Here is a 55,671-nt window from a genome sequence, read left to right as displayed (position 1 = left end):
GGCCATCGTCTGCGGCCCGGTGGCCGCACGTGCTCCCCCAGCTGCCGCTGGGAGGTGCCCCCAGCTCACGGTGCGACTCCGATCGTGGTCAAGCCGGTGGTCTCGTCGAGTCCGAGGGCGATGTTCAGGCTCTGGACGGCGCCGCCCGCGGTGCCCTTGGTGAGGTTGTCGATGGCGCTGATCGCGATGATCCGGCCCGCGTCCGCGTCGTAGGCGACCTGGACGTGAACGGCGTTGGAACCGTGGACGGACGCCGTCGCGGGCCACTGCCCCTCGGGGAGCAGGTGGACGAACGGCTCGTCGGCGAAGGCCTTCTCGTAGGCGGCGCGGACGGACTCGGCGGTGACGCCGGGCCTGGCCTTGGCGGTGCAGGTGGCGAGGATGCCGCGGGACATCGGCGCGAGGGTCGGTGTGAAGGACACGGAGACCGGCTCTCCGGCGACGCCGCCGAGGTTCTGCATCATCTCGGGCGTGTGCCGGTGGCCACCACCGACGCCGTACGGGGTCATCGACCCCATGACCTCGCTGCCCAGCAGGTGCGCCTTGGGCGCCTTGCCCGCGCCGGACGTGCCGGACGCGGCGACGATCACGGCCTCGTGCTCGGCCAGCCCCGCCGCGTACGCGGGGAAGAGGGCCAGGGTGACGGCCGTGGGGTAGCAACCGGGTACCGCGATGCGCTTGGACCCCTCCAGCGCGGTACGGGCACCCGGCAGTTCGGGGAGGCCGTAGGGCCAGGTCCCGGCGTGCGCCGAGCCGTAGAAGCGCTCCCAGTCCGCCGGGTCCTTGAGCCGGAAGTCGGCGCCCATGTCGACCACGACCGCGTCCGGGCCCAGCTGCTCGGCCACGGCGGCGGACTGCCCGTGCGGCAGCGCGAGGAACACCACGTCGTGCCCGGCGAGCACCTCGGCCGTGGTCTCCTGAAGCACCCGGTCGGCCAACGGCAGCAGATGCGGTTGCAGCCCGCCCAGCCGCTGGCCCGCGTTGGAGTTGCCGGTCAGTGCACCGATCTCGATCTCGGGGTGCGCGAGCAGCAGGCGCAGCACTTCGCCGCCCGCATAACCACTCGCTCCCGCCACCGCCGCGCGTACCGCCATGGAACCCTCCTCTTGGATGGCATGACTATACGTATCGCTGCACGTTTATGCAATCTTTGGGGGTGGGTCCGGGGGCTGGGCCTGGGCCCGGCCCCGGGTCCTGCGAGGTCAGGAGATCCGTCATCGCGGTGAATGGGAGCGACGGGTTGGCTGCCGCCGCCTCCGCCACCTGGGGGTCGGGGTCGGTGAGCAGGTCCGCGACGGCCTGTGGTGGGAGGGCGGGGTGGGCGGCTGCCAGGGGTCTCGCCCGTTCGTCGGTCAGGCAGGTGAGCAGGGCCGGGGCCGTGGCGCGGGGATGGCGGGCGACCTCGCGGAGTGCTCTACGGGCTGGTGGGGTGTGGGTGGTCACCCGCTCCAGGAGCGCCGGGGTCGCCTCCGGATTGGCGGCCACCGCTGCGAGGACCTGGACTCCGTGCCGATCGACCATGGCGTGCAGCCGCGCTTCGGAGAGGCCGGGGTGCGGGGCTATGGCCTTGACCACTTTCGCGTCGGGGTCGCCGGCCAGTGCGTCGCGGATCCGGGCCGGCAGATCGCGTCGTCGGGCCAGGAGCATGCGTACGGCAGGGGTCGGGGACTGTGCCAGTTCAGCTGTTTCGGCGGTGGTGGCGAAGGCGATGCGGGGCAGCAGGGTGGCGCCGATCCTGGTGGTGGCGGCCAGGTCGGTGAGCACGTCGAGCGGTACACGCGGGTTGTGCGCGAGTCCGCGCCGTACGTCGGGGTCGTCGTCGCCGGCCAGCGTGCGGATCACGGCGTCGTCGATCGCGGGGTTCTCGGCGAGGCCGGCGCGAACGCCGGGTATGGGATCCGCGGCGAGCCGTGCGTACGCCTCCGGGGGGAGGCCGGGGCGGGCGGCGAGCGCCCAGCGCAGCAGCATCGACGGGTGGTCGGCGAAGCCGGCGACCGCTTCGGCGGGTGCGGCCGGGTTCTGGAGGGCCGCGTGCAGCATGGTGTCCGCGGTGGATTCGTGGGAACCGTCGCAGGAGGCGCCCGGCGGCAGATCGCAGTCGCGCCGCGCGCATCGCGGGCTGTGCGCGAACGGCGGCTCCTCCCGGTCGCAGACCAGGCAGTGCCGGGCGGGTGGCAGTCCCTCCCCGCTGATGAGCGCCGCCAGGACGTCCGGCGGCGTCGCTTCGTTCGCGGCCACCGCTCGGCGGACCTCGGCGTGCGGATGCCCCGCGAGCCGGGCGGCCACGTCCGGTGTGGTCCACAGCGCGAGCTCCACGACGACCCGTACGTCCGGGTCCTCTGCCAGCGTCTCCACCACGTCGGGAGGCAGGCCGGGGCAGGCGGCCAGCTTCTCCCGGTGCTCGGTCACCGGGTCCGCCGCGAGGAGGCGAGCCCACTCCGGGCGGCCGGCGCCCTCGTCGAGCAGGGCGAGGGCGACGCGCGGCTGTGCCGCCGGGTCGACGTCGGCGGCGGTCAGCCGGCCCGCGTGGGCCAGCCGCACGGCACTGTCTTCGTCGCGCGAGGCCAGCGCGACCGCCTGCGCCCGGCTGAGGTCCGCGCGCCCGGCGAGTTCCGCGGCGACCTCCGCGTCGGCGACCGCGGTCAGCCGGTCGACCAGCTCGGACGGCAGAGCCGGGTTGGCGGCGAGACCGCACAGGAGAGGGTTCACAGCGGGCATCCTGCCCGGCCACCGGCGAAAGGCCGCATGGTCGCCCGATGCCGGCGCCGGGGTGGGCGTCGCCGCGAGCGGCTTCACAAGCGGCTTCAGGAACGCCGGCCGCCCGGCTGACGCGCCTGATTCGACGAGCCCGACTGACGTGACGGACCCGGCTGGTCCGGCTCCGCCGCCCGCTCCGCGTCCCGCTTCTTGATGCGGGCGCCTTCCTTGCGGACCTCGGCCTGGGTGGCGCGCTCGCGCCGCAGCCACCCGGGGCTCTCCTCCCGGAGGGCTTCGATCTGCTCGGTGGTGAGGGCCTCGGTGACTCCGCCGCGGGCGAGTCCCGCGATGGAGATGCCCAGCCGCTCCGCGACCACCGGACGGGGGTGCGGGCCGTTGCGGCGCAGTTCCTCCAGCCAGGCCGGCGGGTTCGTCTGGAGCGCCGTCAGCTCGGCGCGCGAGACCACGCCCTCCTGGAACTCGGCGGGGGTGGCCTGGAGGTACACACCCAACTTCTTCGCCGCGGTGGCGGGCTTCATGGTCTGGGTGGTCTGGTGCGACGTCATGGCACAAGGGTATCGACCGTGTGCGCGACCGCCGACCACAGCCGTCTCGAGGAGCGCGACGCCGTCCATGGCCTGGACAGCCGTCCATGGCCTGGACAATGGCCCGGGCACGTGACGACGTCCGAGCCCGATAGCCTGGTCATGTGACAGGTTCGGAAACATCCCCTTCGTTCCGGCTCGCGTACGTCCCGGGAGTGACGCCCACGAAGTGGGTGCGGATCTGGAACGAACGGCTGCCCGACATCCCCCTGGCCCTCGTCCAGGTGACCGCCGCCGAGGCGTTCGGTGTGCTGCGGGACGGCGGCGCCGACGCCGGTTTCGTACGGCTGCCGGTGGACGAGAACGACCTCAGCGCGATCCCCCTCTACGCCGAGACCACGGTGGTCGTGGTCCCGAAGGACCATGTCGTCGCGGCCGTCGACGAGGTGTCCGTCGAGGATCTGGCCGACGAGACCATGCTGCACCCCCTCGACGACACCCTCGGCTGGGAGCGCCCGCCGGGAGAGCCCGCGTTCGAGCGTCCCGCCACCACGGCGGACGCGATCGACCTGGTGGCGGCCGGGATCGGGCTGCTCGTCGTCCCCCAGTCGCTCGCCCGGCTGCACCACCGCAAGGACCTCACGTACCGGACGGTCACGGACGCGCCCGAGTCGCGCGTCGCCCTGTCCTGGCCGGAGGACGCGACCACCGACCTGGTCGAGGACTTCATCGGGATCGTCCGGGGCCGGACGGTCAACAGCACCCGGGGACGCGCCAAGGACCCGGAAGAGAAGCCGCAGCAGAAGCAACAGCCGAAGCAGCCGCCCAAGGCCGGGCGGCCGACCGGCCGGACCCCCCGAAGCGGCTCCGGCGGCGGTCGGAACGCCAAGGGCGGCGCCAGAAGCGGCAGTGGTGGCAAGAGCGGAGGCGGCGGAAAGAGCGGCAACGGCGGCAAGGCCGGAAAGCCCCGCCGCCGCTCGTGATGGACGGCCCGGGCCCGCACAGGACCCGGACCGCCCCTCACCACCTCGGGGTCACCTCTTCTTGATCCGCAGGAACGTCACCGAGTTCGCCGGGAACGTGTAGTCGAACTCGTCCGCCACCCCGCTGAACGTCGACGTCACCGGTGCGACCGGCGTGGCCGTCTCCGTGTTCACCGCGTCCGGCGCGGCCGTGAGCGTGGTCACGCGGGCCTTGGAGCGGACCTTCGCACCACCGAGGTCGATGGTGGTCCTGGCGGCCGCCGGCTGGGCGTTGACGACCTTGACGATCAGGTCCCCGGTCTTCGCGTCGCGCGTCACGACCGGGCGGAACGGCTCGGCCGGCTTGTCGTCGGTGAAGCTGCCCCACTCCTGTCCGTCGAGGAGCAGGGTCACCTGCCGGCCGCGCACCTTGACCTCGACGTCGTAGGTGCGGCCCGTCTCGATGGTGCCCGGCTTGGATACCAGCGTGGACTTGCCGCCGTCCACGGCCTGCTCGACCGCGCTGCTGGTGTTGTTCCAGCCGCCGAGGTTCCACCAGTAGTAGTTGCCGGTGTCCTTGACGCCGAAGGCGACGAGGAAGCCCTCCTTGCCTGCTTTCTTGGTGGCCTTCACCTTGAGGTCGTAGTCGTGCCAGGCGGTGTCGCCGGCCGAGACCATGGTGTCCTCGGCGGCCACGTCGGTCTGTGTGTACTGCCCGTCCTGGATGCTCCAGCTGCCCTTGCCGGTGTGGGTCCACTTCGAGGCGTCACCGCTGAAGTCGTCGCTGAGCAGGCTAGTGCCGTCCTCCGCCGTCACCCGCACATCGTCGTACGCGGCTGTCGTGGCCCAGGTGGAGAGGCCCACGGCTCCCGAGATCGGGCCGGTGAGCGTCGGCGTACCGGTGGCCGTCGACGGCACCACGCGGTCGCCGACGTTGTTCATGAAGAGCTTCTGCGTCTCGTAGTTGGCGGAGTTCCACGACGCGTGGTTGTTGAACCAGATCATGTCGGGGGTCCACTGCACGTAGTCCTCGTTGGCGAGGAGCGGTGCGTAGGAGGCCAGCTTCACGATGTCGGCGTTGCGCTCCAGGCCGGTCATGAAGGCGGCCTCGGAGAGGGCGTTCTTGAAGGCGTTGCCCAGGGAGGCGTACTCGCCGAGGAAGACCTTCGGGCCACTGCGGTCGTAGGAGTCGTAGCGGTCGTTGTTCTGGAGGAACCACTGGGGGCTGTTGTAGTAGTGCTCGTCGACCATGTCGACGTTCGCCTCGCGGTTCAGCTTCCAGGCGGTGTCGAAGGTGGCGCCCGTGTCGTCGGGGCCGGAGTTCGAGATCACCGTGATGTCGGGGTACTCCGCCTCGATGGCGGCCCGGAACTTCTGGAAGCGGGCGAAGAACTCGTTCGGCAGGTTCTCCTCGTTGCCGACCGCGAGGTGGGTGAGGTGGAAGGGCTTGGGGTGGCCCATCCGCGCCCGCTTCTTGCCCCACTCGCTGGTCACGGGACCGTTGGCGAACTCGATGAGGTCGAGCGTGTCCTGGATGTGGCGCTGGAGCAGGGCCTCGTCGTCGGTGGCCTTGTTCTGGCCGCAGCCGGTGACGAGGGCGGGCACCACGGGCAGCGGCATCGCGCCGATGTCCTCGGAGAACTGGAAGTACTCGTAGTAGCCGAGGCCGTAACTCTGGTTGTAGCCCCAGAAGTTGGAGTTCGTGGCACGCTGCTCGACCGGGCCGATGGTGTCCTTCCACTGGTACGAGCGCTTGCGCTCCCAGTTGGAGGCCTCGCTGTAGTCCTTCATGGAGCCCGTGTTGACGAGGCAGCCGCCGGGGAAGCGGACGAAGCCCGGCTTCAGGGCGGCGATCTTCTCGGCGAGGTCCTCACGCAGACCGTTCTCGCGGCCCTTGTAGGTGTCGCGCGGGAAGAGAGACACCTCGTCGAGGGCGGCGGCACCGGAGGACGCGACCCCGAGCCGGCCGTCGCTGCTCGTACGGGTCGCGGTGAACCGGGCCTTGTACTTGGCCCAGCCGCCCTTGACGGCCACCTGGCGGGCGGTGGCCAGCGTGCCGTCGGCGTCCTGGAGGGCGACGGCCAGAGTCGTGGGGCTGTCGGCGCGCGCCCACACCGAGAAGTCGTACTTCTTGCCCGCCTCGACCCGGACACCGGTGTTGTAGCCGGCGTTCGTGACGGCCGAACCGGCGCTCAAGGACAGGTAGTTGCGGTTGCGCTCGTTGAGGCGGCCGGCGTCGTTCACGACCTGCGCGGTGCCGTCGACGGTCCAGGAGGTGAGGGGGGTGTAGGCCCGGTTGTCGGCGGTCGAGTACTCGAAGGACCGGTTCTGCACGAGTTCGGCGTAGAGGCCGCCGTCCGCGGCCCGGTTGATGTCCTCGAAGAAGACGCCGTACATCGTGTCGTCGATCTTCGCGCCCTTGGCGGCCGGGTCGACGGTGATCGCGTAGTCGGTGACGTCCTCGGCGTGCGCGGGCGCCGGGACCGAGGCGGTCGCCACCAGGAAGGCGGTGGCGGTGAGGCCGAGTCTCCAACGGGTGCGGGTGCTGCGTGACATGGATACTCCGCGGCTCGGGGTGGGGGTCATGGAGTGGTCATGGGGTTGTTCGAAATGTCAGACAATGATCAGCACATCGAACGGCAAGATAGGGAGGAAGGCCGGACAGCGTCAACGGGTCACGCGGTACCGAAAGTGTCGGAAGTGAGGGACGGGTGGGCGTTTTCCAGTCGGTGCCCGACGCGTTGGCCTACCTGTCCGGGAGTTGGCGGGTCCTGCGGTCGGTACGGGATCTCGCGAGCGGCTCGGAAGGGGAGTTCTCCGGGACGACCGTTTTCAGCCCGCTGGACGGCGGCGGTCTCCTCCACCGGGAGATCGGAAGTTTTGTCTGGCAGGGCGTCCCTCGCCCCGCCGAACGCACCCTTCGCTTCCTGCCGGGCCCCGCTCACGGCATGGTGGACGTCCGGTTCGCCGACGGCCGCCCCTTCCACGACCTGGACCTGGCCACCGGCCGCTGGCGGACGGACCACCCCTGCGCCGCCGACCTCTACCGCGGCGAGTTCGAGGTGTACGACGACGACCGCTGGCGCACCACGTGGCGGGTCGGCGGCCCCGCGAAGGACCAGCTCCTGGTCACCGACTACACCCGCGAGCGCCCGGAGCAGGCCCCGCCCCGCTCTACCGCGCGGCGTCCAACCGCAGGTTCCAGCGTCCCGGACGCCCCGCGACCGTGACCGTCGACAGGGGGCGGACGTCCATGTTCCAGTACGACGACGGCGGGGCCTTGAGCGCGTAGACCAGGGCGGCGCGCAGCACGGAGGGCTCGGCCACGGCGACGATACGGCCGTTCTCCTCCGCCGGGCGGGTGTCGAGCCAGCCGCCTATGCGGGAGATGAAGGCGATCAGCGACTCGCCGCCGTGCGCGGCGGAGTGCGGGTCGGCGAGCCAGGCGTCCACGGTCGAGGGCTCCCTGGCCATGGCCTCGCCGAGCGTGAACCCGCGCCAGCGGCCCATGTCGCAGTCCCGCAGCGCGGGCTGGGCCAGCGGCGCGTAGCCGAGGGCGTCACCGGTGGCCCGGCTGCGGGGGGTCGGCGAGCAGTAGCGCAGCTCGGCCGCCACCAGCGGCACCAGCTCGGGGGCGGCGCGCTGTACTTCGTCCCAGCCGGCCTGGTCCAGCGGCCGGTCGTCCTCGAAACGCTCCGCGAGCAGCGAGGAGCAGCGCGCGGCGGCGACGAACGTGACCCGAAGATGCATGCGGCGATGGTGGAACGAGAGACTACGCAGGTCAAGAGGCGTTACTCAGGAGTTACCCGCGGTTCTCCCGCGCTCCTGGCTCCTCCCCCGGGCCGCGCGTCGCCGCGCCCGGCCGCTCACTGAAGGACGAGCGCCATCCACGTGTCCGGCTTGGCGAGCGGCGCGAACCCGAGCTTGGCGTAGACACCGTGCGCGTCGTGGGTGGCGAGCAGGATGCGGCGCAGCCCGTACGGCCGCAGGTGCTCGCGCACGCCTGCGACCAGCGCGGTGCCGAGGCCCTTACCGCGCGCCGCCGGGTCGACGTACACATCGCAGAGCCACGCGAACGTCGCCCGGTCGGTCACCACCCGCGCGTACGCGACCTGCTCCCCCGAACCCACCTCATACACCCCGAAGTTGAGCGAGCCGCGCATCGCGCTCTCCTGCTTCTCGCGGGGGCGGCCGATGGCCCAGTACGCGTCGGTGGACAGCCAGTGGTGGACTCGCCCCACGTCGACGCGTTCGAAGTCGGCGGAGATCTCATAGCCCTCGGGGAGGCTCAACTCGTCGTTCATGGCTGGACGTTCCCAGGCCCGTAGACCGCTGTCGAACCGTTTACGGCCGTCTCCAGCCGTCGTACGCCCTCCGCGATCTCCCCCGCCCCCGAGACGCCCACGAAGCTCAACCGCAGGTGACCGGCCGGGGGTTCGGCGCTGAAGTAGGGGCGGCCGGGGGTGACGGCGACGCCGGCGCGCAGGGCGGCGGTGACCAGGGTCGGTTCGTCGGTGCCGTCGGGGAGGCGGAGCCAGAGGTGGTAGCCGCCGGAGGGAATGTGGGGCAGGGCGAGTTGGGGCAGACGCAGACGCAGCGCGGACGTCATGGCGTCCCGGCGGTTCTTCAACTCCCTTGAAACCGCCCGGAGATGGCGGGGCCAGGCGGGTGAGCCGACGAGTTCGAGGGCGGCCTCCTGGAGGGGGCGTGGCACGAAGAAGGTGTCGACGACCTGGATGGCGCGCAGCCGCTCCAGGACCGGGCCCCGGGCGGCCAGGGCGCCCACGCGGAAGCTGGGCGAGGTCGCCTTGGTCAGCGAGGAGACATGGACGACCACGCCGTCCGGGTCGTCGGCCGCCAGCGGTCGCGGCAGCGGTCCGGCGTCCTCGTGCACGAGACGGCGTACGAAGTCGTCCTCGATCACGAAGGCCCCCGCCTCGCGCGCGATCCGCAGCACCTCGCCCCGGCGGTCGGCCGACAGGACGGCGCCGGTGGGGTTCTGGAAGAGCGGCTGGCAGACGAAGACGCGGGCGCCGGACGCCTTGAACGCGTCGGCGAGCAGGGCGGGCCTGACCCCGTCCGGGTCCACCGGCACCGGAACGGGCCGCAGCCCGGCCGCCCGCGCGATGGCCAGCATCCCCGGATAGGTGGGCGATTCCACCAGCACCGGTGCCCCCGGCGGGGCGAGGGCACGCAGGGCGGTGGTCAGGGCCGACTGGCCGCCCGCCGCGACGATCACCTCGGCCGCGGTGATCCCTCCGCCGATGCTCCGCGCGAACCACTCGCGCAGCTCCGGGACGCCCTCGACCGGCGGCCGGGCCCACACGCCGGGGCGCCGCCCGGCCCGGGACAGGGCCGCGCCCATCGCCTGCTCCGGTTGCAGCGCCTGGTGCAGATAGCCGCTGTTGAACTCGATCACGCCGGGCGGCGGCGACGCGAGCGAGACCAGTACGCCCGAGGCGTCCACCGTGCGGGGCACCAGCTCGGCGGTGCCGTCCGCGCTCAGCGCGACCTCCTGCCAGGAGGTGTCACCCGCAACCGCCGCCCCGCTCTCGCGCGGGCTCGCCCGGTACGCCCCCGCGCCCGGCCGGGTCACCACGAGCCCCTCGGCGGCCAGTTGCGCGAGGGCCCGCGAGACGGTCACAGGGCTCACCCGGAAGCGTCCGACGAGTGCTCGGCTCGACGGCAGCTTTCCACCGATCGAGTAGCGGTCCAGCTCCTTCCGCAGCTGTTCTACCAGTTCCGCGACACTGCTACGCTCGTGCATGAGAGCACAGAGTAGCGCTACTGAGACTGGTCCGGTAGCGGTCACCGAAGTCGGTCAGGCCGTCGAGACCGGTCCTGTCACCGAAGCCAGTACGGCTGTCACCGAACCCCGTCCGGCCGCGGCCGCCCCCCGCCGTCGCCCCCGAGCCGGCGGCACCCTCCAGGCCGCCCTGGGCGTCACCGCCTTCTCCCTCACCTTCCCGGCGACCGCCTGGGGGTTGGAGGGCTTCGGCGCCTGGTCGCTCGTGGCCGTGCGCAGCGTGCTCGCCGCCGTCATCGCGGGCGGTTGTCTGCTGGCCCTCCGGGTGCCGCTGCCCGGCCGCCGGCACTGGGCGGGCCTCGCCGTGGTGGCCGCCGGAGTCGTCGTCGGCTTCCCTCTGCTGACCACTCTCGCCCTGAAGACCTCGACCACCGCGCACGCGGCCGTCGTGGTGGGTCTGCTGCCGCTGACGACCGCCCTGTGCTCGGCGCTGCGCATGGGTACCCGCCCCTCGCGCACCTTCTGGGCCGCCGCCCTCGCCGGAGCCGCCGCGGTCCTCGTGTTCACCGTGGCCCAGAGCGGCGGCGCCCTCACGACGGCGGACCTGTACCTCTTCGGCGCCCTGCTGGTGTGCGCGGCCGGCTACACCGAGGGCGGCCGGCTGGCCCGGGTGATGCCCGGCTGGCAGGTCATCGGCTGGGCCCTGGTGCTGTGCCTGCCTCTGAGCCTGCCGGGCGCACTGCTGGCCCTGTCGCACGAGCCCGTGCGGCTGACCGCGCACAGTGTGGCCGGGCTGCTGTGGGTGGCGGCCGGGTCGCAGTTCCTGGGGCTGGTCGTCTGGTACCGGGGCATGGCGGCGATCGGGATACCGAAGGCCAGCCAGTTGCAGCTCGCGCAGCCGCTGCTCACACTGGTGTGGTCGGTGCTGCTCCTCGGCGAGCAGCTCACCCCGGCCGCGCCCCTGACGGCCGCCGCCGTACTGGTCTGCATCGCGGTCACCCAGCGCGGCTCCGCCTGAGAGACCGTACGCACACCGGTTCCCACCGGCGCCGCCCGCGACAGACCGCGGTCACGGACCGCCACTCCCGTGCTAGACGAGGAGGCCCCCGATGCAGGCAACCGTAGGCGACACCCTGCTGGTGCACGGCAGGACCGTCGGGCACCACGACCGGACCGCGGAGGTCCTGGAGGTGCTCGGCCAGAACGGCAATCCGCCCTACCGGGTCAGGTTCACCGACGACGGACACGAGGCGCTGATGGCCCCGGGCCCGGACACGGTCGTCCGCCATCCCGGAGACCTCCCGACCTAGTACTCCAGCAGCACTTCGTGGCTTGACCTGGGGAAACGTAAAGCGGTGGGAGTGTAGCGGGCAGAATGCTGTCACGGGCGGCTTCTGCCCGCCCGCCCCTCGAAAGAGTGCCCCCGACGGCGAAGGCACATCTGTGCGGGGAAGCCCCCGATCATGATGACCGCACAGGCAGAGACCTGGGACCGCGACCTGGATGACCTCTTCACCACCATCGGCCACCGCTTCGGCCGTGTCGAACCCCGCCGCCGCATGCGGGACTACGTACGCGGACTGCTCGCGCCGGTGGGCCGCAAGAACAGCTGGCAACTGGCCGAGCACGCCGGCCACTTAACGCCCGACGGCCTGCAGCACCTGCTCTCCCGCGCCCGCTGGGACCCCGACGACATCCGCGACGACCTGCAGACCTACATCGCCGGACAACTCGGCCGCCCCAACGGGGTGCTGATCATCGACGACACCGGATTTTTGAAGAAGGGCACCACCTCCGCCGGCGTCCAGCGGCAGTATTCCGGCACCGCCGGCCGCACCGAGAACTGCCAGATCGGCATCTTCGCCGCCTACGCCAGCACGGCCGGCCGCGACCTGGTGGACCGGGAACTGTATCTGCCCAAGTCCTGGACCGACGACCGTGACCGCTGCCGCGCGGCGAAGGTTCCCGACGAGCGGGAGTTCGCCACCAAGAACACCCTCGCGGCGACGATCGCCCGCAGAGCGCTGTCCTCGTCGCTGCCCATCGCCTGGCTGACTGCGGACGCCGCCTACGGACAGGACAACCGCTTCCGCCGGATGCTGGAAACATCCGGCGTCGGCTACGTCCTCGCCGTTTCGAAGTCCCAGTTCTCGCTGGCCGGACCGCGCATCGACATGGTGCTCGCGCAGGCCCCCGACCAGGCATGGGAACGCCGTTCCTGTGGCGCGGGAGCGAAGGGACAGCGCGAGTACGACTGGGCAGCCGTGCAGTTGCGACCTGTTACCGAGTACGACCACCAGGACGGCGTGCTGATCCGTCGACGGTGGGCGCTGGCACGGCGCAGCGTGAACCGGCCGGACGAGATCTCCTACTACCTCGCCTATGCGCCGCTGGATGCCGGCGTGGACGAGCTGGTGCGGGTGGCCGGGTTCCGGTGGGCGATCGAGGAGTACCTCCAGACGGCAAAGAACGAGTGCCGCCTGGGCCAGTACGAGGTCCGCCGCTACGTCGGCTGGTACCGGCACATCACTCTCGCGATGCTCGCCCACGCCTTCCTCGCGGCGATGACCGCGCAGGAGGGCGAAAAGGGGGCTGCACTGGTGAGGAGGCTGAGGTCATCGAGCTCACCGTGGCGGAAGTGCGGCGACTCCTGGCAGCTTGCGCTCCCCGAGACCTTCACACCCTCACCCACGCGTTGAACTGGTCGCGCTGGCAGCGACGACGCCAGGCCGTTGCCACTACCGCCGTCGGGGGCACTCTTTCGAGGGGCGGGCGGGCAGAAGCCGCCCGTGACAGCATTCTGCCCGCTACACCCCCACCGCTTTACGTTTCCCCAGGTCAAGCCACGAAGTACTGCTGGAGTACTAAGGCGTACAGCCAGCGACCCGACTCGCCCCGACAGCGGCACGTCGATGGCGTCGGCGCGGACCCTCGTGTACGGGTGCGGCAGTTCTCGCGGGCTGTGGTGGTGCCGGCGAGTGCCGAGTACTCGTTCTCCAGCTGGTACAGGACGACGGTGCCCTCGCCGCGCGTGTACTGGTGCCGCGCCCCGATCGATCGCTATCGGCCGCGGCCGATGGCGATCGGTCACATTCGGCGTCAAGGGGCTTGCCCAACCTGGTGATGGAGGGTCAGGCAGTGAGTACGGCTGGGTGACCCTGCGGGGTGCGCAGCGGGACCGGCGTGTGGGCGATGACGTCCGCCAAGGTGACTCCCGGAGCTGTCTCGACCAGGGCGAGCCCGTCGGGGCCGACGTCCAGGACGGCCAGGTCCGTGATGACGCGGTCGACGCATGCCCTGCCGGTGATGGGCAGGGTGCACTCCTCGACGATCTTCGGGCTGCCGTCCTTGGCCATGTGATCCATGACCACGACCACCCGGCGGGCGCCGTGTACGAGGTCCATGGCACCGCCCATACCCTTGACCATGGCTCCGGGGACCATCCAGTTGGCCAGGTCGCCGACGGCGGAGACCTGCATGGCACCGAGGATCGCGGTGTCGATGTGGCCGCCGCGGATCATGCCGAAGGAGAGGGCCGAGTCGAAGAACGAGGCTCCCGGAATCACGGTGACGGTCTCCTTGCCGGCGTTGATGAGGTCGGGGTCGACCTCGTCGTCGGTGGGGTACGGGCCCACGCCGAGAATGCCGTTCTCTGACTGGAGGACGACGTGCAGGTCGTCCGGGACGAACTGCGGGATCAGTGTGGGCAGTCCGATGCCGAGGTTGACGTAGTCGCCCTCGCGGAGTTCGGCCGCCGCTCGGGCCGCCATCTCATGCCGGGTCCAGGCCATCAGGGGCGCACTGCCTCTCGGGTGGTGGGCGCGGAAACGGAGCGCCGTTCGATGTTGTCGTGTTTGGCGGCGACCTGTTCCGGCGTGAGCGCCACGACGCGCTGGACGAAGACGCCGGGCAGATGGACCTCGTCGGGATCGATGTCGCCGGGCTCGACGAGTTGTTCCACCTCGGCCACCGTGATGCGGCCGGCCATGGCGGCGAGGGGGTTGAAGTTGCGGGCCGCGCTGTGGAAGACCAGGTTGCCGTGGCGGTCGCCGCGGGCCGCTCGGACCAGGGCCCAGTCGGTGGTGATGGCACGCTCCAGTACGTACTCCCGGTTGTCGAAGACCCGCACCTCCTTGGGCGGCGAAGCAACGGCGACCGTACCTCCCCCGGACTCTGTCCGGGAGGTGCCCCCAGCGGCGTAGCGCCAGGGGATCCCGCCTTCGGCGACCTGGGTGCCGACACCGGCCGGCGTGAAGAAGGCGGGGATGCCGGATCCGCCGGCCCGCAGTCGTTCGGCGAGCGTGCCCTGCGGGATCAGTTCCACCTCCAGCTCGCCGGACAGGTACTGCCGGGCGAACTCCTTGTTGGCTCCGACGTACGAGCCGGTGACGCGGGCGATGCGGCCCGCCTCCAGCAGCACGCCCAGGCCGCGGCCGTCCGCGCCGCAGTTGTTCGATACGACGTGGAGGTTGGCGGCCCCGGCCGCGTGGACGGCGTTGATGAGGGTTTCCGGGACACCGCTGAGGCCGAAGCCGCCCACGGCGAACGACTGCCCGTCCGTCACGTCCGCCAGGGCCTCGGCGGCCGTGGTTACCTGCTTGTCCATCCGTTGCCGTCCATTTCCGTGCTCCGGTCGGTTGTCGTCAGATCAGGCTTCGGTGGCCCCAGGCGCTGATGTGGTCGTATTCGGCGACCTGCCAGTTGTCTCCGACCTCCACCGCTCCCCAGCCGAACTCGTAGTCGAAGCCGGCGGGTGTGCGGGCGTAGAAGGAGAACATGCGGTCGTTGGGGTGACGTCCGAGACTGCGTGGGATGTCCAGGCCCGCGTCGAGAGCGCGGTCGAAGGCCATGCCGACCGGGTCCATGAGGTTGGCCTGGATCATGAAGTGCAGCAGTTTCTTCGGGTGGTCGGAGCGTATGGGGCGCTGGACGAGCGCGATGGAGTGGTGCCGGCGGTTGCAGTGCAGGAAGAGCGCGCGGGACTCGCCGCTGGGGGTTTCGTGGAAGGAGCTGTCGCTGAGTTCGAAGCCCAGGGTGTCCAGCCACAGTGCGCGCGCCGCGTCCAGGTCGTCGACCATGAGCACGGCGTGGCCGAGCCCCTGGGTGCCGGTGAGAAAACCACCGGGCACGAGCGGGGAGTTGAAGGGCTCGCGCGCCTGCCTCGGCGAGTGGGCCAGTTCGACGCGGACCCCGCCGGGAGCGGTGAACGCGACCAGGTCGGCGACGCGGCGCGTGGCGCACAGAGCCTTGTCGCCGTGCTCCAGGGCAACGCCGGCGTCCTTGAGGCGGTCCACGGTCTCGGCGAAGACCGTGGGAGTGCCGGCGACTATGCCGACGGCAGCGACGTCGTCGTATGCGGCGGGCTGGACCTGGAGGCGGACCTGCCAGGCGTCCATGCGGTAGGAACGGGTGCCGTCGTCGTTCGGGCCGGGCACGAGGCCGAGGGTCTCGCGCATGAACGGGTCCCAGGCGTCCGGATCGGTGGAACCGATGACGAGGTAGCCGAGTTGCAACTCTTCCTTCACGGCGCGTCCTTCTCTGTCCGGGTCTCTGTCCGGTCCTCGGCGTTCTGGTAGTCGGTCAGGTAGAGGAAGTCCTCGCGGACCGGTGCGAAGACGTCGACGTTGAGGACCTGCTCGTCGCCGACGGGCTGCGCGCAGTGCGGCACCCCGGCAGGGATACGCAGGACACTGCCGGCGGGCTGGATGAACCGCTCGCCGCCCACGGTGAATTCGAGCGTTCCGGCGAACACGAAGCTGAGCTGGTCGAAGGGGTGGGAGTGCGGGCCGCGGGTGGTGAAGCCGGGTTCGAACCAGTTCACGGTGACGAGGGAGTCGTCGCCGCGGACGGCCAGACGCGAGAGGCCCTCACGGACCACCTCGCGGGGCAGGTCCACGAACCGGTAGGAACGGGGCCGGGGCTCCAGGGGGCCGCCCGGCCGGTCGGGGGTGGAGCGCGGCGGTGTGGAGTGCGGCACCGTCTCACCTCGTTTTCAGGGAAGGCATCAGCGGTGACTGCTCCGATGGGTCCGGAAGGGTGTAGCGGCTCTCCTTGCTCAGAGTGACGGCGGCCACGCTGAGCAGGCACGCCGCCGCGGCGAACAGGGCCACCAGGCCGATCTGCTGGCCACCGCCTGCCGCGGCCAGCAGGCTGGAGGCGATCAGAGGCGTGAAGCCCGCGCCGAGCGTGGCCGAGAGCTGGTAGCCGAGCGAGGCGCCCGTGTAGCGGGAGCTGGTACCGAACATCTCGCTGATGAAGGCGGCCAGGGGGCCGTACATCGCTGGCTGGAGCAGGGAGTTGATCAGCAGGAAGGCGAGGTAGAGCTGTGCCGTGCCGCCGCCGAGCAGCCACAGGACCGGGTACGACGCGACGGCGAGCGCCAGGGCTCCGCCGATCATGACGGGCCGACGGCCGAGGCGGTCGGACAGCGCGGCGTAGGCGCCGACCATGCCGATCTGGAGGATGGAGGAGATCACCTGAGCCAGCAGCACCGTGGTGCGGTCATGACCGAGCTGGATCGCGTAAGTGATCATGAAGGTTGCGGGCAGTGACTGCCACACCATGGCCCCCCATCCGCCGACGCAGGACAGCGCGACCTGCTTGGGGTAGCGGCGCAGAATGGTGAACAGGGGTATCTCGGTGCGGTCGGCGGACGCGGCGGCTTCGTTCTGTGCCTCGGTGAACAGCGGGCTCTCGGTGACCTTCAGCCGTACGAACAGTCCGCAGGCGAGCAGAACGACGCTGAGCAGGAAGGGCACGCGCCAGCCCCAGGTGAGGAACTGGTCGTCCGGCAGGGTGGAGAAGGCGGTGAAGACGCCGGTGGCCAGGACGGCGCCGGTCGGTCCCCCCATGCCGGCGAAGGAGGCTGCCAGGCCCCGCCGTTCCGGCCGGGAGTGTTCGAAGGACATCAGGGTCGCGCCGCCCCACTCGCCGCCGACGGCCAGGCCCTGGAGCAGGCGGGCGAGGACGAGCAGGGCCGGTGCCCAGAGGCCGATCTGGTCGTAGGTGGGCAGCAGGCCGATGACGAAACTCGCTACCCCCATCAGGGTCATGGTCAGCACGAGCACCGACTTGCGGCCGACGCGGTCTCCGAAGTGGCCGAACACGATGCCGCCGAGGGGCCGGGTGACATAGCCGGTGGCCAGAGTCGCGAAGGAGGCGACGGTTCCCATCGCCGGGGAGAGGTCGGAGAAGAACAGCTTGTCGAAGACGAGGGCGGCGGCGGCACCGTAGAGAAGGAAGTCGTAGAACTCGATGGTGCTGCCGAGGAAGCTGGACCAGGCCACGCGCCGGGCCTGCCGGTCGCGTGTGGTGGACGGGGTGAGGGACATCTGCGGCTCCTTTGATGCAGATGGCGGCGCCGGGGGACGAGCCGAACGGCGCTGGGGGTTGTCGGACCGCTAGCGGGTCCGGGGAAGCGCGGGGGCTTGGGGATGTGCCCGCATTTCCTCGGGTTCGCTCAGACGGTCCGGGGTGCCGGCCGGGCCGGCGTGGGGGTCGGGGTCGTCCACCAACAGGACGACCTTGCCGATGTGTTCACTCGCTTCCACCACGCGGTGGGCCTCGGCGGCCCGGGCGAGGGGAAGGTACCGGTCGACGACCGGACGCAGGGTGCCCGCCTCGACGAGCGGCCACAGATGCTCGCCCACCTCGGCGACGATCTCGGCCTTCTCCTCGCGGGTCCGGGAGCGCAGGGTGCCGGCTGTCACCGTGAGGCGGCGGCGCATCAGGGTGTTCAGGTCGAGGTCGGTGTGGACGCCGCCGAGGAGGCCGATGACGATCAGTCGGCCGCCGTCGGCGAGCGCGGCGAGGTTACGGGTGAAGTAGGGGCCGCCGACACAGTCGAGGACGAGGTCGGCACCGCGACCGCCGGTGTGCTCGTGGACGGCGGAGACGAAGTCCTCTTGGTTGTAATCGACGGCGATGGCTCCGAGGTCGCGGCAGCGTGCGGCTTTGCGGGGCGAGCCGACGGTAACGATCGCTCGCGCCCCGAGGGCTCGGACCAGCTGGATGGCGAACACGCCGATGCCGGAGGCTCCGCCGTGGATCAGGACCGTCTGCCCCGCGGCCAGAGCACCGAGGGTCATCAGGTTCAGCCAGACGGTGCACAGGGCCTCCGGCAGTGCGGCGGCCTGTGCGAAGTCCAGACCGTCGGGGATCCGGAGCAGTTGTCCGGCCGGTACGGCCACGCGCTCGGCGTAGCCGCCGCCGTCCAGGAGCGCGCACACCCGGTCGCCCCGCGCCACTTCCCTGACCTCCGGTCCGACTTCGACGACGGTTCCCGAACACTCCAGGCCCAGGATCTCCGTGGTGTCCGGCGGGACGGGGTAGCGACCGCGACGCTGGTGCAGGTCGGCACGGTTGACTGCGGTCGCCGCCACCTGGACGATCACGTCGCCGGGGCCCGGCCGGGGTTCGGGAGCCGTACCCCAGACCAGGGCCTCGGGGCCGCCAGGGGACGTGACCGTGATCGCCTTCATGACACCGCCGCCTTCGGTTCGGCCCAGTCGGCGGGCCAGGTGCCGCCGGTCCACGGGGTGAGGAGCTCCGCGACCAGATCGGCCTGGGAGGGAGCGAACGCGGCCGCGATGTAGCGGTCGGGCCGCACGAGCAGGAGCAGCGGGGCGCTGCCGGGTGGCGGGAACGGCAGGAGCGGCTCTGCCTCCACCGCAGTCGGGAAGTCGGCGTGCACCGGGGGCGGTTGTCGGGCGGGGAGCACCGTCAGGAGGCGTGGAGCGAGCGCGGCCAGCCGTGACTTCTGTACGGCCGTGGTCGCTTCGTGGGCGGGCCGATCGGTCAGGAGTACGACGGTCCAGCCCGGCCCGAGCAGGTGGTCCAGAGGTCGGATGGTGCCGTCCGGGACCATGACACGCGGCTGGGGCAGCGGGGTGCCGGCGAGTTTGGGCGCGCGGCCGGGACGGCCGGCCAGACAGCCCTCGGTGAAGCGGGGAGCGGGCAGGAACCGCATCTGGGTCAGGTATGAGTGCAGCGGCGGGACGAGCCTGGTCGCACGTACGGCGGCGTCGCGGACCCTGGCCCGCAGCGGGCTGGCGGTCATGACGTGGGCGCCGATACGGGCGGAGGCGTCGACCATGGCCGTGCTGTGAGGTCGGCGCTCGGTCTCGTAGGTGTCCAGGAGGGCGTCCGGCGCCCCGGCGCGCAGCACGGCGGCCAGCTTCCAGGCGAGGTTGCGGGCATCCCGTAGCCCCGAGTTGAGCCCCTGCCCGGCGAACGGTGGCATCATGTGGGCCGCGTCGCCGGCGAGGAGGATCCGGCCCGCGCGCCAGCGTTCGGCGACGAGACGATGGGCGACGTAGACCCGCTTGCGCCGGATGTCGCCGGGCGTCAGCCGGCCCGGTCGGTAGGGGGCCACCAGCCGGGCCAGGGTCGCGTCGTCGAGTATCGTGTCGCCGTCCTCGCCGGGCAACAGCATGAACTCGTAGCGGCAGCGCCCGTGGACGCCCGGGACGATGACGGCCGGCCGGCGTGGGTCGCAGTGGAACTCGGACGTGGGGTCGGTGTGGGGGTCGTTCTCGACGTCGAGCACGATCCACGGCTCGCTCTGGCTGGACCCGGTCATGGGGATGCCCAGCAGTTCACGGACGGTGGACCGTCCTCCGTCGCAGGCGACGAGGTAGTCCGCGCGCAGTTCGCCTCCGTCGTCGGCGCCCACGGTCACCTCGCCGTCGTGCTGCTCGACCGTGGTCACCGTCACCCCGTGGCGCACGTGCACGGCGGACCGCCGCCGGGCTCCTTCGAACAGGACGCGCTCCAGGGAGGGCTGGTCGAAGAAGCTCTTCGGAGGGTGGCCGTACCGTGCCGGGGTGGGGCTGCCGACGGCCAGCAGGCGGCCGTCGGCTCCGAACCAGCGGGTCTCGCAGTTCCACAGGACCTCGGGGGCGATCTCCTCGACCAGGTTCAGGGCCTGCAGAGTGCGGACGGACTCGTCGGCGAGGGCGACCGCACGCGGCTCGCCCGCCGGGCCGGAGCGGCGTTCGAGGAGCGTGACCTCGATGCCGTAGTCGGCGAGCAGGTTGGCGGTGGTCAGCCCGGTGGGGCCCGCGCCGACCACGATCACCTGGGGCGCCATCTCTCAGACTTCCTTGACGACGGGGTTGCGCAGGGTGCCGATCCCTGAGATCTCCACCTCCAGTACGTCGCCGGGTTGGAGGAACACCGGCGGTTCGCGGAAGAGTCCCACGCCGCCGGGCGTGCCGGTGACGATGACGTCGCCGGGGGCGAGCGGCGTGAACGTGGAGACATAGGCGATCAGTTCGGGGATCGAGAAGAGAAGGTCTCCGACACCGGCCGACTGGCGGACCTCTCCGTTCACCCGGGAGACCAGCTGCAGGACCGAGACGTCGGGGACCTCGTCCGCGGTCACGAGCGCGGGCCCGAAGCCTCCGGTGGCCGGGAAGGTCTTGCCGGTGATCCACTGGCCGGAGTGCCGCTGCCAGTCCCGGACGCTGCCGTCCTGGTAGCAGGAGTAGCCCGCGATGTACGCGAAGGCGTCCTCGGCCGGGATGCGCCGCCCTCCCCTGCCCATGACGACCGCGAGTTCGCCCTCGTAGTCGAACGCCTCCGTCTCGGCCGGCCGGACCAGCGGCTGGTCGTGACCGACCTGGGAGTCGGCGTACCGGGGGAAGATCGTCGGGAAGGCGTTCTGGGGACGGGCGGTCTCCTCCCGGTGCGTACGGTAGTTGACGCCGGCACACAGGATTTTCGCCGGGTCGGGGACCGGCGGCAGCAGCTGCACGTCGGCGAGCTTCACTTCGCCCGTACGGCCCTCGGTCACGTCCCGGACGTGGTCGAGGGCCCCCTCGGCGAGGACGTCTCGTATGGAGCCGAGCCCGGGGTTCACGAGAGGGCCGCACTCGATGACGGCGTCGCCGTCCCCCGTGAGCCGCCCGAAACCGGTACGCCCGTTGTGGCGGTAGGTGACCAAGCGCATCGCTGCCTCCTGAGAGCTTCATCGCATGGACAGGATTGTGGGATCGTTTTTAGATGACTGGAATCGATTCGTCAATGGAAAAACGTTTTGACGCTCTGAAGTCGTCTCCGGTATGACTGTGCACATGGCGAAACGGGGCACAGCGGTGACAGTGAACGAGGACATCTACCGGCGCATCCGCAGCGACATCCTGGCCGGGCGCATCCACCCGGGAGCCAAGCTCAGTCCCGCCGTGCTGCGCGAGCGGTTCGGTGTCAGCCTCGGCGTCATCCGCGAGGCGCTGACGAAGCTGGCGGAGCAGAAGCTGGTGACCGCACGCGGGGGCCAGGGCTTCAGCGTGGTCACGCTGTCACCCAAGGAACTCGGTGATCTCACCCTGGTCCGAGTCGACCTGGAGTCCAGGGCCTTGCGGCTGGCCGTCGAGCGCGGCGACCTCGCCTGGGAGAGCGAGGTCGTCTCGACCCACCACCGCCTGGCACGCACCCCCATGCGCGACGAAGCCGACCCCGAGCGCACCAGCGACGAGTGGGCGGAGGCACACCTGGCCTTCCACGAGGCGCTGATCAGCGCCTGCCAGGTGCCGCTGCTGCTGGACTTCTGTCATACCCTGCGCGCGGCAACCGAGCTGTACCGGCGCTGGTCGGGGCCGGCCGCCGCCAAACTGGTCGCCAAACGCGACGTGACCGGCGAGCACCTCGCGATCATGGAGGCCGCCGTCGCTCGGAACGCGGACCTCGCCGCCGAGCTGCTGGCTGAGCACTACCGGCGCACCCAACAGGTGCTGCTCGCGGGTGGCTTCGCCCAGCTCGAGACAGCTGAAGAAGCGGCACCCGGTTCCACCGAGTGAGGTCTGCGAGTCGTCAGAGACTCGCTCTCGTCGGACCCGCGCGTCCCGCCCGAAGGCCCGGCGGTCGGTGATTGTGACCTTGATGAAGCCACCGTCGGCCCCTCCACGGGGCAACGGAGTAGGTTGACAGGGCGGCTGCTGCTCATCTGGGGCAGCCGCAAGGTGGGGAAACAGTACGCCGAGTATCCGGGCCCGTTCTTGATTCAGAATGCCGACTCAAGATCTCTGTGAGCGCCCTGTAGGCGGCCTGCCCCTCCCTCTCTGTCAGCCGAGCGTCCGCGCCGGCCGCTGGTAGTGGTCGGCAACCACCCGGGCCATGGCCCCGATCTTGTCCTCCTTGACCTCCTTGGCCGCGAAGAACACGTGGCCGCGCGCCTCTGGGTGCTCCTTGGCGAGAGTAAGGTGTCGGGACAGTTCGACCGGGTCCTGCCAGGCTGCGGGCTGTGCCGGGTCGCCCGCCTTATAGAGGGCCTCCCCGATGTAGAGCTGTGTCCCAGACCCCCTCGCGACCTCTGCCCACCAGGGCAGAAGGACTGCGTAATTAGCAGGAACCTGCTGGTCAAGCGGGTGTGCCGACCAATACAGCTGCGGGACGATGTAGTCGATCCAGTTCTCCCGCACCCACTTCCGGGTGTCCGCGTACAGGTCGTCGTACGTCTGCACACCGGCCCGGGTGTCCGAGCCCCGCTTGTCCGTCGCGGCGTTGCGCCACACCCCGAAGGGGCTGATCCCGAACTGCGTACCGGGGCGGATCCGCTTGATCCGCGCCGCCGTCTCCCGCACCAGCCTGTCGATGTTGTCGCGCCGCCAGTCCGCCCGCTTCGGGAAGCTCCCGCCGTACCGGTCGTACGCCACGTCGTCGTCGAAGACCTGGCCCGCGACCGGATACGGATAGAAGTAGTCGTCGAAGTGCACGGCGTCCACCGGGTACTTCCGTACGGCGTCGAGCATGGCCCGCTGCACGAAGGCGCGGACCTCGGGGATGCCGGGGTTGTAGTACAGCTTGCCGCCGTAGGGGACGACCCAGTCCGGGTGCTCGCGGGCGGGGTGCGAGGCGATGAGGCGGCCGGGATCGGTGTGGTTGGCGATCCGGTAGGGGTTGAACCAGGCGTGCAGTTCGAGCCCCCGGGCGTGGGCCTCCTCGACCGCCGTGCCCAGCGGGTCCCAGCCGGGGTCCTTGCCCTGGGTGCCGGTCAGGTACTGGGACCAGGGCTCGTACGGGGAGGGCCAGAGGGCGTCGGCCGTGGGGCGGACCTGGAAGATCACCGCGTTGAGGCGGCGTTCCACGGCGGTGTCGAGGTGGGCGATCAGCTCGGCGCGCTGCTCGTCGGCGGTCAGGCCCGGCTTCGAGGGCCAGTCCCGGTTGACGACGGTGGCCAGCCACATGCCGCGCAGTTCGCCCTGGGCCCGCCTGCGGGGGCTCGGTTCCCCACCGGCCATGGCGGTGCCCGCCGCCACCCCGCCCGCGGCCACGAGTGTCGTCACCGCGGTCGCCCAGAAGGCCCGCCGTGACATCCGTGACTTCCGATGCATCCTCGTACCTCCGCCTGCCTCATCCCGCGTGTCCGTCCCGTCGCGGACCGTTCCGGCCAGCCTTCCATGCGGTACCCGGGATACTGATCAGTAGCCGTCGCGGGTAACGTGCAGGTTTGGCACAGGCCCACACCAGGGGTAGCTGCCAGGCACGTAGACCAGCGAAAGGGACGATGTGACCGACATCGAACGGGTCGGAATCGTGGGCTGCGGCCAGATGGGAGCGGGCATCGCCGAGGTGTGCGCCCGCGCCGGTCTGGACGTGAAGGTCGCCGAGACCACCGGCGAGGCCCTGGAGTTCGGCCGCACCCGGCTGTTCAACTCCCTCTCCAAGGCCGCCGAGCGCGGCAAGATCACCGAGGAGGAGCGGGACGCCACCCTGGCGCGGCTGAGCTTCACCACCGACCTCGGCGAGCTCGCCGACCGCGACCTCGTCATCGAGGCGGTCGTGGAGAACGAGCAGGTGAAGACCGAGATCTTCCAGGTGCTCGACCAGGTGGTGACCCGCCCGGACGCGATCCTCGCCTCCAACACCTCCTCCATCCCGCTGGTGAAGCTCGCGGTCGCCACCTCGCGGCCCGACCATGTCATCGGCATCCACTTCTTCAACCCGGCCCCGGTGCAGAAGCTCGTCGAGCTGATCCCGGCGCTCACCACCTCCGAGGGCACCCTCAGCCGGGCGCAGCTCTTCGCCGAGAAGACGCTCGGCAAGCACGCCGTCCGCGCCCAGGACCGCTCGGGCTTCGTCGTCAACGCGCTGCTCGTGCCGTATCTGCTCTCCGCGATCCGGATGTTCGAGTCGGGCATCGCGGGCCGCGAGGACATCGACAACGGCATGGAGCTGGGCTGCGCCCACCCGATGGGCCCGCTGAAGCTGTCCGACCTGATCGGCCTGGACACGATCGTCTCCATCGCCCACTCGATGTACGAGGAGTACAAGGAGCCGCTGTACGCCGCTCCCCCGCTGCTCCAGCGGATGGTGGACGCAGGGAGGCTCGGCCGGAAGACGGGGTCGGGCTTCTACACGTACGCCTGATTACGGACTGTCAGTTCGCTTGCCGCACGGGCCCGGCATCCGAAAGGGTGCCGGGCCCGTCGTATTCACACACCGTGTGCGCGGCGGACACGCATATGCCCCTCGCACACTCTCCCCATGCGCCCACCAGGCGAGTTGACTTCACCTGCGCATCCAAGGGATGTGACAACTACAGAAAGGAGCGGACTCGTGGCCATCGACCCCGAGCATCCCGTGCTCCACGGCGAACTCGCAGAGTTACGTCGCCGCCTCGATGTGGCGCACACACGCGTCGAAGGAGGGCAGACCCTGCTGAGTCACCGTGCCGAACAGACCGCCAAGGAGCTCGACGACCTGAGCGCACGGGTCATCGCTCTGGAGCACTCCCGTTGGCCGCTGCCCTCGGTCGCGGTCCTCACGGCCCTGGGCGCCCTGGTGGTGGCCGTCTGGCAGGCGCTGGGCCACTAGCTCGCCGGCGGGACGCGACGCGGGGTCACAGCTTGGCGTCCTGCCCGAGCCGCAGATGATGCAACAGGAGCAGTGCGGCCGCCATGTTGGCGGCCGGGACCTCGCCCCGGGCGACCATGTCGGGAACGAGTTTGAGGGGAACCCATTCCCTGCGGTCCGACTCGAAGTCGTCCACCGGGTGACCGACATACGCGCCCTCCTCGGCCCAGTAGATGTGGTGCCGGGCGTCGGTGAGCCCGTTGGAGGGCTCGACGCTCATCAGGTGGTGCAGGGGTCCCGGCCGCCATCCGGTCTCCTCCTCCAGTTCACGGGCGGCCGCCGCGGCGATGCCCTCGCCGTCCTCGACGACGCCCGCCGCGAGCTCCCACCCCCAGCTGTCGGTGATGAAGCGATGCCGCCACAGGAGCAGGACCTCGTTGGCCTCGTTGATCACGGTGGCCACGGCGACCGGCCGCAGCCGTATCACGAAGTGATCGAGGTGCCGCCCGTCCGGCAAAGCGACATCTGCGAGATTGACGCTGAACCAGCGGTTCGAGTACACAGTTTGTTCGCTCTGTTTCGTCCACTGCACGGTTCTGCCACCTTCCGCCGAGTAAGTGGCAATATCGCAGCAGGAGCCTCCTGACAGCAGGCGCACAGCCGGTGCACGGCCGCGCTCGGCGGACGGTGTCAGAGCGGTACGCGCAGTGCGCCGTCGATGAGTTCGGCGGCTTCTGCGGTCCCCGCGCAGCCGCTGCGCACCAGGTGTTCGCGTACCGCCCGGAGTCTGTCACGCAGGCGCATCGACTCCATTCCGCGCGCCCGCTCGGCCATCTCCACGGCGGTGGCCACCGCCTTGTCCGCGTTGCCCTGGCGCAGCTCGATCTGGCTGAGCATCGCGAGGCGGTGCACCCGCCCCCGGTCGTGCGCCGGGGTGCCGACGGCGGCCACGGCGTGCTCCGCCGCGGCGGCCAGGTCGCCGAGGCTGAGCAGTGCCTCCGCCACCTGTACGTTGACCAGGCCGGGTTGGACATAGCCGGTCTCGTCGGGTTCGTGACCGCGCCGGATGCGATCGGCGGCCTGCTCGGCCCGCCGGATGCAGGACAGCGCGCTGGTGCCGTCGCCCAGGTGCGCGTACGCCTTGGCCTGCATCGCGTAGAGGTCGGAGGCGAGTGCTGGGGTGATGTGCTTGCCCGCGGTGCGCAGGGCGGCCTCGGCGAAGGCCACGGCCTGCCGGTACTCCCGCATGAACAGCGACTGGTTGACGAGCAGCGCGATGACGTACGCCCCGAGGCCCCGGTCCCCGCTGGCCTTCGCCAGCCGAAGCGCCTGGTGGAAGTACCGCTGGGCGAGCCCGTGGGCGTCGGAGTCATACGCGCATATCCCGGCGACGGCCACCAGCCCCCCGGTGGCGCGGTGCAGTTGGCGGCCGGTGGCGTCGGTGTAGCTGCCGCGCAGCAGGGGCGCTGCCTCGGCGTTGAGGAACCCGACGATCCGCATCCGGGTCGCGACCCCGCCCGCCTTGCGGTACATCTGCTCGTAGTGGGCGCGGGCCGCGCGCAGCATGTCGATGTCGGCCATGCTGACGCGATGCCGGCCGCCGCGCGAGACGTCGACGTCCTCCGGCGGGTTCTCCCACTCCCACACGGGCATCACGGCGGGTGTCCCGGTCACGGCGGGGGCGCCGAGGACATGGGGGCGCTGCTGTTCGTCGGAGCGCCACAGCGCGGTGGCGCGCTCCACGAATCCGGAGAGGCCGGCGCCGTGCTGGGAGGTCGGCTCGCCGGGCACGCCGAGCCCGATGTCGTCGAGTGTGACAGTCCGGTGCAGCCGCCCGGCGAGCACCTCACAGATCAGGTCGGGCACCTGGCCGCGCGGTCGCTGCCCCTTCAACCACCGTGCCACGGCGGTGTGTTCGTACCGCAGCGAGAGCCCCCGGGCCCGCCCCGCCTGGTTGACGTGTGCGGCGAGACCGGCGTGGGAGATTCCGGCTTCGTCGAGGATCGCGTCGAGCAGGGTGTTGGGCTGCATGGAGGCCCTCCGGTGGCTCGGTGCCGGCGAGTGGCAGCGTAGCGCCTCCGCTCTCACCGGGGCGACTAAGGAGTGGGGACTACCGGTGAGTTGTCGGCCGCGGGTTGTCTGTGGCTGATCGCATAGCTCCCCGCGCCCGTGAAAGCGAGTGCACGTTCGTTGCGCAGTACCAGTATGGCGATGTCGTCCTTCGGCCTTCCTCCTGTGTGGCGCAGGAGTTGGCTGAACACCGCTCGCAGGACGGACTGGGGTGAGATGGGACGGCCCCGTACGGCTTCCGCCAGGGCAGCCGCCAAAGGAAAGAAGCGCCCCTGCCTGTCCCGCGCGTCCTCCACCCCGTCCGTGTGCAGGAACAGAGCCTCGCCGGGGAGGAGCCGGCCGCAGGGGGTGTACGGCAGTTCGGCGGGGAGCGGGAACAGGCCCAGTGGGGGCAGGGGCTCGGTGCGGACGATCTGTCGCGCCCGGCCGCCGCTCAGCAGATACGGCCAGGGGTGGCCGCAGTTGAGGGCGTGGACCTCGCCGTCGGGGGCGATCTCCAGGAGGAGGACGGTCACGAAGTCCTCGGTGTCCTCCGCGCGGGCGCGGTCGCGCAGGTGCCGGGCCAGGGCGCGGTCGAGGCGGGCGAGGACACCGGCGAGTTCGGCCTCGTCGTGGACGGCCTCGCGGAAGCTGCCGAGTACGGCGGCGACGGTGCCGATGGCGCCGAGGCCGTGGCCGCGTACGTCGCCCATCACCACGCGGACGCCGTGCTCGGTGGCGATGACCTCGTAGAGATCGCCGCCGACGGTCGCGCCTCGGTCGGCGGAGAGCTGGGCGGCGGCGGTGGCCAGCCCGTCGACGCGTGCGGGCAGCGGCCTGAGCAGCACGCTCTGCGCGGCGCCCGCCGCCTCGCGCGCCTGCCGCACCTCCCGCAGCATCACCTGCCTGACGTGCAGCATCAGCCCGGTGCCGACCGCGAGGAACACGGCACTACCGGCGATACGGACACCGAGCCCGCTCCGCCGCCCGGCGAACCGGCGCCCCCGGGACCACGCCCGTGGCGTGGCTCTCGCCCTGATTCGAGTCATGCCGTTGGCCCCCCATCAGGCCCGGACAGCAAGTACGGCCCCGAAGGGCCGGTCCGATTCTGTCCACCGCACACCCCGAGCGGACCGGATCACCCAAGGTTGTCACCCAAATGAGTGAGGCGACGGAGAAAAAGGGATGGGGATGGCGATGGGGGCGAAGCCTCCCATCACCATCCCCATCCAGGGGCGCGGGGAACCGCGCGACCAGCCACAGCGAACCCGCGGCCGCCAGCAAACAGCAGCTCCCCACCCCCGAGGCGCCCCCTAGCTCCGCAACACGGCCCCGGTGCGCTCACCCGCGAGGGCCAGCGCAGCGTCCCGCGCGGCCGAAGCCTCGTCCACCGTCAGCGTTCGGTCCGCCGCGCGGAAGCGCAGGGCGTACGCCAGCGACTTCCGCCCGTCACCGAGCTGCTCCGCGTTCTCGTAGACGTCGAACAGCCGGATGCCCTCCAGCAGTTCACCCGCGCCCTCACGCAACGCGGCCTCCACCTCGGCGTGCGGCACGAACTCGTCGACCACGAGGGCGACATCCTGCGTGGCGACCGGGAACGAGGAGATGCGCGGCGCCTGCGGGACGCCGTCGCCCACCCGCTCCAGGGCGTCCAGGTCCAGCTCCATCGCGGCGGTGCGGGCCGGCAGCCCGAGCGCCTTGATGACGCGCGGGTGCAGCTCACCGGCGTGGCCGACGACGCGCTCGGCACCGTCCGCGACGACCACGAGCTCGGCGCAGCGGCCGGGGTGCCACGGCCCGTACTGTCCCTGGCGGACGGCCAGTTCGGCACCGGCCTCACGCGCGACGGCACGCGCCGCCTCGATCGTGTCGGCCCAGTCGGCCGGACGGCCCTTGCCCCACCAGCCGGCCTGCTCGCGAGCCCCGGCGAGGACTACGGCGACGCACCGCGGCTGCTCGGGCAGCGCGGCGTTCAGCGTCGCGATCTCCTCGTCGGTGGGCCGGCGGTCGACGGGCAGCGCGACGGCGACGCGCTGCTCCTCACGCGGATGGAAGACCAGGCCGGTCTCGAACAGCGCGAGGTCGTGACCACCGCGGCCGTCGTTGCGGCGCAGCGCGCCGAGCAGACCCGGCAGCAGCGACGTGCGGAGCGCCGGCTCCTCGTCGTTGAGCGGGTTGGTCAGCCGGACGACGCGGCGGGCCGGGTCGTCGGCGTCCAGGCCGAACTGGTCGAAGACCTGCTCGGCGATGAACGGGTAGTTCGGCGCCTCGACGTACCCGGCACCCGCGAGCACCCGGCCGACCCGGCGGTGCAGCCGCTGCCGCTGGGTGAGGCCGCGGCCCGCCGGGGGCCTGGGCAGCGTGGACGGCAGGTTCTCGTAGCCCTCAAGACGGATGACCTCTTCGGCCAGGTCGTTCGGGTCGGTGAGGTCGGGCCGCCAGGACGGCACGGTGACGATCAGCTCGTCCTGTCCGTAGACGTCGCAGCCGACCTCCTGGAGCCGGCGTACGACGGTCTCGCGGCCGTAGTCGACGCCGGCGACCTTGTCCGGGTGGTTCGCCGGGACACTGATCGTGTGCGGTGCGGACGGGGCAATCACCTCGGTGACGCCCGCCTCGGCGGTGCCGCCCGCGAGGAGCACGAGCAGGTCGACGGTGCGCTGGGCGGCGGCCGCCGCGGCCATCGGGTCGACGCCGCGCTCGAAGCGGCGGGACGCCTCCGACGACAGCTTGTGCCGCCGGGCCGTGCGCGCGATGGCGACCTGGTCGAAGTGGGCGGCCTCGATGACGACGTCGGTCGACGCGTTCTCCACATCGTCGTGGTCGGCGATCTCCGTGTCGGCGCCGCCCATGAGGCCCGCGAGGCCGATGGGGCCCCGGTCGTCGGTGATCACCAGGTCCTCGGCGTGCAGGGTTCGGGTGACACCGTCGAGGGTGACGATCTTCTCGCCCTCCCCGGCGCGGCGTACTCCGATCGTGCCCTGGACGAGGGAGCGGTCGTAGGCGTGCAGCGGCTGGCCGACCTCCATCATCACGTAGTTGGTGATGTCGACGGCGAGCGAGATCGGGCGCATGCCGACCTTCTGCAGCCGGCGCTTGAGCCAGATCGGGGAGCGCGTCTCCGGGTCGAGACCGGTGACGGTGCGGGCGGTGAAGCGGTCGCAGCCGAGCGGGTCGGAGACCTGGACCGGGTGGCCGAAGGCGTTCGGGCCCGGTACGTCGAGGAGCGCCGGGTCGCGCAGCGGCAGGCCGTAGGCGATGGCGGTCTCGCGGGCGACGCCGCGGATCGACAGGCAGTCGCCGCGATTGGCGGTGACGGCGATGTCGAGGACCTCGTCGACCAGTTCGAGCAGCTCGATGGCGTCCTTGCCGACCTCGGTCTCCGGCGGCAGCACGATGATGCCCTTGGTGCCGTCGTCGCCCATGCCCAGCTCGTCGCTGGAGCAGATCATGCCGTGCGAGGTCCTGCCGTACGTCTTGCGGGCGGCGATCGCGAAACCGCCGGGCAGTTCGGCGCCGGGGAGGACGACCACGACCTTGTCGCCCACGGCGAAGTTGCGGGCGCCGCAGACGATCTCCTGCGGCTCGCCACTGCCGTTGGCGGTACCGACGTCGACGGTGCAGAAGCGGATCGGCTTCTTGAAGCCCTCCAGCTCCTCGATGGTCAGCACCCGGCCGACGACCAGGGGGCCCTTGAGGCCGTCGCCGAGCTGCTCGACCGTCTCGACCTCAAGACCGGCCGAGATGAGCTTGGCCTGGATGTCACGGCCGGTCTCGGTGGCCGGCAGGTCGACGTACTCCCGCAGCCAGGAAAGCGGGACCCGCATCAGATCTCCATCCCGAACGGCCGGGTGAACCGGACGTCACCCTCGACCATGTCTCGCATGTCTTCGACGTTGTGGCGGAACATCAGCATCCGCTCGATGCCGAACCCGAAGGCGAATCCGCTGTACTTCTCCGGGTCGACACCGCAGGCGGTCAGCACCTTGGGGTTGACCATGCCGCAGCCGCCCAGCTCGATCCAGCCCTCGGACGAGCAGGTACGGCAGGGGCGGTCGGGGTTGCCGACGGAGGTGCCCTTGCAGACGTAGCAGAGCATGTCCATCTCTGCGGACGGCTCGGTGAACGGGAAGAAGTTCGGACGCAGCCGGGTCTTCATGCCCTCGCCGAACAGCGACTGGACCATGTGGTCGAGGGTGCCCTTGAGGTCGGCCATGGTCAGGCCCTCGTCGACGGCGAGCAGCTCGACCTGGTGGAAGACCGGGGTGTGCGTGGCGTCCAGCTCGTCCGTGCGGTACACCCGGCCGGGGCAGATCACGTAGACCGGCAGTTCGCGCTCCAGCAGGGAGCGGATCTGCACGGGCGAGGTGTGGGTGCGCAGCACGACACCGGACTCGGTGCCGCCCTGGGGGCCCTGCACGAAGAAGGTGTCGGCCTCGCCGCGGGCCGGGTGGTCCGGGCCGATGTTGAGGGCGTCGAAGTTGAACCACTCGGCCTCGACCTGCGGGCCCTCGGCGACCTCGTAGCCCATGGCCACGAAGATGTCCTCGATCCGCTCCGACAGGGTGGTCAGCGGGTGGCGGGCGCCGACCGGTACGCGGTCGTACGGCAGTGTGACGTCCACCGCCTCCTCGACCAGCACCCGGGCGTCGCGCTCGGCCTCCAGTTCGGTCTGGCGGGCGGCGAGGCCCTTGTTCACCGCGCCGCGGGCCTGGCCGACGAGCTTCCCTGCGGCGGCCTTGGCGTGCGGGGGCAGGGCGCCGATCTCGCGGTTGGCGAGAGCCAGCGGCGAGGTGCCCCCGGTGTGGGAGACCTTGGCCTCCTGGAGCGCGTCGAGGGAGTCCGCGGCGGCGAAGGCGGCGAGCGCCTCGTCCCGCATGCGCTCGATCTCTTCCGGTTTCAAGGCCTCGACCTCTACCGGGTCGTACGACTTATTCGGTGCCGACATCTCTTCCCGTGCTTCCGATTGGCTGGCTGGAGGTCCCCGTCACCGACGCTGCGACTCGCTGAGGGCCGTGTGCAGGACACAAAGGTGCCAAAGGCCGAGTCTAACGGGGTTGAGGTGTACGAACGCGCCCGCGGGGGCTAGGCCAGATAGGCCGGAGCCGCCACGGGCAACGTAAATCGGAACTCGGCGCCGCCGCCGGGGGCGCGTCCGACGGTGATGGTGCCGCCGTGGGCTTCGACGAGGCCCTTGACGATGTACAGCCCGAGGCCCGTGCCGCCGCGCTTGCTGCCCCGCCAGAAGCGGGTGAAGACGCGGTTCATGGACTCCTCCGGGATGCCGGCGCCCTCGTCGCTCACGGTGACCGACGTGCCGGTGTCCTCCCCTTCTCGGGGGGACGCGGCAGGCGTGACGTCAATCGTGACGGTTCCCTCGCCGTGCCGCACCGCATTTTCCAGCAGGTTGCTCAGTACCTGGTCGATCTTGTCCGGATCGGCCCACAGGTCGGGCAGTGGCTGCTCGATGCGCAGCAGGAACCGGTCGGCGGGCTGTCCGGCGGCGACATACGCCTGGATGTGGCGTCCTACGGCCGCGCCTATGTCGACGGGCTGCCGCCGCACTTCGAGCCGTCCCGAGTCGATCCGCGAGATGTCGAGCAGTTCGGCGATGAGCCGGGTGACGCGGTCGGCGTCGGCGTCGACCGTCTCCAGCATCAGCTTCTTCTGGTCGTCGGTGAACCGCTCCCACTTGGCGAGCAGCGTCGCGGTGAACCCCTTGACCGACGTCAGCGGCGAGCGCAGTTCATGGGCCACGGTGGCGATCAGCTCGGCGTGGCTGCGTTCGGTGCGGCGCCGGGCCTCGGTGTCGCGCAGGGAGACGACGACCCGGCGGACGGGGCCGGTGGGCTTCGTACGGATGTAGCGGGCCGATACGAGGATCTCGCGCGCCCCGGGCAGGAGCAGATTCCGCTCAGGCTGTCCGACCCGGATCGCCAGTCCCCCGTACGGGTCGGTCAGCTGCCACCAGCGGCGGCCTTCCAGGTCCTCTAATGGCAGGGCCCATTCGAGCGGCCGGCCGAGGGCGTCGGCGGCGGGGGTGGCGGTGATCCGGGCGGCCGCGGCGTTGAAGCAGATCACCCGGCCGTTCTCGTCGGCCACGACCAGTCCGTCGGGGAGGTCGTCGGGGTCGACGCCGAGCTCGGCGAGTTCACCGTGCCGGGTCGCGGGTGTGGCGAGCACGTCCCGTGCTCCCAGTGTGCTGCTCGCGTTGACCCTCATCCCCGTACCCCACCTCTCGCGTTGTGCAGTGGGCCCCCGAGCCCGTCACCCTACTAGCTGGGCGTGACGGTGCGGCACCCTCCGAAGGCGCGCTGTGCACGGGCGGACGCGTAGAGACATACGGCGGCGGCGGTCGCGAGGTTCAGGCTTTCCGCCTTTCCGTGGATGGGCACCCGTACGACGGCGTCGGCCAGGCCCCGCGTCTCCTCCGGCAGGCCCCACGCCTCGTTCCCGAACACCCAGGCCGTGGGCCCGCCCATCGTCCCCTTGTCCAGCTCGTCGTCGAGGCCGTCCTCCCCCGCCCCGTCGGCGGCGAGGATCCGCACCCCGGCCGCCTTGAGGCCCGCCACGGCCTCCTCGACCGGCACGCCCACGGCGACCGGCAGATGGAACAGCGAGCCGACGGAGGCGCGGACGGCCTTGGGGTTGTAGAGGTCGACGGACGCGTCGGTGAGTACGACCGCCTCCGCCCCGGCGGCATCGGCGCACCGCAGTACGGTGCCGGCGTTGCCGGGGTCACGGACGTGCGCGAGTACGGCGACGAGCTTGGGGCGGGCGGCGAGGATCTGTTCGAACGGGGTGTCCAGGAAGCGGCAGATCCCGACAAGGCCCTGCGGGGTGACGGTCGTCGAGATGTCGGCGATCACCTGCTCGTCGGCGAGGTGGACACGGGCGCCGGCGTCCCGGGCCTCCGCCACGATGTCGGCGTACCGCTCCGCGGCCTCGACCGTCGCGAACAGTTCGACCAGCGTGGCGTGGCCGCCGGGCCGGTGCGCGGCCGCCTCCCGCACCGCCTGCGGGCCCTCCGCCAGGAACAGCCGCTCCTTGCCCCGGAAGTTCCGCTTCGCGAGCCGGCGGGCGGCGGAGACGCGGGGGGAACGGGGGGAGATCAGCTCGGGGGCGGGGGGCATGGGGCACCTTCGGTCGGGAGGTCTCTGGTGATTTCAGCCCCTCCGGCGTTTGAGGAGCGGGGTCCGGGGCGGAGCCCAGGGGATGGGACGGGCAGGGGCGGCGGAGGCGAGGAAGGGGACGGCCCTCGGACGCACTCGGACCCGCAGGCTGCTGCCTGCGGGTCCGGATACTTTCGGCTCAAGCCCAGCGCAGCGTCACGCGGCCTTGGGCGCGTTCACATCCGCCGGCAGCGCCTTCTGGGCGACCTCGACGAGCGCGGCGAACGCGCCCGCGTCGTTGACGGCCAGCTCGGCGAGGATCTTGCGGTCGACCTCGATGTTCGCGGCCTTCAGACCCTGGATGAGGCGGTTGTACGTCATGCCGTTCTGGCGAGCCGCAGCGTTGATGCGCTGGATCCACAGCTGACGGAAGTCGCCCTTGCGCTTCTTGCGGTCGTTGTAGTTGTAGACCAGCGAGTGGGTGACCTGCTCCTTGGCCTTGCGGTACAGACGCGAACGCTGACCGCGGTAGCCGGAGGCGGCTTCGAGGATCGCCCGGCGCTTCTTGTGGGCGTTGACTGCCCGCTTGACGCGTGCCACTTTTTAGCTCCTTGTAGCGGGGCCGTGGTGGGACTCACACGGCCCGGAATCGATGGGGTCCCGGTCCTGACGTACGGCGCTCGGTCCGAGCGCCGCGTAGGTCACTTGCCGAGAAGCTTCTTGATCTTCGCGGCGTCACCCGGGGCCATCTCGGCGTTGCCGGTGAGGCGACGCGTCACGCGGGACGACTTGTGCTCGAGATAGTGGCGCTTGCCGGCGCGCTCACGGAGCACCTTGCCGGAGCCGGTGATCTTGAAGCGCTTGCTGGCACCGCTGTGCGACTTATTCTTCGGCATAGCGCCGTTCTCTCCTCGTCGGTGGCGCTCCGGTGCCCGGTCGTTGAACCGGGCACGACGGAACGTCATTTCTATCGGTTGGCACCCTGGACTCGTATCCAGGGCTTCCCCCGGACTCGCGTCCCGGGGACTTACGCCTCGGCAGGCTCCTCGGCAGGCGCCTCGAGATCGACGTCGGCATCGACGTCGAGGTCGACATCGTCGTCGAGGTCGGAGTCGGCGGCGTTCTGCGAGCGGCCGGGGTTGGCCTTCGCTTCCGCCTTCCGGGCCTCCTGCGCCTGACGGGCCTCGGCCATCGCCTCGGTCTTCTTCTTGTGCGGACCGAGAACCATGATCATGTTTCGGCCGTCCTGCTTCGGGTTCGATTCGATGAACCCGAGCTCCTGGACGTCCTCCGCGAGACGCTGCAGCAGTCGGTAGCCCAGCTCGGGCCGGGACTGCTCGCGACCACGGAACATGATCGTGATCTTGACCTTGTCGCCCTGCTTGAGGAACCGGACGACGTGACCCTTTTTGGTGTCGTAGTCGTGCGGGTCGATCTTCGGCCGGAGCTTCATCTCCTTGATGACCGTGTGCGCCTGGTTCTTGCGCGCCTCACGGGCCTTCATGGCCGACTCGTACTTGAACTTCCCGTAGTCCATGAGCTTGCAGACCGGCGGACGCGCGGTCGCGGCGACCTCGACCAGGTCGAGGTCGTACTCCTGCGCAAGCTCCAGGGCCTTGGCAAGCGGGACAATCCCGACCTGCTCGCCGCTGGGACCGACAAGTCGCACCTCGGGAACGCGAATCCGGTCGTTGATGCGAGGCTCGGCGCTGATGGATCCTCCTCGGTAGCACCCACACGACGGTCTGGCGGACCGCCGCGTATGTCTGGTTGACATGTAGACCAACCATCGCGGCGCATGAAAAATGCCCCGGACGGGACACAGGCGGGGCTCCATGTACTGCCGGAGCACCGCCGCGGGTGTGCCGCGGGGCGCAATATCGGACGACTCCACCGTCCGTACGGAACGGTGGGGACCGCCTGACCGGGTGACCTGCCGTCCCGGAGGGCGGTCAGGTGGGAGTTCGGAGCCTCCACTTGCGGGCCGGACACACAGGTATCCAGCCGGTCGTTGTCCAACCATAGCGGGTTGACGCGGGGGGTGCCAATTCGGGCGCGACGGCCTCCCACAGGCGGGGGCGGGCGGGCCGGGGCCTATCGTGTGGGGCATGAGTGAGACCCCTGCTGAGAGCCCCGACTTCGACTCGATGACCCGCGACATCGCCGAGGTCCCCGCGGTCGAGGTGATCGTGACGGTCGCCGTCAACCTGATGAGTGCCGCCGCGGTGAAGCTCGGGCTGACCGAAGAGGGCGACAAGTACAAGGACCTGGACGAGGCCCGCAAGCTGGTGCACGCCCTCGCCGGTCTGCTCGACGCGTCCGCGACCGAGATCAGCTCCTTCCACGCGGCGCCGCTGCGCGACGGTCTGAAGTCGCTGCAACTGGCGTTCCGCGAGGCGTCGCTCGTGCCCGACGAGCCGGGCCAGGGCCCGGGCGAGAAGTACACGGGCGCGGTCTACGGCTAGGACGTCAGCTTCGTACGTACAAGGGCTCGCCCGGTGGCGTCGCCCCGGCCGGCAGCAGTGCCAGGTCGAGGCCGCGTACCAGGCGGGCCCGCAGTGTGTCGTCGGCGGCGAGACGGCCGGCGACCGACCGCGCGGTCTCGGCCGGCGGGGCGGCGGTGTCCAGGACGAGGGCGAGGGTGCCGTCCGACTGTCCGGGGCCGAGGTGGGCGCGGAGCACGGCCGGCTCGGCGGCGACGGCGGCGCGTACTGCGTCGACGACGGCGGGGTCGGCGAGCGGGTCGGTGGTGGTGCGGCCCTCGGCGAGCGCGAGCAGGGCGCGGCCGGTCAGCTCATAGGCGACCGGCCCGGCGAGGTCGAGCACGATCGTGTCGGCCTTCTCGTGCGCGGCGGCCTGGAGCGCCTGGTGCAGGGGTACGGCGACGGGGCGGGCGGCGGGGTCCCAGCGGGCCAGCGAGTCGGTGGAGGTGAAGGCGGGCAGGGCGGTGCGGCCGCCGGCCTTCAGGGTGGGGACGGCCATGTCGCTGGTCTTCTCGCGGCGCAGCCCGCCCTCCCGTCGCCCACCACCGCCCTTCCAACGAGCTTCGCTCCCCTCCTGACCGTCGATCTCGACCTCGCCGAGCACGGCCACGACGGGGACGAGCAGCCGGGCGCCCTTGAGCGCTTCCAGGACGGGGGCCACGGCGGTCCGGTCCTCGGCCCAGGCGGCGAGCGCGGTGCTCAGCCGGGGGTCGGCGGAGCCGTCGTCGTCGGAGAAGCCGGAGTCGGGAATGTTCTTGTTCGCCACGGTCGCCGACCCTATCGGGGGAAGTCTCCAGGGGTTATGCCGGGCCGGAAACGTGACCGTCACATCACTCACGGTTTTCTCAGCTTTCCCTGACAAGCATCTAACAATCGCCTAACCAAGCGCACAGCGCGGCGCAGAACCATCGCGTCATGCCCTCACACGGAGCCCGTCGCAGCGCCCGCCCCTCCGGGCGCCGTCCGCTCTTCCACGCCGTGCTGGCCTCGGTCGTCGTCGTGGTCGGCACGGCCGCCGGGACGGTGTACGTGAAGGCCCAGGCACACGGGGGCGGGAGCACCGCCGTATCGTCGTCGGCGTCGTCGGTATCGCCCTCCGCCTCCACCGCGCCGGGAGCGGACGCGGTCGTTGGGGAGGCTTCGGTGGAACCTGTGGCGGAGCCCGAAGTGGATCACGACGAGCTGCTCGCGGCGGCGCTCGAGGACGTGACGGTCGAGGACGGGGCGGCGGTGTCCGTGGCCGTGCTCGACCTGACGTCCGGGGACACGGCTGTGTACGGGGACGAGCGGTTCGACACCGCCAGCATCGTGAAGGCGGACATCCTGGCGGCTCTGCTGCTCCAGGCGCAGGACGCCGGCCGGCAGCTCACGGCCCAGGAGAAGGCGTACGCCGGCGCGATGATCCGGGAGAGCGACAACGTCTCCGCGACGGCGCTGTGGAAGGCGATCGGGCAGGCGGCCGGTCTCGACGCGGCGAACGAGCGGTTGGGGCTGACCGGCACCGAGGGGGGCGACGGCCTGTACTGGGGCCTGACGCAGACCACGGCGGCCGATCAACTCGTCCTGCTCCAGCAGGTGTTCGGGGACGAGGACGCGTCGGAGCTGAGCCCGGCCTCGCGGACGTATCTCCAGGGGCTGATGGGACAGATCGCCGAGGGGCAGGACTGGGGTGTCTCGGCGGTGGCCGACGACGGGTCCGCGGGGTCCGCGTTCGCCCTGAAGAACGGGTGGCTGCCGCGTACCGCCACCGGGCTGTGGGACATCAACAGCATCGGGCGGGTCACCGTGGACGGGCAGGAGTACCTGGTCGCGGTGGTGTCGAACGGCAACACGACGAAGGCGAAGGGGGTCGCGCTGGTCGAGGCGGCGGCCCGGGCGGCCGTCTCGGTGTTCGGCGCCGCGGCGGACTCCCTGGAGGCGACGGCCCCGGCGAGCACGGCCGCCACCTCGTAGGCGTCAGATCACGTACTCGTCGGGCCGGCCGCGACCGCGTCCCCGCCAGGCCGCCACCGCGGTGACCAGCAGGACCACGCCGAGGCCGCCGGCGGCGGGGGCGGTCCAGCCGACGGCCGGGTCCTCCTCCTCCGCCGGGTCCGGGCCGGCGCCGAAGTACTCGCGGCCGTACGAGGCGGATCTGAGGTCGTCGGGGGTGAGCTCGCCGCCCGCCTGGATGGCGGCCGCCGGGTCGACGAAGCCGAAGCCGCGGGCGTCGTCGCGGCCGCCGACGGGGGCGTTGCGGGCGGTGTCCTCCAGGAGCCGCTTGACCTGGGCGGGGGTCAGGCCGGGGTGGGCCGCCTCGATGAGGGCGACGGCGCCCGAGACGAAAGCCGCGGCGGCGCTGGTGCCCCAGCCCTCGTAGTACTTGCGGTCGGGGTCGGCGATGACGACGTCGACGCCGGGGGCGCTGACGGTGGCGTACCAGCGGCGGGTGGAGAACGCGGCGCGGGTGCCGTTCTCGTCGACGGCGGCCACCGCGATCACGCCCGGGTAGGCCGCCGGGTAGGAGATGTGGTCGCCCTTCTCGCCGCCGTTGCCGGCCGAGGCGACCACGATGGAGCCCTTCTCGAGGGCGTACTGGACGGCGGCGTCCTCGGAGGGTTCGGGGTGGGCGGACTCGGAGTCGTCGCCGAGGGAGAGGTTGATGACGTCGGCGCCCTGGTCGGCGGCCCAGCGGATGCCCTCGGCGAGGGCGTTGCCCCGGGTGCTGCGGGCCTTGGCGCGGGCGGAGTCGCCGTCTTCGAGGATGACGCGGACGGGGAGGATCTTCGCCTCCGGGGCGATGCCGAGGACGCCGTCGCCGTCGTTCACGCCGTGTCCGTGTCCGGCGATGATGCCGGCCATGGCTGTGCCGTGGCGGGCCCAGGCGCGGTCGCCGCGCGAGGCGCCGAAACCGACCATGTCCTTCGTCGGCAGGACGTTGCCCGCCAGGTCCGGGTGTTCGTCGTCGACGCCCGTGTCGAGGACCGCGACGGTGATGCCCGCGCCCTTGGTGGTGCGCCACGCCTCCTGCGTGTACATGGCGTCCAGCGCCCACTGCTGGTCCCGGATGCCGTCGGCGTGGGCGGCGGTGGACGGCAGGAGGGCCAGGGAGGCGGCGAGCGGGACGCTGAGGAGGCCGACGCGCAGGGAGCGTCGGCCGATCGTCCCGGTTTTCTCGGCTCTCATGAAGGCTTCTCCGTGGCGGACGCGGCGGTCCTGCGCAGTCCGCGTTCGATGCGGTCGGCGAGGCCCTTCGCCTCGTGGCCGAGGCCGGACTGGGCGGGGGCCGTGGTGGCGCCGGACTCCATGGCGTCCTCGGCGGGCTGGGGTTCGGTGACGCTGCGGCCGTCGGCGAAGCCCGAGACGGCGTAGACGACGACGGGGACCTCGGTGAGCACGGAGATGGTCCAGGAGGCCCGCTGGTCGTCGCCGAAGCCGGCGGCGACGGTGTCCTTGGCGGCGTACGGGCGGGGCATCAGGTCGGTGCGGCGGTCGAGGCCGTCCTGCTCGAAGCGGGCCTTGAGGGAGGTCATGGTGGTGGCGTCGGCCTTGGTGAACATCAGGCCGACGGTGGTGACGTTGCTGCGGGTGGCGTCGGTGTAGGTGGCGCGCAGCAGGCGCAGACAGCCGACGGGGGAGAGTGCCTTGCGCAGCAGGGGGTCGAAGGCGTCCGCGCAGCCGCTGTCCGGTGCGACGGCGATCCGGGTCCAGGCGCGGTCGGTGCCGCCGGGTCCGGCGCCCTCGCCCTGCACGGTGGGCGGAAAGAGTTCGTCCACGGGTACGCCGTGCCACAGTTCACCGGCCACCGCGAAGGTGTCGCGGGCGCCGTCCGTCCCGGGGTCCCCGGTGAGCCAACTCCCGGCCGCCGCGCCGCCGATGAGGCCGACGCCCAGCACCACGCACGCGGCCACGGCCGCCGCCCGGGCCCCGGAGGCCCGCGGTTTTCGCCGTACGCCGCGCGGTTCGGTCTGCGTCCACGGCGCGGTGTCGGGCTGCGCGAACGACACGAAGGGCCGTCCGGGGGACTCGCCGAGCGCGGCGTCGATGGCTTCGGCGGACCGCCGGGACGGGCCCGTCGGGGGCTGCCAGCCGCCGGGGCGGTCGGGTGTGAGGGGGCGCGGCCGGGGGGTGCCCTCGGGGGCGGCCTCTTCGGGCAGGGGGCGGCGGAGGGTCGTGGGCGGTACGGCGCTGCCGGGAGCCGGTGCGCCGGTACGGGGCGGCGCCGCCGGGGGGCGGCCGGCCGGGCGGGGCGCCGTGTCGCCGGGGGCGGAGCCGGTGGGACGGGGCGGCCGGCCGCCGGAGGCCGGGGCGGAGTCGGCGGCCTGGTCGTCCGTGCGCCGGGCGGCGTCGCGTGCCGGGGGCGGGGCGTCCGGGAAGCGGGAAGAGGCCACCGGGGGCGGTGGGGCGGCCGCGGTGCCGCTGTTCTGGCCCGCGGTGCGCCGGAAGTCGGAGAAGCGCGGGTGCTCGGCGCGCAGCCGGGCGGTGCTGGTGTCGGTGGTGGCGCCGCGTGCGGGCCCCTGTCCGGCCGTCGGGCCCGAGCCGTGCGCACGGGAGGGCGCGGGGCCGCCCTGGCCGGCCGAACTCTGCCTGTTCTCCGGCGAGTTGGTGGCGTCGGCGCCGTACGGTCGTCGTTGCCCGTCCGGGGTGCCCGAATGCCGGGCGTCCCGTGAGGTGGTCGGCGCCGCGGCCGGTCGCGGTGGTGTGGTGGGCCGCGCGGGGGCGCCGGCGGCCGGGGGCCGCTGCGGACGTCGTGGTGCGGTCGACCCGGCCCCGGTGGAGGGGGCGCTGTCCGGGCGGGGCGGCGGCAGCGGCTGCGATGAGGCGCTTTCGGTGGACGGACGCGCGCCCGGCACCTGGTTGTCCGGGTCGGCCTCACGCGACGGCGGCTGTGGACGTTTCTCGTCGCGCGCGGCGCCGTCGGGTGGTGTGGAGGTGTGGCCCGGGGGTATCGGCGGGCGGGGTGGCGCCGGTGGGCGTGGGGGGATGGAGGCGCGGCGCGCTTCCGTGCTCATGCACCCCCCGCTTTCCTCGTCCCGGGCCGACCCGGAGGTCGTCCGGGCGTCCGACCGCCCGTGGGGAGCGGCCGTCACGCATACCGTGGGAGTCGCGCCGCCGTCGGTCCGCCACACCACAGGCAAGCCATACCCGTGGCAGCGGATCGGCATCCCCGTCGAGGTCGTCCCTGCGTGCGCGTCACTCTACGGGTTGGCCCCGCTCGAACGGGAACCAGTCGACGGGACCGCGGCTTCTGCCCGGAACGTCCCCCTACCCTGCGGTAATCATGTCTGGCAGTCTTCGTCCATGACTGCGCGCGCCGCCGACCGGGCCCGCTACGACCGGGCCACCGCTCATCTCGACGCGCCTTTGGCGATCGTCGACCTCGACGCCTTCGACTCGAACGCCGACGACCTCCTCCGCAGGGCCGGCGGCAAGCCGATCCGCGTCGCGAGCAAGTCCGTTCGCTGCCGGGCGCTGCTGGAGAGGGTCCTGGCCCGTGAGGGCTTCCAGGGCATCATGTCGTTCACTCTCGCCGAGTCCCTGTGGCTGGCCCGTTCCGGGTTCGAGGACGTCCTCCTCGCCTACCCGTCGGCCGACCACGAGGCCTTCGCCGAGCTGACGGGCGACCCCAAGCTCGCCGCCGCCGTGACCGTGATGGTCGACGACCCGGCCCAGCTTCAGCTGATCGACAACTCCCGGCGGGGCGGCACCGAAGTGGTGCGCGTCTGCCTGGAGTTGGACACCTCGCTGAAGCTTCTCGGCGGCCGGGTGCGCGTCGGAGCCCTGCGCTCCCCGCTGCGCTCCCCCGCGCAGGTCGCCGACATGGCGCGGGCCGTCGCCGGACGCCCGGGGTTCAAGCTGGTCGGGATCATGGCGTACGAGGGGCATATCGCCGGGGTCGGCGACTCGGTGGCCGGACGGCCGCTGCGGTCGCGGGCGGTACGGCTGATGCAGGCCACCGCGAAGAAGGAGCTGGCCGCGCGCCGGGCCGAAGTGGTGCGCGCGGTACGGGTGGTGGCACCGGACCTGGAGTTCGTCAACGGCGGCGGCACGGGCAGTGTGCAACACACGGCGGCGGAGGACTCGGTCACCGAGATCGGCGCCGGGTCGGGGCTGTACGTGCCGCGGCTCTTCGACAACTACACCTCGTTCAGCGGGCGTCCGGCCGCGCTCTTCGCCATGCCCGTCGTCCGGCGCCCGGGTGTCGGGGTCGTCACCGTCCTGGGCGGCGGCTACCCGGCCTCCGGCGCGCCGGGACGCGACCGGCTGCCCGTGCCGTATCTGCCCGAGGGGCTGAGATACGACCCGCAGGAGGGTCCCGGCGAGGTGCAGACCCCGCTGCTCGGCGCGCCCGCGGACGATCTGCTCCTCGGCGACAAGGTGTGGTTCCGGCACGCCAAGGCCGGTGAGCTGTGCGAGCGGTTCGACGTGCTGCACCTGGTGGAGGGCGGCGAGGTGACGGCGACCGTGCCGACGTACCGCGGCGAGGGTCACACGTTCCTGTAGGCCGACAGGGCCCGGTGGTTGCCGGGCCCCTCGGGCTCACGAGGGGCCGAGGCTGCTGCCCACTCCCCCGCCCGTGCCGGCGTCGCCCACCGGTCGGATGCCCTTGACGATCGTGTCGATGTCGCCGACCGGGGGGCCGTCGTCGCCCGCGTCGATGGCGAACCGGACGAGGACGGGGGCCTCGGAGCCGCTGCTGGACGGGAAGACGAGGGACTGGACATAGCCGCCGGGTCCCGCCCCGGTGGTCACGCGCCAGCGCACGAAGTACCCGGCGCGGCCGGCGACGGCGACCGAGCCGGAGTCGACGACCTCGTGGCCGGTGATCCCGTTGTACGGGCGCCGGTCCAGCGTGTCGCGGTCGTACGCGTCGTTCGCCGCGTCCTCGATGTCGTTCTCGGCGAGGGCCTTCGGGGAGGTCTCGTCGCTGCCGGTGACGGTCCGCGAGACGACCGTGCCGGCTCGGCAGAGGCCGTCGTCGCCGGGGCAGTCGTAGATGCCGTCGGTGACCAGGACGGCGTCGTCCTCGGCGGATCCGTCGCCGTCGATCCAGCCGTCGAGGATCGGGAAGGTGATGCCGTTGAGGTCGTCCACGGCGGTCGACGCGTCGTCGGAGGGCTTGGACGAGGACTTCGACGGGGAGGGGCTGTCGCTCCCGTCGGCGCCGGTCGTCGGGGATGCCGTCGCCGTGCGCGTCTCCTGGCCGCCGTCGCCGTCCTCGCCGAGCAGGAGGACGCCGCCCGTGACCGCCCCGGCGACCAGGACGGCCCCGGCGGCGGCCAGCACGACGACCTTGGTACGCCCGGGCCCCTTGCGGGTGGGCGGCCGCGGCGGGCCCACGGGCTGCCGAAGCTGCTCCGGCTGGCGCCGGTGGTCGGTCCACGCGGTCCCGTCCCACCAGCGTTCGGTGAGCGGGTAGGACGGGTCGCTGTACCAGCCGGGCGGCGGCGAACTGCTCATCCCGGCACTCTAATCACACCGGCTGTGCCGGTGTTCTCGATGCCGGTGTTCTCTGTGCGCGGTTCTCCGTGCGCGGTTCTCCGTGCGCGGTTCTCCGTGCGCGGTTCTCCGTGCGCGGTTCTCCGAGCGCGGTTCTCCGAGCGCGGTTCTCCGAGCGCGGTTCTCCGAGACAGAACACCTAGAGCGGGGTGACGTACGCGCCCGAGATGCCGCCGTCGACCAGGAAGTCGGTGGCGTTGACGAAGGACGAGTCGTCGCTGGCGAGGAAGGCGACGGCCGCGGCGATCTCCTCGGCCTCCGCGAACCGGCCGACCGGGATGTGCACGAGCCGGCGCGCGGCCCGCTCCGGGTCCTTCGCGAACAGTTCCTGGAGGAGGGGGGTGTTGACCGGGCCGGGGCAGAGGGCGTTGACGCGGATGCCCTCGCGGGCGAACTGCACGCCCAGCTCCCGCGACATGGCCAGTACACCGCCCTTGGAGGCCGTGTACGAGATCTGCGAGGTCGCGGCGCCCATCCGGGCCACGAAGGACGCGGTGTTGATGATCGAGCCCTTGCCCTGGCGGCGCATGTAGGGGATCGCGGCCTTGCAGCACAGGTACACGGAGGTGAGGTTGACCTCCTGGACGCGCTTCCACGCCTCCAGGCCGGTCTCCAGGATGGAGTCGTCGTCGGGCGGTGAGATGCCCGCGTTGTTGAAGGCGATGTCGACGCTGCCGTAGGTGTCGTACGCGGCCTTGAAGAGCGCCTCGACCTGCTCGGGGTCGGTGACGTCGACCTTCACGAAGAGCCCGTCGACCTCCTCGGCGGCGGCCTTGCCGCGTGCCTCGTCGACGTCGGCGCAGACTACGTGCGCGCCCTCGGAGGCGAGCCGGCGCGCGGCGGCGAGGCCGATGCCGCTGCCGGCACCGGTGATGACGGCGGTACGGCCGGCCAGTCGGCGGCAGATGTTGTCGTCGGGGGATGCGGTCACTGTGCGGGGCCTTCCGTGCTGATGAAGACGTTCTTGGTCTCGGTGAAGGCGGTCAGAGCGTCCGGGCCGAGTTCGCGGCCGATACCGGACTGCTTGTAGCCGCCGAAGGGGGTCGAGTAGCGGACGCTGGAGTGGGAGTTGACGGACAGGTTGCCCGCGCGGACGGCCTGCGAGACGCGCAGCGCGCGGCCGACGTCCCGGGTCCAGATGGAGCCGGAGAGGCCGTAGGGGGTGTCGTTGGCGAGCCGGATCGCGTCGGCCTCGTCGTCGAAGGGGAGGACGACGGCGACCGGTCCGAAGACCTCCTCGGCGGCCACACGCGCGTGGGCCTCGACGCCGGTGAGGACGGTCGGCGGGAACCAGAAGCCGGGGCCCTCGGGGGCCTTGCCGCAGATGCCGGGCGCGTCCGGGTCGACGTAGGAGCGGACGCGGTCCAGTTGGGCCCTGGAGATCAGCGGGCCCATCTGGGTGTTCTCGTCGGCCGGGTCGCCGACGCGGACGGACTCGATGCCGGGGGCGAGGAGGTCCAGGAAGCGGTCGTAGGCGGAGCGCTGGACGAGGATGCGGGTGCGGGCGCAGCAGTCCTGGCCGGAGTTGTCGAGGAATGCCATGGGAGCCGCGGCGGCGGCGGCTTCGAGGTCGGAGTCGGCGAAGACGATGTTGGGGCTCTTGCCGCCGAGTTCGAGGGTGATGCGCTTGAGCAGCGCCGAACCCTTTGCCAACACCTGTTTGCCCACGGCTGTTGACCCGGTGAAGACGATCTTCGCGATGCCGGGGTGCTCGACGAGGGCGTTGCCGGTGACCGGGCCGTGGCCGGGCAGCACCTGGAGGAGGCCCTCGGGCAGGCCCGCCTCCAGGGCGAGTTCGGCGAGGCGGAGGGCGGTGAGCGGGGTGGTCTCGGCGGGCTTGAGGAGCACCGCGTTGCCGGCCGCGAGCGCGGGGGCGAAGCCCCAGGCCGCGATGGGCATCGGGAAGTTCCAGGGGGCGATCACGCCGATGACGCCGAGCGGTTCGAGGAGGGTGATGTCGAGGCCGCCGGCGACCGGGATCTGGCGTCCGGTGAGGCGTTCGACGCCGCCGGCCGCGTAGTCGAGCAGGTCCCTGACGTTGCTCGCCTCCCAGCGGGCGTTGCCGATGGTGTGGCCGGCCTCGCGGACCTCCAGCCGGGCCAGCTCCTCGAGGTGCTCGTCCACGGTCACGGCGAAGGCGCGCAGTCGCCGGGCGCGGTCGGCGGGGGCCATGGCGGCCCACAGCCGCTGGACCTTCGTCGCCAGGGCGACGGCCGCGTCGACGTCCGCCGCGGTGGCGGCCGGGACGGTGGCGATGACCTCCTCGGTGGCGGGGTTGAGTACCTGGAGCCGCGGCTCGTACCGCCGGGGCTGCTCGGCCTGCTCGGACTGTGCGGACAAGAAAGGGGCCTCTCGGTGCGGGTGTCTACAGGCGTTCGAAGGAGCGGCGCAGCTCCCAGTCGGTCACGGCGGCGTCGAAGGCGGCCAGCTCGACGCGGGCCATGTTGCGGTAGTGCGCGACGACCTCGTCGCCGAAGGCGGCCTTGGCGATCGGGCTGTTCTCCCACAGCTCGGCTGCCTCGCGCAGGGTCGTCGGCACCTGTGCGTACCCGGCCGAGTAGGCGTTCCCCGTACACACCTCCGGCAGCTCCAGCTTCTGCTCTATGCCGTACAGCCCGGCCGCGATCAGCCCGGCGACGGCGAGGTGCGGGTTGACGTCCCCGCCGGGGAGCCGGTTCTCGAAGCGCATCGAGCGGCCGTGCCCGACGACGCGCAGCGCACACGTCCGGTTGTCGTAGCCCCAGGCCACGGCGGTCGGCGCGAAGGAGCCCGGCTGGAACCGCTTGTAGGAGTTGATGTTGGGCGCGTAGAGCAGCGAGAAGTCACGGAGCGCGGTGAGCTGTCCGGCGAGGAAGTGCCGCATGACCGGCGACATGTCGTGGCCGTCGGCCATGACGTTGCCACCGTCGGCGTCCGCGAGCGAGAGGTGGATGTGGCAGGAGTTGCCCTCGCGCTCGTTGTACTTCGCCATGAAGGTGAGCGACACGCCCTCCTGGGAGGCGATCTCCTTGGCGCCGGTCTTGTAGATGGCGTGCTGGTCGCAGGTGACCAGGGCGTCGTCGTACTTGAACACGATCTCGTGCTGCCCCGGGTTGCACTCGCCCTTGGCGGACTCGACGGTCAGCCCGGCGCCCTCCATCTCGTTGCGGATGCGGCGCAGCAGGGGCTCGATGCGGCCCGTGCCGAGGACGGAGTAGTCGATGTTGTACTGGTTGGCCGGGGTGAGGCCCTTGTAGCCCAGGTCCCAGGCCTGCTCGAAGGTGTCCTTGAAGACGATGAACTCCAGCTCGGTGCCGACGTTGGCCGTGTAGCCCAGCTCGGCCAGCCGCTCCAGCTGGCGGCGCAGGATCTGACGGGGCGCGGCGACGACGGGTGAGCCGTCGTTCCACGCCAGGTCGGCGATGAGCATGGCCGTACCCTCGTTCCACGGCACCCGGCGCAGGGTGCTGAGGTCGGGGTGCATGGCGAAGTCGCCGTAGCCCCGGTCCCAGGAGGACATCTCGTAGCCGTCGACGGTGTTCATCTCGGTGTCGACGGCGAGCAGGTAGTTGCAGCCCTCGGTGCCGTGGGCCAGCACCTCGTCGAGGAAGAAGCGCGCGGCGAAGCGCTTGCCCTGCAGGCGCCCTTGCATGTCGGGGAAGGCCAGGACGACAGTGTCGATCTCACCGCCCGCGACGAGGGCGTGCAGTTCCTCGACGGAGAGCGGGGGTGTGCGTTCTGCCACGGGAAAGCCTCCTTGGGCTTTTCGGCCATCCGGGAGCCATAAGGTATTACCCATAACCATTAGTTGGGAAGGGGGTTCGGTCACATGTCGCAGACGGGGGCGGGGCAAGGGACACCGGAGGCCGGTGACCGGCTGACGTCGGTACTGCGGCCGGTGCGGGCGGGCAACGGCTTCGAGGAGGCCCTGGAGCAGGTGCTCCAGGTCGTCCGGCTCGGCCTGGTGCCGAGCGGCGAGCGGCTGCCGGCCGAGCGCGACCTGGCCGACCGGCTCGGGATCAGCCGGGTCACCCTCCGCGAGGTCCTGAAGGTCCTGCAGGACCAGGGGCTGATAGAGGCGCGACGGGGGCGGTACGGCGGGACGTTCGTCCTGCCGCGCGCCCACGCCCCCGGCGAGGACGAGCTGCGCCGCCGCCTGAAGGGTGTCGACGTCGAGGACACGCTGCGTTTCCGCGAGGTGCTGGAGGTGGGCGCGGCCGGGCTGTGCGCGTCGCACGGCCTGACCGGCGAACAGGCCGACCGGCTGCGCGAGGCCCTGGCCCACACGCACGACGCGCCGCTCACCGAGTACCGCCGCCTGGACACCCTGCTGCACCTCACCCTCGCCGAGCTGTCCGGCTCCCCCACGCTCACCACCCAGTACGCGGCCGTCCGCGCGACGGTCAACGACCTGCTCGACTGCATACCGCTGCTGGTGCGCAACCTCGAACACTCCCAGCAGCAGCACGCCGCCCTGGTGGAGGCCGTGCTCGACGAGGACGCCGACGCGGCGCGGGAGATCATGCGCGAGCACTGCTCGGGAACGGCGGCCCTGCTGCGCGGCTTCCTGGGCTGAGCCGCCCCCGACCTCCCACCTCGGACGAGCAGGGATTTACGGACGCTTAACGCAGGGGTATTGCTTTTCTGCCACCAGCCCCACAAAGGTATGGCTCTATTCCATTGAGTCAGGGCCTGTCGACCCCGCAGCGCCCGGAAGAGTCCGTGTCCGCCGCGTGGGAAGTTGCGCCATGTCCATGAAATCCACCAGCACGAGCAGCACCGACAAGCCCGACGACTATCTGGACCGCCGAGCTCTCCGCCGGGGCAGCGCCGGCTGGGTGCTGCTCACCGGTCTCGGTGTCGCCTACGTCGTCTCCGGCGACTTCTCCGGCTGGAACTTCGGCCTCGCGGAGGGCGGCTTCGGCGGCCTGGCCATCGCCACGGTCCTCATGGGCACCATGTACGCCTGCATGGTCTTCGCCCTCGCCGAGCTGTCCGCGATCCTGCCCACGGCGGGCGGCGGCTACGGCTTCGCACGCCGGGCGCTCGGCCCGTGGGGCGGCTTCCTGACCGGTACGGCGATCCTCATCGAGTACGTCCTCGCGCCGGCCGCCATCGTGATCTTCATCGGTGACTACGTCGAGTCGTTGGGTCTGTTCGGCCTGACATCGAGCTGGCCGGTCTACCTGTTCTGCTTCGCGCTCTTCATCGGTATCCACCTGTGGGGCGTCGGCGAGGCGCTGATCGTCAGCTTCGTCGTCACCGGTATCGCGGTCGCCGCCCTCGTCGTCTTCGCCCTGGGCGCGCTGCCCGACTTCGACGTGGCGTCGCTCGACGACATCCCGGTGGACGCCGCCGCCTTCGGCTCGAACTCGTGGCTGCCCATGGGCCTGCTCGGCATCTGGGCGGCGTTCCCGTTCGGCATGTGGTTCTTCCTGGGCGTCGAGGGCGTGCCGCTGGCCGCCGAGGAGACCAAGGACCCGGCCCGTACGCTGCCGAAGGCCATCCGCTGGTCGATGGGCGTCCTCGTGGTGCTGGCCGTGATCACCTTCCTCGCCGCCACCGGGGCGCGCGGCTCGAACGCGATCCAGGAGGCGGGCAACCCGCTCGTCGAGGCACTGCAGCCGGACGGCAAGGCGACCCCGCTCAGCCGGTTCGTGAACTACGCCGGTCTGGCCGGCCTCGTGGCCTCGTTCTTCTCCCTGATCTACGCGGGCTCCCGGCAGCTGTTCGCGCTCTCCCGCGCCGGCTACCTGCCCCGGGTCCTGTCGCTGACCAGCAGCCGCAAGGCCCCCTACCTGGGCCTGCTGGTCCCGGGCACCATCGGCTTCGTCCTGGCGGCGGCCACCGGGGACGGCGCCCTCCTGCTCAACATCGCCGTCTTCGGCGCCACGATCAGCTACGCGCTGATGTCCCTGTCGCACATCGTCCTGCGCCGCCGCGAACCGGGTCTGGAGCGGCCGTACCGGACGCCGGGCGGGGTCCTGACGTCCTCGGTCGCGCTGGTCCTGGCCTGCTCCGCGCTGGTGGCGACCTTCCTGGTGGATGTGACGGCCGCGTTCATCGCGCTCGGTGTGTACGCGGTCGCGGTGGCGTACTTCGGGCTCTACAGCCGCAAGCACCTGGTGGCGAAGGCTCCGGAGGAGGAATTCGCCGCGCTGGCCGCGGCCGAGGCAGAGTTGTCACGGGACTGAACATTTCCCGATCCGTCCCGCCGCTGGAAGGAGCACGCGTGGCAAGGCCGCTGATCGGTGTGAGTACGTATCTGGAGTCCGGCGCCCGCTGGGGTGTCTGGGAGCTGGAGGCGGCACTGCTGCCGATCGGCTATCCGCGGCTCGTCCAGGCGGCGGGCGGCATCGCCGCGATGCTGCCGCCGGACGACCCGTCGTACGCGGCGGAGGCCGTCGCCCGTCTCGACGGGCTGGTCATCGCCGGCGGCCCCGACGTCGACCCCGCCCGGTACGGCGACGAGCGCTCCCCCCGCTGCGGCCCGCCCGCGCCCCAGCGCGACGCGTGGGAGCTGGCCCTGATCCGGGCGGCACTGGCCACCGGCACACCCCTCCTCGGGATCTGCCGCGGCATGCAGCTCCTCAACGTCGCGCTCGGCGGCACACTGGTCCAGCACCTCGACGGCCATGTGACCGAGGTGGGCGTCTTCGGCCGCCACGGCGTGAAGCCGGTGCCGGGCACCCGGTACGGGGACGTCGTCCCCGAGGAGACCGCCGTACCGACGTACCACCACCAGGCCGTCGACCGCCTCGGCGAGGGCCTGCACGCCTCGGCGTACGCGGCGGACGGCACGGTCGAGGCGATCGAACTCCCCGATCCGGCCTGGGTGTTGGGTGTGCAGTGGCATCCCGAGATGGGTGAGGACACCCGGGTGATGCAGGCCCTCACGCGGGCCGCAGCCGCCCGCGCCCGCTGATCACTGACGGCTGACGGCTGACGGCTGACGGCTGACGGCTGACGGCTGACGGCTGACGGCTGACGGCTCCAGAGCCTCCCCGGGCCGAGGTCAGGCCAGGGGGGCCCGCGTCAGCCCCAGCAGGTCCCGCGCAGGTCCCGTCGGCCGGTGCCCCGTCGGCCAGACGGCCCGCAGGGCCCGGCGCAGGCGTACGCCCTCCACCGGGATGCGGATCAGCCGGCGGGCGGAGAGTTCCTCGCCGAGGGCGAGTTCGCTGAGCACGGCGGGGCCGGCTCCGCTCAGCGCGGAGGACTTGACCGCCGTGGTGGAGGAGAGCTCGATGAGGGGGCGGGCCAGGGTGCCGAGGGCCGCTTCCAGGACCTGGCGGGTGCCGGAACCCTTCTCGCGGAGGATCAGCGGGGTCGCGGCCAGCTCCGCCGCGTCCAGGGGTTTGCGGCGGCGGGCCCAGGGGTGACTGGGGGCCGTCACGACGATCACGTGGTCGTGGGCTATCACGGCCGCGTCGAGGCCGGCCGGGACGGTCGGCCCCTCGACGAACCCCAGGTCGGCCTCGTCCGCGAGCAGCCGCTCCGCGACGACCGTCGAGTTGCCCGCGAGGAGCGAGACCGCCGTGTCCGGGCGCGCGGTGCGCAACGCGATGAGCCAGCCGGGCAGCAGATACTCGGCGATCGTCATGCTGGCGGCGACGCGGAGCCGGGAGTCGCGCCGGTCGCGCAGCGCCTGCGCCCCCACGTCGAACACCTCGGCCGCCTCCACGATCCGCCGGGCCCAGTCCGTGACCAGCGCGCCCGCGTCCGTGAGCCGGGACCCGCGCGGCGACCGGTCGACCAGGGCGACGCCCAGCTGGCGTTCCATCGAGCGGATCCGGCTGCTCGCGGCCGGCTGGGTGATCCCCAGCTCCCGCGCCGCCCGCCCGAGCGAGCCCAGCCGTGCCACGGCCAGCAGCAGTTCGAGGGCCCCGAGATCCGGCACCCGATGGGCCAGCCCGCCCCGCTCCGCGCTCTCACTCATAACCCCAGCTTATGTCCCCGTACAAGCGGACTCCCTGGTGGGGGCCCGCCGGGCGGCGGGACGCTCGCAGCATGGCCACCGCAGCCCGTCCAGGCCGTGCAGTACATCCGGCGCATCCGGTGCCTCCAGTGCCTCCATCGGCGGTTCTTCCCCACCCGCGACTCCACTTCCCCGCCCCCCGCCCCCCGCCACCTCGGCCCCAACTGGTACGCCCCCGTCATGGGCACCGCCATCGTGGCCACGGCCGGTGCCGGGCTCCCCCTGGACGTGCCGGGGCTGCGGACGGCCTGTACGGCGGTCTGGGCCCTCGCTCTCCTCTCTCTGGCCGTCCTCCTCGGCGCCCGCGCCCTGCACTGGGCCCACCACAACCAGGCCCGCGCCCACCTCCTCGACCCGGCCGTGGCCCCCTTCAGGTCGCCGGCGAAGGTGTCCCGGCCGAGGACCATCCAGGGCCGGCGCCAGAGGGGCACCACGGCGGTCGTACGACGGTCGGGCGCCGGCCCCTGCGCCACCGGCCCCGGCAGCCCGGGCCACGCCCTCTCCGTACCTCGGTGACGAGGACCTCGACGCCCGCCTCCCGCAGGGCGGTCAGGTCGGGCTCGCGGTTCTCCTCCTCGTTGGCGATCACGAGGTCGGGGGCGAGCCGGACGATCGTGTCGATGCCGGGGTTCTTGGTCCCGCCGACCCGGACGACGTCGAGGTCACGGGGGTGGTCGCACCAGTCGGTGGCGCCGACCAGCACTCCGGGCAACGAGAGGAAGCCACGGCCTCGGTCAGCGACGGGACGAGTGAGACGACTCGGGACACGGAGCGCACGACGGTGTCACGCGCCCTGGCGGTGGCGGTCCTCCAGGGCCTCGATGTGGTCCGCGACGGCCACCACGATCACCCGGGTGTCGGGCTCGGTGGCCCGCCACCGGTGCCGCACACCACCGGACATGTACAGCGTGTCGCCGCGCCCGAGGCGGTGGGCGCGGCCCTCGGCCTCGACCTCGACGGCGCCGTCGGCGACGTACAGCAACTCGTCGTTGCGGTGCTGTACCTCGCGGCCCTCGTCGTGGTCGCCGGTGAACTCCATGGCGTGCAGCTGGTGGTGACCACGTACCAGGGAGCGCGAGTGCGACTCGGGGGGCGTGAAGCCGTCCGCGGCGGCGCGTACGACATCGACGCTGCACGCCGGGTCGGCCGCGGCGAGGAGTTCGACGGCGGTGGTGCCGAGGGCGTCGGCGATACGGTCCAGGGAGGGCTTGCTGGGGCGGGCCCGCTCGTTCTCCACCTGGCTGAGGAAGGGAACCGACAGGCCGCTGCGCTCGGCCACGACGGCGAGGGTGAGCTCCTGTGCCCGGCGCCGCCGCCGGACGGCCGCGCCCACCCGAAGGGGCTGTTCTTTGTGGTCGCCCATAGCTCCGGCTCCCTCCTTCGCTCGTCGGTCGGCTCTCGGACGCCCGCTGGTCCGGCGTCCACTGTTCCGGTTACGGATGGCCACCCGTCCGGCACTCATCGGGCGCACTTCTCCTGATGAGTTCTCTGCACCCTACGCATGTTCGGCAAACCGTTTCACGTGCCCGTCACATCCCTGTAAACCAGGAGGAGGTCCATGCTGACGGTTCTCGCCAGTGGAGCGGTTGTCCCGCCTCCCCTCCCGGCTCCCCTCCCACCGCTCCTTCCCCTGGCACGAACAGGCTGACCAGGGGCGCGGGGCACCCCTCGGAGCCGGCGCCGAGAGCGGCCGACGGATTCGCGGGGGAGGCGCTGCCGCCGTGGAAGCGCGGGGTGACCCGGCCGGCACGTCCGGTCACCGGATCGCAGGCGTACGCCTCCCGGCCGCCGAAGTCGACCCGTGGACGTCGGTCCTCTCTCAGCACCAGCGATTTTCCGCCCGGTCATGCACGGTGACGTTCGCCGACGCATCCGGCCGCCCCCCGAGCCGCCACGGCACGCTCCTGCTGGTCATCGCGCTCGACCGCCGATCCGCAAAGTCCATTGACCCCGACGCGAGTTGACGGACGGTGCCGCACAATTCCCCGCAACCTTCCGGTGACTTCGCCCGTGTCGCCGCGCACGGCGGTGACCTCGGACGTGCCCCCGGCACATCGCGACCGGCTGCGCGGAGCGTCGTACGCGCGGTCCGCCCGGCCTGCCGAAGTGCGCCCGGATCGGGGTGACCGCAGCCCCACGATGCGGTTGTCCGGATCTCTCTCGTACGCCAGTACGTAACCACCTCGCCCGTTCGGTACGGCACCAGCGGCACGACGGACTCGGACTACTTCACCGGCGCCATCTCGTCGACGATCCCCGGGTGGGCGTCGATCCACTTCTGGACGCCCTCGTCCTCCTTGCCCCGCCCGGCCTTCTGGATCGCCTGCTCAAGGCTCATCAGTTCGTCCGGAGTCATGTGCCAGTTCTTCAGCCAGCCGTTCAGCTCGGAGTGCTTCTCGGGGAAGCCCTTGTGGGGGAGCGTCCTGATCTGGTTGTTGGCGTCCCAGGTCTGCTCGGGGTCGGCGAGCCGGGTGAGGTCGTACCTGTCGTACGCGCAGTGCGGCGACCAGAGCGTGACGGCGATCGGCTCCTTCTTCTGGTATGCGCGGTCCAACTGGGCGAGCATCGCGGAGGTGTTGGACTTGACCAGCTGGTACTCGCCCTTGAGACCGTACGCGTCCTGGACCGTGTCCGGGGCAGGGGTGTTCACGGAACGCGCCGGAGGAACGGGTTCGCGCACGCCACGTACGGGAGCGACCTGGGGTGGGAGCGGCGTGTCGGTGCAGTACGGCATGATGCGTGGCGTGACCCGACGCTTGATGCTTCTCGACACCGCCTCGCTGTACTTCCGAGCCTATTTCGGGGTGCCGGATTCCGTGAGGGCCCCGGACGGCACACCGGTGAACGCCGTGCGCGGGCTGCTGGAGTTCATCGACCGCCTGGTCAAGGACCACCGGCCGACGGACCTGGTGGCGTGCATGGACGCGGACTGGCGCCCGCAGTGGCGGGTCGATCTGATCCCCTCCTACAAGGCGCACCGCGTCGCCGAGGAGCACGCGGCCGGGCCGGACGAGGAGCAGGTGCCGGACACCCTGTCGCCGCAGGTGCCGGTCATCGAGGAGGTGCTGGACGCGCTCGGGATCGCGCGCGTGGGCGTCGCCGGGTACGAGGCGGACGACGTGATCGGCACCTTCACGGCCCTCGCGAAGGAGCCGGTCGACATCGTCACCGGCGACCGCGACCTGTACCAGCTGGTCGACGACGGGCGCGGGGTCCGTGTGCTGTATCCGCTCAAGGGCGTGGGCACTCTCCAGCTCACCGACGAGGCGTGGCTGCGCGGCAAGTACGGCGTGGACGGCCCCGGGTACGTGGATCTGGCCCTGCTGCGCGGCGACCCGAGCGACGGTCTGCCGGGGGTGCCCGGCATCGGTGAGAAGACGGCCGCGAAGCTGCTCGACCAGTTCGGCGACCTGACCGGGATCATGGCCGCGGTCGACGACCCGGCGGCCAGGCTCACACCGTCGCAGCGCAAGCGGCTCGACGAGGCCCGGCCCTACATCGCGGTCGCCCCCACGGTCGTACGGGTGGCGGCGGACGTACCCTTGCCTGACGTCGATACGGCTCTGCCGCGCGAACCGCGGGATCCGGCGGCGCTGGAGGCGCTCGCGGCGCGCTGGGGTCTCGGTGGTTCGCTACAGCGACTGCTCACGACGCTCCAGGCGTGAGGTGAACGCCCCGGGTGGGGCGTACGCCGGGGGGCGGGGTGACACTCGGGTGGTGAGGGCTCTGAGGCGCGATTCACATCGTGAAGTCCTCGTACACGCCTCAAGCATGGGGTGTTAATCAGGGGGAGATGCTAACTTAGGTAAGCCTTAGCTAGGTATTTGGGAGGCCGTCATGGCAGAGCGTCC

52 protein-coding genes and 2 pseudogenes (1 of these 54 cut by a window edge) are annotated in these 55,671 nt (G+C 71.6%); 17 read left to right on the top strand and 37 right to left on the bottom strand.

Annotated elements, in window-relative coordinates:
• Nucleotides 1–65: 65 nt before the first annotated feature.
• The 3 genes from argC to I8N67_RS11820 all read right to left on the bottom strand — a co-directional run bounded on the left by argC (nt 66) and on the right by I8N67_RS11820 (nt 3,263).
• Nucleotides 66–1,094, bottom strand: a complete 1,029-nt coding sequence (gene argC / locus I8N67_RS11830) for an N-acetyl-gamma-glutamyl-phosphate reductase (RefSeq protein WP_200302847.1) — start codon at nt 1,092–1,094, stop codon at nt 66–68.
• A 25-nt stretch (nt 1,095–1,119) separates the two neighbouring features.
• Nucleotides 1,120–2,709, bottom strand: a complete 1,590-nt coding sequence (locus tag I8N67_RS11825) for a hypothetical protein (protein ID WP_307835216.1) — start codon at nt 2,707–2,709, stop codon at nt 1,120–1,122.
• 95 nt (nt 2,710–2,804) lie between these two features.
• Nucleotides 2,805–3,263: a DUF5997 family protein gene (locus I8N67_RS11820; RefSeq protein ID WP_234045513.1), complete on the bottom strand. Its 459-nt coding sequence runs from the start codon at nt 3,261–3,263 to the stop codon at nt 2,805–2,807.
• Between the two features lie 143 nt (nt 3,264–3,406).
• On the opposite strand from I8N67_RS11820, the gene I8N67_RS11815 reads away from it, so the two are divergent.
• Nucleotides 3,407–4,225, top strand: a complete 819-nt coding sequence (locus I8N67_RS11815) for a LysR substrate-binding domain-containing protein (protein WP_200302845.1) — start codon at nt 3,407–3,409, stop codon at nt 4,223–4,225.
• 51 nt (nt 4,226–4,276) lie between these two features.
• Here the strand turns inward: I8N67_RS11815 and I8N67_RS11810 are convergent, their stop codons facing one another.
• Entirely contained in the window at nt 4,277–6,760 is a 2,484-nt protein-coding gene (locus tag I8N67_RS11810) for an alpha-L-arabinofuranosidase family protein (protein ID WP_200302844.1), read from the bottom strand.
• A gap of 155 nt (nt 6,761–6,915) precedes the next feature.
• On the opposite strand from I8N67_RS11810, the gene I8N67_RS11805 reads away from it, so the two are divergent.
• Nucleotides 6,916–7,434 carry a DUF6314 family protein gene (locus tag I8N67_RS11805; protein ID WP_307835215.1) on the top strand — a complete coding sequence of 173 codons (519 nt, stop codon included), beginning with the start codon at nt 6,916–6,918 and terminating at the stop codon, nt 7,432–7,434.
• On the opposite strand, the gene I8N67_RS11800 is transcribed toward I8N67_RS11805, so the two are convergent.
• The 3 genes from I8N67_RS11800 to I8N67_RS11790 form a co-directional block, all read right to left on the bottom strand.
• A complete protein-coding gene (locus I8N67_RS11800) occupies nt 7,379–7,954 on the bottom strand; it encodes a histidine phosphatase family protein (RefSeq protein WP_200302843.1) in 576 nt (191 codons plus the stop codon). The genes I8N67_RS11805 and I8N67_RS11800 overlap by 56 nt on opposite strands.
• A 116-nt stretch (nt 7,955–8,070) precedes the next feature.
• Nucleotides 8,071–8,508, bottom strand: coding sequence for a GNAT family N-acetyltransferase (locus I8N67_RS11795; protein WP_200302842.1), 438 nt, complete (start codon nt 8,506–8,508; stop codon nt 8,071–8,073).
• On the bottom strand, nt 8,505–9,971 hold the full coding sequence (locus I8N67_RS11790) for an aminotransferase-like domain-containing protein (RefSeq protein ID WP_200302841.1): 1,467 nt from the start codon (nt 9,969–9,971) through the stop codon (nt 8,505–8,507). Before I8N67_RS11790 ends, I8N67_RS11795 begins: the two co-directional genes overlap by 4 nt.
• On the opposite strand from I8N67_RS11790, the gene I8N67_RS11785 reads away from it, so the two are divergent.
• The 3 genes from I8N67_RS11785 to I8N67_RS11775 all read left to right on the top strand — a co-directional run bounded on the left by I8N67_RS11785 (nt 9,970) and on the right by I8N67_RS11775 (nt 12,649).
• Entirely contained in the window at nt 9,970–10,968 is a 999-nt protein-coding gene (locus tag I8N67_RS11785; protein WP_200302840.1) for a DMT family transporter, read from the top strand. The two genes, I8N67_RS11790 and I8N67_RS11785, sit on opposite strands and share 2 nt — an antisense overlap.
• 91 nt (nt 10,969–11,059) lie before the next feature.
• Complete coding sequence (locus I8N67_RS11780; RefSeq protein WP_200302839.1) at nt 11,060–11,260, top strand: DUF1918 domain-containing protein; 201 nt, start codon at nt 11,060–11,062, stop codon at nt 11,258–11,260.
• 156 nt (nt 11,261–11,416) lie between these two features.
• On the top strand, nt 11,417–12,649 hold the full coding sequence (locus I8N67_RS11775; protein ID WP_234045535.1) for an IS701 family transposase: 1,233 nt from the start codon (nt 11,417–11,419) through the stop codon (nt 12,647–12,649).
• Between the two features lie 432 nt (nt 12,650–13,081).
• On the opposite strand, the gene I8N67_RS11770 is transcribed toward I8N67_RS11775, so the two are convergent.
• From I8N67_RS11770 to I8N67_RS11735, 8 genes are all read right to left on the bottom strand, one after another.
• Entirely contained in the window at nt 13,082–13,741 is a 660-nt protein-coding gene (locus tag I8N67_RS11770) for a 3-oxoacid CoA-transferase subunit B (RefSeq protein ID WP_200302838.1), read from the bottom strand.
• Complete coding sequence (locus I8N67_RS11765) at nt 13,741–14,556, bottom strand: CoA transferase subunit A (protein ID WP_200302836.1); 816 nt, start codon at nt 14,554–14,556, stop codon at nt 13,741–13,743. The genes I8N67_RS11770 and I8N67_RS11765 overlap by 1 nt, the downstream gene beginning before the upstream one ends.
• Before the next feature lie 37 nt (nt 14,557–14,593).
• A complete protein-coding gene (locus I8N67_RS43820; protein ID WP_200302834.1) occupies nt 14,594–15,475 on the bottom strand; it encodes a VOC family protein in 882 nt (293 codons plus the stop codon).
• Nucleotides 15,472–15,927: a cupin domain-containing protein gene (locus I8N67_RS11755; RefSeq protein ID WP_200302832.1), complete on the bottom strand. Its 456-nt coding sequence runs from the start codon at nt 15,925–15,927 to the stop codon at nt 15,472–15,474. The genes I8N67_RS43820 and I8N67_RS11755 overlap by 4 nt, the downstream gene beginning before the upstream one ends.
• 4 nt (nt 15,928–15,931) lie before the next feature.
• Nucleotides 15,932–17,281, bottom strand: a complete 1,350-nt coding sequence (locus tag I8N67_RS11750; protein WP_200302831.1) for an MFS transporter — start codon at nt 17,279–17,281, stop codon at nt 15,932–15,934.
• A gap of 69 nt (nt 17,282–17,350) precedes the next feature.
• On the bottom strand, nt 17,351–18,430 hold the full coding sequence (locus tag I8N67_RS11745) for an NAD(P)H-quinone oxidoreductase (protein ID WP_200302830.1): 1,080 nt from the start codon (nt 18,428–18,430) through the stop codon (nt 17,351–17,353).
• The gene (locus I8N67_RS11740; RefSeq protein WP_200302829.1) at nt 18,427–20,040 is read right to left on the bottom strand and encodes a bifunctional 3-(3-hydroxy-phenyl)propionate/3-hydroxycinnamic acid hydroxylase; all 1,614 of its coding nucleotides are present in this window, start codon (nt 20,038–20,040) and stop codon (nt 18,427–18,429) included. The genes I8N67_RS11745 and I8N67_RS11740 overlap by 4 nt, the downstream gene beginning before the upstream one ends.
• Before the next feature lie 3 nt (nt 20,041–20,043).
• Nucleotides 20,044–20,901 carry a fumarylacetoacetate hydrolase family protein gene (locus tag I8N67_RS11735; protein WP_200302828.1) on the bottom strand — a complete coding sequence of 286 codons (858 nt, stop codon included), beginning with the start codon at nt 20,899–20,901 and terminating at the stop codon, nt 20,044–20,046.
• A 145-nt stretch (nt 20,902–21,046) separates the two neighbouring features.
• On the opposite strand from I8N67_RS11735, the gene I8N67_RS11730 reads away from it, so the two are divergent.
• On the top strand, nt 21,047–21,748 hold the full coding sequence (locus I8N67_RS11730; protein WP_307835214.1) for a GntR family transcriptional regulator: 702 nt from the start codon (nt 21,047–21,049) through the stop codon (nt 21,746–21,748).
• Between the two features lie 264 nt (nt 21,749–22,012).
• On the opposite strand, the gene I8N67_RS11725 is transcribed toward I8N67_RS11730, so the two are convergent.
• A complete protein-coding gene (locus tag I8N67_RS11725; protein ID WP_234045512.1) occupies nt 22,013–23,281 on the bottom strand; it encodes a glycoside hydrolase family 10-like protein in 1,269 nt (422 codons plus the stop codon).
• 175 nt (nt 23,282–23,456) lie between these two features.
• Here I8N67_RS11725 and I8N67_RS11720 point away from each other — a divergent pair, with 175 nt between their 5' ends.
• Together I8N67_RS11720 and I8N67_RS11715 are read left to right on the top strand one after the other, a co-directional pair.
• Entirely contained in the window at nt 23,457–24,317 is an 861-nt protein-coding gene (locus tag I8N67_RS11720) for a 3-hydroxybutyryl-CoA dehydrogenase (protein ID WP_200302827.1), read from the top strand.
• Nucleotides 24,318–24,506: 189 nt separating this feature from the next.
• The gene (locus I8N67_RS11715) at nt 24,507–24,764 is read left to right on the top strand and encodes a hypothetical protein (RefSeq protein WP_200302826.1); all 258 of its coding nucleotides are present in this window, start codon (nt 24,507–24,509) and stop codon (nt 24,762–24,764) included.
• 25 nt (nt 24,765–24,789) lie between these two features.
• On the opposite strand, the gene I8N67_RS11710 is transcribed toward I8N67_RS11715, so the two are convergent.
• The 10 genes from I8N67_RS11710 to infC form a co-directional block, all read right to left on the bottom strand.
• Nucleotides 24,790–25,335 (bottom strand): NUDIX domain-containing protein, encoded by a 546-nt coding sequence (locus tag I8N67_RS11710; RefSeq protein ID WP_200302824.1) that lies wholly within the window; start codon nt 25,333–25,335, stop codon nt 24,790–24,792.
• Nucleotides 25,336–25,433: 98 nt separating this feature from the next.
• Nucleotides 25,434–26,774 carry an NsdA family TPR-like regulatory protein gene (locus I8N67_RS11705; RefSeq protein WP_200302822.1) on the bottom strand — a complete coding sequence of 447 codons (1,341 nt, stop codon included), beginning with the start codon at nt 26,772–26,774 and terminating at the stop codon, nt 25,434–25,436.
• Nucleotides 26,775–26,839: 65 nt separating this feature from the next.
• The gene (locus I8N67_RS11700; RefSeq protein WP_200302820.1) at nt 26,840–27,841 is read right to left on the bottom strand and encodes a PP2C family protein-serine/threonine phosphatase; all 1,002 of its coding nucleotides are present in this window, start codon (nt 27,839–27,841) and stop codon (nt 26,840–26,842) included.
• A gap of 264 nt (nt 27,842–28,105) precedes the next feature.
• On the bottom strand, nt 28,106–30,619 hold the full coding sequence (gene pheT / locus I8N67_RS11695; protein WP_200302818.1) for a phenylalanine--tRNA ligase subunit beta: 2,514 nt from the start codon (nt 30,617–30,619) through the stop codon (nt 28,106–28,108).
• Entirely contained in the window at nt 30,619–31,740 is a 1,122-nt protein-coding gene (pheS, locus tag I8N67_RS11690) for a phenylalanine--tRNA ligase subunit alpha (RefSeq protein WP_200302816.1), read from the bottom strand. Before pheS ends, pheT begins: the two co-directional genes overlap by 1 nt.
• A 137-nt stretch (nt 31,741–31,877) precedes the next feature.
• On the bottom strand, nt 31,878–33,014 hold the full coding sequence (locus I8N67_RS11685) for a sensor histidine kinase (RefSeq protein WP_200302815.1): 1,137 nt from the start codon (nt 33,012–33,014) through the stop codon (nt 31,878–31,880).
• 53 nt (nt 33,015–33,067) lie between these two features.
• The gene (locus tag I8N67_RS11680) at nt 33,068–33,925 is read right to left on the bottom strand and encodes a TrmH family RNA methyltransferase (protein ID WP_200302810.1); all 858 of its coding nucleotides are present in this window, start codon (nt 33,923–33,925) and stop codon (nt 33,068–33,070) included.
• Between the two features lie 195 nt (nt 33,926–34,120).
• On the bottom strand, nt 34,121–34,504 hold the full coding sequence (rplT, locus tag I8N67_RS11675) for a 50S ribosomal protein L20 (RefSeq protein WP_200302808.1): 384 nt from the start codon (nt 34,502–34,504) through the stop codon (nt 34,121–34,123).
• A 101-nt stretch (nt 34,505–34,605) separates the two neighbouring features.
• Nucleotides 34,606–34,800, bottom strand: a complete 195-nt coding sequence (gene rpmI / locus I8N67_RS11670; protein ID WP_037701701.1) for a 50S ribosomal protein L35 — start codon at nt 34,798–34,800, stop codon at nt 34,606–34,608.
• 131 nt (nt 34,801–34,931) lie between these two features.
• Nucleotides 34,932–35,681: a translation initiation factor IF-3 gene (gene infC, locus I8N67_RS11665; protein ID WP_200302875.1), complete on the bottom strand. Its 750-nt coding sequence runs from the start codon at nt 35,679–35,681 to the stop codon at nt 34,932–34,934.
• A 331-nt stretch (nt 35,682–36,012) separates the two neighbouring features.
• Between infC and I8N67_RS11660 the strand changes: the two genes are divergently transcribed.
• Nucleotides 36,013–36,369: a DUF1844 domain-containing protein gene (locus tag I8N67_RS11660; RefSeq protein WP_200302806.1), complete on the top strand. Its 357-nt coding sequence runs from the start codon at nt 36,013–36,015 to the stop codon at nt 36,367–36,369.
• Between the two features lie 4 nt (nt 36,370–36,373).
• On the opposite strand, the gene I8N67_RS11655 is transcribed toward I8N67_RS11660, so the two are convergent.
• The gene (locus I8N67_RS11655) at nt 36,374–37,153 is read right to left on the bottom strand and encodes an SseB family protein (protein WP_200302805.1); all 780 of its coding nucleotides are present in this window, start codon (nt 37,151–37,153) and stop codon (nt 36,374–36,376) included.
• Nucleotides 37,154–37,302: 149 nt separating this feature from the next.
• Between I8N67_RS11655 and I8N67_RS11650 the strand changes: the two genes are divergently transcribed.
• Nucleotides 37,303–38,340 carry a serine hydrolase gene (locus tag I8N67_RS11650; RefSeq protein ID WP_200302803.1) on the top strand — a complete coding sequence of 346 codons (1,038 nt, stop codon included), beginning with the start codon at nt 37,303–37,305 and terminating at the stop codon, nt 38,338–38,340.
• Between the two features lie 3 nt (nt 38,341–38,343).
• Here the strand turns inward: I8N67_RS11650 and mycP are convergent, their stop codons facing one another.
• Together mycP and I8N67_RS42520 are read right to left on the bottom strand one after the other, a co-directional pair.
• On the bottom strand, nt 38,344–39,552 hold the full coding sequence (mycP, locus tag I8N67_RS11645) for a type VII secretion-associated serine protease mycosin (protein WP_200302801.1): 1,209 nt from the start codon (nt 39,550–39,552) through the stop codon (nt 38,344–38,346).
• Entirely contained in the window at nt 39,549–41,378 is a 1,830-nt protein-coding gene (locus tag I8N67_RS42520) for a hypothetical protein (RefSeq protein WP_234045511.1), read from the bottom strand. Before I8N67_RS42520 ends, mycP begins: the two co-directional genes overlap by 4 nt.
• Before the next feature lie 289 nt (nt 41,379–41,667).
• Here I8N67_RS42520 and I8N67_RS11635 point away from each other — a divergent pair, with 289 nt between their 5' ends.
• Nucleotides 41,668–42,870, top strand: a complete 1,203-nt coding sequence (locus tag I8N67_RS11635) for an amino acid deaminase/aldolase (protein ID WP_200302799.1) — start codon at nt 41,668–41,670, stop codon at nt 42,868–42,870.
• A 36-nt stretch (nt 42,871–42,906) separates the two neighbouring features.
• Here the strand turns inward: I8N67_RS11635 and I8N67_RS11630 are convergent, their stop codons facing one another.
• The 4 genes from I8N67_RS11630 to I8N67_RS11615 form a co-directional block, all read right to left on the bottom strand.
• Nucleotides 42,907–43,827: a DUF2510 domain-containing protein gene (locus I8N67_RS11630; RefSeq protein ID WP_200302797.1), complete on the bottom strand. Its 921-nt coding sequence runs from the start codon at nt 43,825–43,827 to the stop codon at nt 42,907–42,909.
• A 178-nt stretch (nt 43,828–44,005) separates the two neighbouring features.
• Entirely contained in the window at nt 44,006–44,797 is a 792-nt protein-coding gene (locus I8N67_RS11625) for a 3-oxoacyl-ACP reductase (RefSeq protein WP_200302795.1), read from the bottom strand.
• The gene (locus tag I8N67_RS11620; protein ID WP_200302793.1) at nt 44,794–46,206 is read right to left on the bottom strand and encodes an aldehyde dehydrogenase family protein; all 1,413 of its coding nucleotides are present in this window, start codon (nt 46,204–46,206) and stop codon (nt 44,794–44,796) included. Before I8N67_RS11620 ends, I8N67_RS11625 begins: the two co-directional genes overlap by 4 nt.
• A gap of 25 nt (nt 46,207–46,231) precedes the next feature.
• Nucleotides 46,232–47,590 (bottom strand): glutamine synthetase family protein, encoded by a 1,359-nt coding sequence (locus tag I8N67_RS11615; protein WP_200302791.1) that lies wholly within the window; start codon nt 47,588–47,590, stop codon nt 46,232–46,234.
• 84 nt (nt 47,591–47,674) lie between these two features.
• Here I8N67_RS11615 and I8N67_RS11610 point away from each other — a divergent pair, with 84 nt between their 5' ends.
• The 3 genes from I8N67_RS11610 (at nt 47,675) to I8N67_RS11600 (ending at nt 50,770) form a co-directional block, all read left to right on the top strand.
• Complete coding sequence (locus tag I8N67_RS11610; protein WP_200302789.1) at nt 47,675–48,421, top strand: FadR/GntR family transcriptional regulator; 747 nt, start codon at nt 47,675–47,677, stop codon at nt 48,419–48,421.
• A gap of 172 nt (nt 48,422–48,593) precedes the next feature.
• On the top strand, nt 48,594–50,039 hold the full coding sequence (gene eat / locus I8N67_RS11605; protein WP_200302787.1) for an ethanolamine permease: 1,446 nt from the start codon (nt 48,594–48,596) through the stop codon (nt 50,037–50,039).
• A gap of 38 nt (nt 50,040–50,077) precedes the next feature.
• A complete protein-coding gene (locus tag I8N67_RS11600) occupies nt 50,078–50,770 on the top strand; it encodes a gamma-glutamyl-gamma-aminobutyrate hydrolase family protein (protein ID WP_200302785.1) in 693 nt (230 codons plus the stop codon).
• A 90-nt stretch (nt 50,771–50,860) separates the two neighbouring features.
• Here I8N67_RS11600 and I8N67_RS11595 read toward each other — a convergent pair whose 3' ends face one another.
• Nucleotides 50,861–51,781 (bottom strand): LysR family transcriptional regulator, encoded by a 921-nt coding sequence (locus tag I8N67_RS11595; RefSeq protein WP_200302783.1) that lies wholly within the window; start codon nt 51,779–51,781, stop codon nt 50,861–50,863.
• On the opposite strand from I8N67_RS11595, the pseudogene I8N67_RS44985 reads away from it, so the two are divergent.
• Nucleotides 51,746–52,132: pseudogene (locus tag I8N67_RS44985) on the top strand (SLAC1 family transporter); the annotation flags it as partial. The gene I8N67_RS11595 and the pseudogene I8N67_RS44985 sit on opposite strands and share 36 nt — an antisense overlap.
• Nucleotides 52,133–52,191: 59 nt before the next feature.
• On the opposite strand, the pseudogene I8N67_RS42515 reads toward I8N67_RS44985, so the two are convergent.
• The 3 genes and pseudogenes from I8N67_RS42515 to I8N67_RS11580 form a co-directional block, all read right to left on the bottom strand.
• A pseudogene (locus tag I8N67_RS42515) lies at nt 52,192–52,597 on the bottom strand (helical backbone metal receptor); the annotation flags it as partial.
• Nucleotides 52,598–52,604: 7 nt separating this feature from the next.
• The gene (locus I8N67_RS11585) at nt 52,605–53,183 is read right to left on the bottom strand and encodes a helix-turn-helix domain-containing protein (RefSeq protein WP_200302781.1); all 579 of its coding nucleotides are present in this window, start codon (nt 53,181–53,183) and stop codon (nt 52,605–52,607) included.
• 861 nt (nt 53,184–54,044) lie between these two features.
• A complete protein-coding gene (locus I8N67_RS11580; protein ID WP_307835213.1) occupies nt 54,045–54,470 on the bottom strand; it encodes a glycine betaine ABC transporter substrate-binding protein in 426 nt (141 codons plus the stop codon).
• Between the two features lie 85 nt (nt 54,471–54,555).
• Between I8N67_RS11580 and I8N67_RS11575 the strand changes: the two genes are divergently transcribed.
• The gene (locus I8N67_RS11575) at nt 54,556–55,485 is read left to right on the top strand and encodes a 5'-3' exonuclease (protein WP_234045526.1); all 930 of its coding nucleotides are present in this window, start codon (nt 54,556–54,558) and stop codon (nt 55,483–55,485) included.
• Nucleotides 55,486–55,657: 172 nt separating this feature from the next.
• Nucleotides 55,658–55,671: the 5' end (the start) of a siderophore-interacting protein gene (locus I8N67_RS11570; protein ID WP_200302777.1), read on the top strand. The gene runs 832 nt beyond the window's last position; 14 of the gene's 846 nt are visible here — the first part of the coding sequence; the start codon lies at nt 55,658–55,660; its stop codon lies beyond the right edge, outside the window.

Source organism: Streptomyces adelaidensis, assembly GCF_016598475.1.
GTDB classification, from domain to species: Bacteria; Actinomycetota; Actinomycetes; order Streptomycetales; family Streptomycetaceae; genus Streptomyces; species Streptomyces adelaidensis.
The sequence above is the reverse complement of the archived record's forward strand: the minus strand, read 5'-3'. Positions and strand labels throughout refer to the sequence as shown.

Coding starts and splice junctions, on each gene's coding strand:
- I8N67_RS11750 (WP_200302831.1), bottom strand. CDS start 17,281: ATGTCCCTCACCCCGTCCACCACACGCGACCGGCAGGCCCGGCGCGTG.
- I8N67_RS42520 (WP_234045511.1), bottom strand. CDS start 41,378: ATGAGCACGGAAGCGCGCCGCGCCTCCATCCCCCCACGCCCACCGGCG.
- I8N67_RS11575 (WP_234045526.1), top strand. CDS start 54,556: ATGCGTGGCGTGACCCGACGCTTGATGCTTCTCGACACCGCCTCGCTG.
- pheT (WP_200302818.1), bottom strand. CDS start 30,619: ATGCGGGTCCCGCTTTCCTGGCTGCGGGAGTACGTCGACCTGCCGGCC.
- I8N67_RS11780 (WP_200302839.1), top strand. CDS start 11,060: ATGCAGGCAACCGTAGGCGACACCCTGCTGGTGCACGGCAGGACCGTC.
- I8N67_RS11630 (WP_200302797.1), bottom strand. CDS start 43,827: ATGAGCAGTTCGCCGCCGCCCGGCTGGTACAGCGACCCGTCCTACCCG.
- rpmI (WP_037701701.1), bottom strand. CDS start 34,800: ATGCCGAAGAATAAGTCGCACAGCGGTGCCAGCAAGCGCTTCAAGATC.
- I8N67_RS11775 (WP_234045535.1), top strand. CDS start 11,417: ATGACCGCACAGGCAGAGACCTGGGACCGCGACCTGGATGACCTCTTC.
- I8N67_RS11795 (WP_200302842.1), bottom strand. CDS start 8,508: ATGAACGACGAGTTGAGCCTCCCCGAGGGCTATGAGATCTCCGCCGAC.
- I8N67_RS11610 (WP_200302789.1), top strand. CDS start 47,675: ATGTCGCAGACGGGGGCGGGGCAAGGGACACCGGAGGCCGGTGACCGG.
- I8N67_RS11705 (WP_200302822.1), bottom strand. CDS start 26,774: ATGCAGCCCAACACCCTGCTCGACGCGATCCTCGACGAAGCCGGAATC.
- argC (WP_200302847.1), bottom strand. CDS start 1,094: ATGGCGGTACGCGCGGCGGTGGCGGGAGCGAGTGGTTATGCGGGCGGC.
- I8N67_RS11680 (WP_200302810.1), bottom strand. CDS start 33,925: ATGCCCCCCGCCCCCGAGCTGATCTCCCCCCGTTCCCCCCGCGTCTCC.
- I8N67_RS11790 (WP_200302841.1), bottom strand. CDS start 9,971: ATGCACGAGCGTAGCAGTGTCGCGGAACTGGTAGAACAGCTGCGGAAG.
- I8N67_RS11595 (WP_200302783.1), bottom strand. CDS start 51,781: ATGAGTGAGAGCGCGGAGCGGGGCGGGCTGGCCCATCGGGTGCCGGAT.
- I8N67_RS11735 (WP_200302828.1), bottom strand. CDS start 20,901: ATGCGCTTGGTCACCTACCGCCACAACGGGCGTACCGGTTTCGGGCGG.
- infC (WP_200302875.1), bottom strand. CDS start 35,681: ATGTCAACCAGACATACGCGGCGGTCCGCCAGACCGTCGTGTGGGTGC.
- eat (WP_200302787.1), top strand. CDS start 48,594: ATGTCCATGAAATCCACCAGCACGAGCAGCACCGACAAGCCCGACGAC.
- I8N67_RS11765 (WP_200302836.1), bottom strand. CDS start 14,556: ATGGACAAGCAGGTAACCACGGCCGCCGAGGCCCTGGCGGACGTGACG.
- I8N67_RS11660 (WP_200302806.1), top strand. CDS start 36,013: ATGAGTGAGACCCCTGCTGAGAGCCCCGACTTCGACTCGATGACCCGC.
- I8N67_RS11770 (WP_200302838.1), bottom strand. CDS start 13,741: ATGGCCTGGACCCGGCATGAGATGGCGGCCCGAGCGGCGGCCGAACTC.
- I8N67_RS11650 (WP_200302803.1), top strand. CDS start 37,303: ATGCCCTCACACGGAGCCCGTCGCAGCGCCCGCCCCTCCGGGCGCCGT.
- I8N67_RS11785 (WP_200302840.1), top strand. CDS start 9,970: ATGAGAGCACAGAGTAGCGCTACTGAGACTGGTCCGGTAGCGGTCACC.
- I8N67_RS11740 (WP_200302829.1), bottom strand. CDS start 20,040: ATGGCGCCCCAGGTGATCGTGGTCGGCGCGGGCCCCACCGGGCTGACC.
- I8N67_RS11820 (WP_234045513.1), bottom strand. CDS start 3,263: ATGACGTCGCACCAGACCACCCAGACCATGAAGCCCGCCACCGCGGCG.
- I8N67_RS11635 (WP_200302799.1), top strand. CDS start 41,668: ATGACTGCGCGCGCCGCCGACCGGGCCCGCTACGACCGGGCCACCGCT.
- I8N67_RS11700 (WP_200302820.1), bottom strand. CDS start 27,841: ATGACTCGAATCAGGGCGAGAGCCACGCCACGGGCGTGGTCCCGGGGG.
- pheS (WP_200302816.1), bottom strand. CDS start 31,740: ATGTCGGCACCGAATAAGTCGTACGACCCGGTAGAGGTCGAGGCCTTG.
- I8N67_RS11810 (WP_200302844.1), bottom strand. CDS start 6,760: ATGTCACGCAGCACCCGCACCCGTTGGAGACTCGGCCTCACCGCCACC.
- I8N67_RS11585 (WP_200302781.1), bottom strand. CDS start 53,183: ATGGGCGACCACAAAGAACAGCCCCTTCGGGTGGGCGCGGCCGTCCGG.
- I8N67_RS11800 (WP_200302843.1), bottom strand. CDS start 7,954: ATGCATCTTCGGGTCACGTTCGTCGCCGCCGCGCGCTGCTCCTCGCTG.
- I8N67_RS11745 (WP_200302830.1), bottom strand. CDS start 18,430: ATGAAGGCGATCACGGTCACGTCCCCTGGCGGCCCCGAGGCCCTGGTC.
- mycP (WP_200302801.1), bottom strand. CDS start 39,552: ATGAGAGCCGAGAAAACCGGGACGATCGGCCGACGCTCCCTGCGCGTC.
- I8N67_RS11685 (WP_200302815.1), bottom strand. CDS start 33,014: ATGAGGGTCAACGCGAGCAGCACACTGGGAGCACGGGACGTGCTCGCC.
- I8N67_RS11725 (WP_234045512.1), bottom strand. CDS start 23,281: ATGCATCGGAAGTCACGGATGTCACGGCGGGCCTTCTGGGCGACCGCG.